Origin of the sequence: Streptomyces sp. NPDC048415 (assembly GCF_040651675.1) — a bacterium.
Lineage (GTDB): Bacteria > Actinomycetota > Actinomycetes > Streptomycetales > Streptomycetaceae > Streptomyces.
In genome coordinates this window covers 1-57,501 of record NZ_JBEZKJ010000009.1, presented here as the reverse complement: position 1 = coordinate 57,501, position 57,501 = coordinate 1, and the positions used below count along the sequence as shown (strand labels likewise).

Sequence of the window (57,501 nt, the reverse complement as noted above, 5' to 3'; positions counted from 1 at the left end):
GCGCCCGAAGGACTCGGCGACCAGCGTGACGCGACACTCGGTGGTGTCCCCCCAGCGCACGGCGACCTCCGCGCGCCCCCCGCTCTTCATGCGCTCCACTCCGGCGCACTCCACGCGGTGGACGGTCACCACTCCCCCACGCACGACGAAGCCGGTCACCTCGTCGGGCGGTACTGGGGTACAGCAGCCGGCGAGGCGCACGGAGGCGCCCGGCTGGTCGACGACGGCGTTGGCGGCGGGCCGTGCGACGGGCGTCTCGACGGCCGGCCGGGGAGCCGCGGCCGGGGCCTCGGAGGTCTCCTCGTCGTCGGAAGAGGGATGCGCGGCCAGCCAGCGCTGGATGGCGATCCGCGCGGCGGGCGTGTGCGCGTGCTCCAGCCACTCCCTGGAAGGCTCCGAGGCGGGGTCCTGGCCCATGAGGAGCTGCACGGTGTCGCCGTCCCTCAGGACCGTACTCAGCGTCGCCAGGCGGCCGTTGACGCGTGCGCCGATGCAGGCGTGCGCGTCCTCGCCGTACTGCGCGTACGCCGCGTCCACGCAACTGGCGCCCTCCGGAAGGCCCAACGAGCCACCGTCGGCGCGGAAGACGGTGATCTCGCGGTCCTGGGCGAGGTCTTCACGCAGCGTGGACCAGAACGTGTCCGGGTCCGGCGCGCCTCGCTGCCAGTCGAGCAGCCGGGAGAGCCAGCCGGGGCAGGTGGGGTCCACCCGCTCGCCGTCCACCGGGCGTTCGCCGTCCGCCTGCTCCTCCGAAGGAGGAGCGTAGGGATTGCCGAGCGCGATGACTCCGGCCTCGGCGACCTTGTGCATCTGATGGGTGCGGATGAGGACTTCGGCGACCTCGCCGTCGCCGCGCGCGACGGCCGTGTGCAGCGACTGGTACAGGTTGAACTTGGGTACGGCGATGAAGTCCTTGAACTCCGAGACCACGGGAGTGAGGCAGGTGTGCAGCTCGCCTAGGACTCCGTAGCAGTCGGCGTCCTCGTTCACCAGCACCAGGAGCCGTCCGAAGTCGGCGCCGCGCATGGGGCCCCGCTTGCGCGACACGCGGTGCACCGAGACGAAGTGCCGTGGCCTTATGAGGACTTCGGCCTGGATCCCGGCGTCACGCAGGACCGCGCGCACCTCTTCGGCGATCTCCTCGAGCGGGTCGTCGTCGCGCGCGGCGTTGCCGACGATCAGCTCCCTGGTGTGCTGGTACTCCTCGGGGTGGAGGATCGCGAAGACGAGATCCTCCAGCTCGGTCTTGAGCGCCTGGACGCCGAGCCGCTCGGCGAGCGGGATCAGCACATCCCTGGTCACCTTGGCGATCCGCGCCTGTTTCTCGGGGCGCATGACGCCGAGGGTCCTCATGTTGTGCAGCCGGTCCGCCAGTTTGATCGACATCACGCGGACGTCGTTGCCAGTGGCGACCAGCATCTTGCGGAACGTCTCGGGCTCGGCGGCGGCGCCGTAGTCGACCTTCTCCAGCTTCGTGACGCCGTCGACCAGGTAACAGACCTCGTCGCCGAACTCCTGCCGCACCTGATCGAGCGTCACTTCCGTGTCCTCGACAGTGTCGTGGAGCAGGGAGGCGGTCAACGTCGTGGTCTCCGCGCCGAGTTCGGCGAGGATCAGGGTCACCGCCAGCGGATGCGTGATGTACGGCTCACCGCTTTTGCGCATCTGACCGCGGTGCGAGGACTCGGCCAGGACGTAGGCCCGGCGCAGTGGTTCCAGGTCGGCGTCGGGGTGATGGGCGCGGTGGGCCTCGGCCACATGGCCGATCGCGTCGGGCAGCCGGTCGCGGGCCGCGGGGCCGAGCAGCGCGGCGCGGCCCAGGCGGCGCAGATCGATGCGGGGACGGCCCTTCCTGCGGTGCGCGGCGGGCGTTGCAGGGCCTGGCGTGGCGGGATTCGTCGCCTCCGCACTCATGGGCACCTCCGGCTGCGTAGACCGGCGGACGGGTGCCCCATGGCGTACACGGCTCAGGGGATGGTGTCGATCCCCCGTCCGGGCCGGTGCTTGATGCTACCGAGCCCAACACGCGCGGCTGACCGCCTCTCGCCGAGCGTGAAACGGATCACCCATTCGAGCGACGGTTCAGGAGTTTACGGTTTCGAACTTTTGGAAGGGTGGCCAGCAGGTACAGCCAGCGGCCTGAAAGAGACTCAGCAGCCGTGGCACCAAGCCCGGAAGGGGCTAAGAGATCTACGGCGCCTGATCCGCGAGGGGCTCAGCAGTGCGACGCACCGAGTCGGAGGGTGACTCAGCAATCCGCGGCACCGAGTCCAAGAGGGCTCAACAGGCGACGGCACCGAGCCCAAGAGGGGGCTCAGCAAGCCACGGGACCGAGCCCGAGAGGGACTCAACACGCCACGACACTGAGCCCGAAAAGATCAGCGGCCCACGGCGTCGAACCACGCGCCGTCGATCTCGCCCTCGGCGACGATCACCGCGGGGCCCGTCATCTCGATTTCGCCGTCCGCGCGCTCGGTGATCACCAGGCGTCCGCCGGGCACGTCGACGGTGTACGTCGCCGGGGTGCCGGTCACCGCCGGGTCGGCGCCGTCGCGGCGGGCCGCGGCGACGGCCACGGCGCACGCGCCCGTGCCGCACGACCGGGTCTCCCCGGCGCCGCGCTCGTGGACGCGCAGGGCGACATGGCGCGGACCCCGGTCGACCACGAACTCGACGTTGACCCCTTGCGGGTACGCCGATGCCGGGGTGAACGGCGGCGGCGCGAACAGATCGCCCGCCTGCGCGAGGTCGTCCACGAAGGCGACGGCGTGCGGGTTGCCCATGTTCACGTTGCGGGCGGGCCAGCTGCGCTCGCCGACGCTCACCGTGACGCCCCCTTCGGGGAGGAGCGCCCTGCCCATGCCGACGGTGACGTCTCCGTCCTTGGCGAGGTGCACGGTCTTCACACCCCCTCGCGTCGCGACCGCGATGTCCCCTTCGAGCACATGTCCGGCGCGCTGGAGGTAGCGCGCGAAGACACGCACTCCGTTGCCGCACATCTCCACGGTCGAGCCGTCGCCATTGCGGTAGTCCATGAACCACTCCGCCTCGGCCGCCATGTCCTTGGCCTCGGGATGCGCGGCGGACCGTACGACATGCAGCAGACCGTCACCGCCGATGCCGGCGCGGCGGTCGCACAGGGCGGCGACGGCGGCCGGGGACAGGTCGATGGCGTTGTCCGGGTCCGGGATGATCACGAAGTCGTTCTCGGTCCCGTGGCCCTTGAGGAAGGCGATCCGCGTGCTCATTCCTCGATCGTACGGGGTCGGTACGACACTCCGACCTGCGCGGGCGCCGAGCTGCACGGGCGCCTAGGGGAGCCGTCGGCCCGCCCAGGGAGTCAGCGCAGCCGGGCCACGCGCCACACGGCGAGCACCGCCACCGCCGCGACCACCACGACGTACGCGATCACCACCCGCCAGTCCGGGCGGCGGCCGGAGCCCCGCTGCGGGAAGCCCGGCCAGGTGTAGCCGACCCGGCGGGCGGCCATCATGCCCCAGCCCGCGGCGCACGAGCAGATCAGCAGGCCGAGCATGGCGACCACGGCGCCGCCGTCACCGAACTCGAAGGCCAGCGGGAAGGCGAACATCAGCGAGCCGATCGCGGCCAGCGCCACGATGGGCGCGAGCTGCCAGATGCGCAGCCTGCGCTGCGGGCGCAGCTCGACCTCTACCTCGGGCTCCGGGGACATGGCGTCGGGCTCGGGCCCGTCGGCGGTCACCACGCCCGGAGTGTCCTCGGGGCCGTCGGAACTCAGCCGCTCCCCGTCGGCATCGGTGCCCGGACGTTCCCCGTCCGGATCGATGCCGAGAGGCTCCACGTCCGGACCGATGCTCGGACGATCCCCGTCCGGATCGATGCCGTGCTCAGTGTCTCGTGCAGTGTCGCGAGGGCCGGCCTCCATCGCCACGCGCCCTCCCAACTCGGACTTCACTGGTCGATCGAAGCTCGATGATGGCACGGCCTCAGAGGACGGGATGACGGCCGGAGCGTCCCGATGCCATGACGTGATCAGGCTGTGACCGGTCGTTCGACCAACGCCATTGCGAGCTCGGGGAGTTCTGTGAGATCCGCCGCAGCCCCACTGAGCCAATGCACCCGCGGGTCGCGCCGGAACCAGGAATCCTGCCGGCGCGCGAAGCGCTTGGTGGCGCGCACGGTCTCGGCGCGCGCCTCGTCTTCGGTGCACTCCCCCGCGAGCGCCGCGAGCACCTGCTGATACCCGAGCGCACGCGACGCCGTGCGCCCCGCGCGCAAGCCGTGCGTCTCCAGCGCGCGTACCTCATCGACGAGCCCCGCCTCCCACATTCTGTCGACCCGGCGCGTGATGCGCTCGTCGAGTTCGGGGCGCGTCACGTCGACGCCGATCTGGAGGGTGTCGTAGATGGAGTCGTGGCCCGGAAGGTTGGCCGTGAAGGGCTTCCCGGTGATCTCGATGACTTCGAGGGCGCGGACGATGCGGCGGCCGTTGCTGGGCAGGATCGCCTGGGCCGCCTCGGGGTCGGCCATGGCCAGCCGCGCGTGCAGCGCGCCCGTGCCGCGCAGTGTCAGCTCCTCCTCCAGGCGGGCCCGCACCTGCGGATCGGTGCCGGGGAACTCCAGGTTGTCGACGGCCCCCCGGACGTACAGCCCGGAGCCGCCCACCAGGATCGGCCAGCGGCCCTCGGCGAGCAGGGCGTCGATGCGGGCGCGGGCGAGCCGCTGGTACTCGGCGACGCTGGCCGTGACCGTCACGTCCCAGATGTCCAGGAGGTGATGGGGGATTCCACCGCGTTCCTCGGGCGTCAGCTTGGCGGTGCCGATGTCCATCCCTCGGTACAGCTGCATGGAGTCGGCATTGACGACCTCGCCTCCGAGACGTTGGGCGAGGAAAACGCCCAGATCGGACTTTCCGGCCGCGGTTGGTCCGACGACGGCGATGACTCGGGGGGCGGGGGGTGCGCTACTCACTGCCCCAGTCTCGCAAACCTCACGGACCGTTCTCGAACGAGCTACGTGACGCCACGGGTCCGGTGTCGTTGCCTGTTGCGAGGTTCCAGCCGCCGGTTTGCGAGAGCCGGTGACCCGGGCGACGCAATGGGACGCACCGGGCAACGCGGGATTTCGCCCTCACGAGTAACGTATGGAGTGGATATGGGCGTTTTTGCACGACTTCTCCGGAGGTCGAAGGCTACGGAGGAGGCGTCAACCGCCGAGGCTCAGGCCGCCGCACTGACGGCCGAGTCCGAGGCGGAGGTGGCGGAAGAAGCGAAGGGTTCGTCCGAGACGGAGGGCGAGGCCGCGGCGGAGGAAACCGCCGAGGCCGCCACCACGGAGGACGCCGAGATCCCCAAGCAGCAGACCGCCGACCAGGCCGCCGACAATGAGGCCGACGAGGGCGCCCGCAAGTAACTGGCCCGCGAGGGAAGGTGGACCATGGGTCTCCTGGACAATCTCAAAGCCAAGATGGCGCCTGCCAAGGACAAGGTCTCGGACCTCGCGCAGCAGCACGGGGACAAGGTCAGTCATGGTCTGGACAAGGCCGCGAAGATGGTCGACGAAAAGACCAAGCACAAGTACAGCGACAAGATCCAGACGGGCACGGGCAAGGCCAAGGGCGCCATGGACCGACTCGCGCACAAGGACAGTAGCGGGACCACGCCTCCGCCGGACGCGCCGACCCCGCCTCCGGCATCCTGAAGAACACACATCGGCGGACGGCCGGGACGCGCTCAGGGCTTCCGGCCGTCCGCCGTGTTCAGGGCGCGTACGGGCCTGAGAACCACGTCCGCGGGCCGCCCTCAGGCCCGTACGGCCCAAGGAGCGGCGACTTTCTCGGAAAGGGCTGCTACGACCAGGCCGCCACCAAGTAGCCCACTCCGTACGGCGCGTCGTCGTAAAGCAGGGCGCCGCCCAGCCCCGCGCCCTCGGCCGCGCCCGCGAGGACCTGCCAGGGCGCTCGCCCGGAGACCTTCAGTTCGTACGCCAGCTCGGCGTCCAGCGCCTTGAGGGCCGCCACGTCCGCCGCTGCCAGCGCCCGGGCGACCTTCGCGTCGAAGCCCGCCGCGCGCTCGTCGAGATAGCCCGGCGCCTTGAGCGTCCGGCAGGCGCTGGCGTCGCCCATCACCAGCAGAGCCACCCTCTCGGCCCGCTCGCCGACTTCCCCCCCGACTTGGACACACCGCTCGGCCGCGAGAGGTTCCCCCACGCCCAGCCCCTCGACGGGAGCGTCCGACCAGCCCGTACGTTGCAGCAGCCACGCGGCGACTGCGAGCGGGGGCGGCAGCTCGCGCTCCGACGCACCGGGGCCCGGCACTTCCCCGCCGAGGCGTACGTCGAGATCGACACCAAACCCGCGGAATGAGCCCGGCGTCCCCTGCGGGTGCACCCCGCGCCCGGATTCATCGGCGGGACCCACGACGACCAGCAGGTCGGGACGGGAGGCCGCGAGCACGCCCAGCGCGTCCGTGCACGCCGCGCGCAAGGCGTCCAGCTCGGAAGCAGCGCCGACGGCGACGGCGGGGACGAGCAGCGGGGGGCAGGGGCAGACTGCGGCGGCTACAAGCATGATCGGCAGCGTAACCCCGCGCGGCGGCCGAGTGTCCCTCCTCGATCAGCACGTCCGGGAGATCGATGACCGTGTCACTCGGTGCGACGTGAAGTCAGTCGCAGCCGCAGCCACTGCCCGTCGCGACCGGCAGCGGCTGCGGGGATCCGATCTTCGGCAGGCCCAGCATGACGCCCGCCGGCTTCGCGGCCTCGGCGGCGTTCCGCTTCTCCCACGCGTCCCCCGCGCGCGTGCGGCGCACGTCCAGTACGGCACCCTCGGCGAGCAGGTGATGCGGGGCGGCGTAGGTGATCTCGACGGTGACCACGTCGCCGGGGCGTACCTCGTCGGAGGGCTTGGTGAAGTGGACCAGGCGGTTGTCGGGGGCGCGGCCGGAGAGGCGGTGCGTGGCGCCGTCCTTGCGGCCCTCGCCCTCGGCGACCATCAGCTCCAGGGTGCGGCCGACCTGCTTCTTGTTCTCGTCCCAGGAGATCTCCTCCTGGAGGGCGACGAGACGCTCGTAGCGCGCCTGGACGACCTCCTTGGGGATCTGCCCCTCCATGGTGGCCGCCGGGGTTCCGGGGCGCTTGGAGTACTGGAAGGTGAAGGCCTGCGCGAAGCGGGCCTCGCGGACCGCGTGGAGGGTCTGCTCGAAGTCCTCCTCGGTCTCGCCGGGGAAGCCCACGATGATGTCGGTGGTGATCGCCGCGTGCGGGATGGCCGCCCGCACCTTCTCGATGATCCCCAGGTAGCGGTCCTGGCGGTATGAGCGGCGCATCGCCTTGAGGACGGTGTCGGAGCCCGACTGCATCGGCATGTGCAGCTGCGGCATCACGTTCGGCGTCTGGGCCATGGCGGCGATCACGTCGTCCGTGAAGTCGCGCGGGTGCGGCGAGGTGAAGCGCACACGCTCCAGACCCTCGATCCGGCCGCAGGCCCGGAGCAGCTTGCTGAAGGCTTCACGGTCGCCGATGTCACTGCCGTAAGCGTTTACGTTCTGGCCGAGCAGCGTGATCTCGCAGACGCCCTCGTCCACCAGGGCCTCGATCTCGGCCAGGATGTCGCCGGTCCTGCGGTCCTTCTCCTTGCCGCGCAGCGCCGGGACGATGCAGAACGTGCAGGTGTTGTTGCAGCCGACGGAGATCGACACCCAGGCCGCGTACGCGCTCTCTCGGCGGGTCGGCAGCGTTGACGGGAACGCCTCGAGCGACTCGGCGATCTCGACCTGGGCCTCTTCCTGGACCCGGGCACGCTCCAGGAGGACCGGCAGCTTGCCGATGTTGTGTGTCCCGAAGACAACGTCCACCCAGGGCGCCTTCTTCACGATGGTGTCGCGGTCCTTCTGGGCCAGACAGCCGCCGACGGCGATCTGCATCCCGGGGCGCTTCGTCTTCATCGGGGCGAGCCGGCCGAGGTTGCCGTACAGCCGGTTGTCGGCGTTCTCCCGTACCGCGCACGTGTTGAAGACGACGACGTCCGCGTCCCCGTCCGAACCCTCGGGCGCGCGCACGTAACCGGCGTTCTCGAGGAGGCCGGAGAGCCGTTCGGAGTCATGGACGTTCATCTGGCACCCGTAAGTGCGCACTTCGTATGTCTTGGGGTCCTGAACGTCCACTGCCTGACTCCGGTCGCCGCTGCTCATGTGACAAGGGTAGGCGTTGCCCGGAGTACCTCTGCCGCCCTATGCCTCGGCGGCCGTCCAGCCCTGGCGGCGGAGGATCTCCGAGACATCGGGTGCCCGGTAGTGATCGCCCTTGAGGACCTTGCCGTCGGCCCTGCGGGCGACCCGGCCGTCGGGGCCCAGCTTCGTCATGTTGGACCGGTGGACCTCGGCGATCACCGCGTCGAGGTCGATGCCGTGGACGAGTGCCGTGCCATAGGCCACATACACGACGTCGGCCAGCTCGTGCGCCAGCCGGTCGAGTGGGCCGCTGACCGAGACCTCGGCGACTTCGGCTGCCTCCTCGGCGAGGAGGTCGCCCCGGTGGGCGGCGAGCTCCGGGGCGACCTCCGTCGGGGTGCTGCGGGTGTCGAGGCCGAAGGCGAGGTGGAATGCACGGACCAGGGAGGCGGGAGAGGACTGCATCCGCCGACCCTATCGATGCGCCGGTGCCCTTGATCGCTCCGCCGGGATCGCCCTCTGTGAGCCCGGCCTGGTCACGAGCGCCCCGGGGCTGGCAGGATCGCGCGCATGTTCCAGGCACTCTCCCGTATTGGCCGGCGCCGCGCGCTGCTCGGCTCGGCGACCGCCTTCCTGGTCTTCGGGCTGCTGCTGTGGTGGCTGCTGCCACTGGGCGAGGAGTCGCCGGGCGGGACGATCACGTTCAGCACGGGCACGCCGACAGGGGTGTACGAGAAGTACGGCACGCTCCTTCAGGGCGCCCTCGCCAAGGACATGCCGCGCCTGGACGTGCGGCTGGTGAACAGCGACGGGTCGCAGGAGAACGTCCGGCGGGTGGCCACCGGGAAGGCCGACTTCTCCATCGCGGCGGCCGACGCGGTGGAGACGTACCTCCTTCACGACAAGCCGGGAGCGGACCGGCTGCGCGGCTGCTCCCGGCTCTACGACGACTATGTGCACCTGGTGGTCCCGCGCTCGTCGTCCGTGCGGACGGTGGCGGACCTGCGTGGCAAGAAGGTCGCCGTGGGGCCGAGTGGTTCCGGGGTACGGCTGATAGCGGACCATGTGCTGCGGGCGGCCGGAATCGACCCCGCCCGGGGCATCAAGCCGCTGGCCGATGGCATCGCGACCATGCCCGGCCTGCTCGAGCAGCACAAGATCGACGCCTTCTTCTGGTCCGGCGGCCTGCCGACCAGCGCGGTCCTTGAGCTCTCGAAGAGCTTCGACATACGGCTGGTGCCGATCGGCGGCGACCTCATCAAGAAGCTGCACGGTCAGGGCGGTGCCTCGCGCTACTACCGAGCCGCGGTGATGCCCGCCGATGCCTACCCCAGGGCACAGCGCGGCTCGGCCGTGCAGACGGTGGCCGTGGCCAACTTCCTGATCACCCGCGAGGACGCGGACGCGAAGCTCACTGAGGAGCTCACCCGCACGGTGATCGCCAGCCGCGACCACATCGGCGCCGTGGTGCACGCGGCCCAGCTGGTGGACCTGCGAACAGCCATCTATACGGACCCGCTGCCGCTGCACGAGGGCGCACGACGCTACTACCGGTCGATCAAGCCCTAGCTACCCGCCCATCGGCTTGTACGTATCAGTAGGTACAGACCGGCTACGGTCAGAAGCCGGCCCCGACCTTGGCACCGTCACCGTGACCCTCAGGCCGTGCGGCTCTTGATGGTCGTACGCGATGGTGCCGCCGCCCGCGGCGAGCAGCGCGCGGGAGATGGACAGGCCGAGGCCGGAGCCCTTGATGTTCTGGTGTCCCGCGCTGCGCCAGAAGCGATCGCCGACGCGGACCAGGTCCTCGTCGCTGAGACCAGGGCCGCCGTCGGTGATCACGATCGTCGAGTACTCACCGTTTGAGGCGACCATGACCTCGACCCTCTCCCCCTCGGGGGTGAACTTCACGGCGTTGTCGATCACCGCGTCCAGGGCGCTGGACAGCGTGACCGGATCGGCCCAGGCGGTGGTGGCCGGACAGGTCCCCGTCAGCCGTACGCCCTTCCTCTGGGCGACCGGCTGCCAGGACGCCACGCGCTCGGCCGTCAGCGCGCCGATGTCCGTGAGGGACACGTCCGCCTCGGCGTGCTCGGCGAGCGCCAGGTCGAGGAGGTCGTCGAGGACCTGTCCGAGGCGCTTGCCCTCGGTGCGGACCGACGCGATCTCCTCATTGCCCTCGGGGAGTTCGAGGGCGAGCAGGTCGATGCGCAGCAGCAACGCCGAGAGCGGGTTGCGCAGCTGGTGCGAGGCGTCGGCGACAAAGGCGCGCTGCTGCTCCAGGACGTCCTCGACGTTGTCCGCCATCTCATTGAACGACCGGGCCAGGCGCCTGAGTTCCGGTGGCCCACCGGCGGCCGCGACGCGGGACTTCAGACGTCCGGTCGCGATGTCGTGCGTGGTGGCGTCGAGGACGCGTACGGGCCTGAGTACCCAGCCGGTGAGTCGGAGCGCGGCGCCGACGGCGAGCAGCATCGCGGTGACCTCGCCCGCGCCGATGATCAGCCAGCCGTGCAGGGTCTTCGAACGCATCTGCCCGGTGGGCGAGTCGGTGACGACGACGGCCATGACGTCGCCGTCCCTGATCACCGGAGAGGCCACGACGAGACGGTGGCGTTGCCACGGCCAGACCTGCTCGGGGTCGTGGCTGCGGCGGCTGACGAGCGCCTCGTTGTACGCGTCGCGCGCCTCGCCCGTCTTGGGCAGGACCCAGGTCTCCGGGGCGTTGGCCATGGGCTTGGCGTTGCGGTAGAAGACGCCGGCCCGGATGCCGTACACGCTGTAGTAGCGAGCGAGTTCCTTGCGCAGGGTCTCGCGGCGTTCGTCCGTGAGGCCCACCGGGGCGCTGGACGACGAGTCGGTCGAGGAGTCCGTCGGCGAGTCGGTGACGAACTGCGCGAGGGCCGCGAAGCGCGCCGTGTCGTCGATACGGTCGACGACCACCCGTTGCTGCTGGGCGGCCGCGACACTCACGGCGAGCGGAATGCCCAGCGCGAGCAGCACGGCGGCCATCAGGACGATGAGCAGCGGCAGAAGACGTGTGCGCACCCGTGCCCGCTACGCCGCAGGGGCGACGAGCCGGTACCCGACGCCGCGCACGGTCTCGATCAACGCCGGCATGCGCAACTTGGAGCGCAGGGACGCGACATGCACCTCCAGGGTGCGCCCGGTCCCCTCCCAACTGGTGCGCCACACCTCGCTGATGATCTGCTCGCGGCGGAACACCACTCCGGGGCGCTGGGCCAGCAGCGCGAGAAGGTCGAACTCCTTGCGGGTCAGTTGGACGATCAAACCATCCACGGTGACCTGGCGGTTGGGGAGTTCGATGCGCACGGGCCCGAGTCGCAGCCCCGTCTCGCCGGGGACCGATGCGTCATCGGACACGCTGCGCCGGCTGACGGCATGGATACGGGCGAGCAGCTCCCCCGTGTCGTACGGCTTCACCACGTAGTCGTCGGCGCCGAGGTTGAGGCCATGGATCCGGGAGCGTACGTCGGCCCGCGCGGTGACCATGATCACGGGGGTGCCGGTCCGCTTGCGGATCTTGCCGCAGACCTCGTAGCCGTCCTGGTCGGGCAGGCCCAGGTCGAGCAGGACGACACCGAAGCCGTCGCTCTCCGGGACCAGCGCCTGCAGGGCCTCCTCGCCGCTGCGAGCGTGCGTGACGTCGAAGCCGTGCCGCGCGAGTACCGCGGACAGGGCGGCGGCGACATGGTTGTCATCCTCGACGAGGAGCAGTCTCATTCCGGCCCCCTCCGGTTCATCGGTCGTACGGTCTCGGCTTGTAGAACGCGGTGCGCGCGCGCATGCACCATGGAAGTCACGCCGATGGACAGGACGGCGTCAAGGGACTTCCGGTTGCGGAGGGCTACCGTTATCCAGCCGGTACGCGCTCGTGTACGCCTGCTACGACACGTGTCCGATTGCTATCGGATCGTGATGCTCAAGTTCCCCTCAGATGTAATGACGCTGGTAGTACGGGGTTACTACTGTCCTCCGAAACCGAGGAGGACGGAGCCCAAAAGCGATGACCGAAGTATCGGTGGCCAAGGACGCGGTGGCCGCGACCGAGGAACTGGTCGTCCTGAAGAGCGTCAACAAGCACTTCGGCGCGTTGCACGTGCTCCAGGACATCGACCTGACGATCGCCCGTGGCGAGGTCGTCGTGGTCATCGGGCCCTCCGGGTCCGGGAAGTCCACCCTGTGCCGCACCATCAACCGCCTGGAGACGATCGATTCGGGCGACATCTTGATCGACGGCAAGCCGCTGGCCGAGGAGGGCAAGGCGCTCGCCCGGCTGCGGGCCGACGTGGGGATGGTCTTCCAGTCCTTCAACCTCTTCGCGCATAAGACGGTGCTCGAGAACGTGATGCTGGGTCAGATCAAGGTCCGCAAGGCCGACAAGAAGGCCGCCGAGGAGAAGGCACGCACACTGCTCGACCGCGTCGGCGTCGGCACACAGGCGGACAAGTACCCCGCTCAGCTGTCGGGCGGTCAGCAGCAGCGTGTCGCGATCGCGCGGGCGCTGGCGATGGGCCCGAAGGTCATGCTCTTCGACGAGCCGACCTCGGCACTGGACCCCGAGATGATCAACGAGGTCCTCGAAGTCATGCAGCAGCTCGCTCGGGACGGCATGACCATGATCGTCGTCACCCATGAAATGGGCTTCGCTCGTTCGGCTGCCAACCGAGTGGTGTTCATGGCCGACGGTCGCATCGTCGAACAGGCTGTGCCGGACCAGTTCTTCAGCAACCCGCGCAGCGACCGGGCCAAGGACTTCCTGTCGAAGATCCTGCACCACTGACGTCCTGCACTTCTTCACTTCTGAAGTTCATCGATGAAGTTCATTACTGAAGACCTCACTTTCATTACTGAAGAACTGCATCTCTTCACCACGCAAAGGATGTTCACCATGAAGCTCCGCAAGGTCACCGCCGCCTCGGCCGTCGCCCTCACCCTCGCGGTCACCGCCACGGCGTGCGGCTCCGACAACAAGAACGACAGCGGCTCCTCGGGCGGCGGCAAGATCAAGATCGGCATCAAGTACGACCAGCCCGGCCTTGGCCTGAAGGAGCCGAACGGTTCCTTCTCCGGCTTCGACGTGGACGTGGCGACCTACGTCGCCAAGCAACTCGGCTACAAGCCCAACCAGATCGAGTTCGTCGAGACCAAGAGTGCCGACCGCGAGAACGCGCTCGCCCGCGGTGACGTCAAGTTCATCGCGGCCACGTACTCGATCACCGACGAGCGCAAGCAGAAGGTCGACTTCGCCGGCCCCTACCTGCTGGCCCACCAGGACCTGCTGGTCAAGGCGAACTCCAACATCTCCAAGGCCACGGACCTCAACGGCAAGAAGCTCTGTTCCGTGACCGGCTCCACCTCGGCGCAGAACATCCACGACACAATCGCCCCGAAGGCCAACCTGCGCGAGTACAGCGGCTATTCGGAGTGCATCGCCGGCCTGCAGAGCGGCGCCGTGGACGCGGTGACCACCGACGACTCGATCCTCGCGGGCTTCGCCGCCCAGGACAAGTACAAGGGCCAGTTCAAGCTCGCGGGGCTCAAGCTGAGCAACGAGAACTACGGCATCGGTGTCAAGAAGGGCGACACCACCACGGTGAACAAGATCAACACCGCGCTGGAGAAGATGGTCAGCGACGGCTCCTGGCAGAAGGCCGTCTCCAAGAACTTCGGTCCGGCCAACTACAAGAACGAGCAGGCCCCGAAGATCGGCAACATCGTCAAGTAACGCGGAATTCCGCCGACGAAGGAATCCCGCGGGTAACGCGGAATTCCGCAGGCGCGCCGCCGCCCGCCGCGATCACGGTGGCGGCGCGCCGCGTCCTCCACGTACGTCACATACCCGGAAGCGCGGGAGATCGTGTTCGACTTTCTTCAAGGTTATGACGTCCTCGGGGCGTTCTGGACGACGGTAAAACTCGCCGCCCTGTCCGCCGTCGGCTCCCTGGTCTGGGGCACCTTGCTGGCCGGGATGCGGGTCAGTCCGGTCCCGCTCATGCGCGGATTCGGCACCGCCTACGTGAACATCGTCCGGAACATCCCCCTGACGGTCATCATCGTCTTCACCTCGCTCGGCCTCGCCGACATCTTCGGCGTGACGATGGGCACCTCCGACTTCAAAGTCCAGGGCTTCCGGCTGGCGGTGCTCGGTCTCATCGCCTACCACGCGGCCTTCGTCTGCGAAGCGCTGCGCTCCGGCATCAACACCGTGCCGGTCGGACAGGCCGAGGCGGCGCGCGCCATCGGGTTGAGCTTCAGCCAGGTCCTGAGACTCATCATCCTGCCGCAGGCCTTTCGCTCCGTCATCGGGCCGCTGGCCAACGTACTGATCGCACTGACCAAGAACACGACCGTGGCGGCCGCCATCGGTGTGGCCGAGGCCGCCAGCCTGATGAAGAGCATGATCGAGAACGAGGCCCAGACGGTGGCCATCGGCGCGGTCTTCGCCTTCGGCTTCGTGGTACTGACCCTTCCCACCGGCCTCTTCCTCGGCTGGCTGAGCAAGCGACTGGCGGTGAAGCGATGACCTCCGTTCTATACGACGCCCCCGGCACCCGCGCCAAGCGGCGCAATCTGCTCCTGTCGGTGGTCTTCTTCGTCCTCTTGGCCCTGTTCCTGTGGTGGATCTGGCAGACGATGGACGACAAGGGCCAGTTGAAGTGGTCCCTGTGGGAGCCGTTCACCACCTCCCAGGCATGGACGACGTATCTGCTGCCGGGCCTGCGCAACACGCTGAAGGCCGCGGCGCTCGCCATGGTCATCGCGCTCCCCCTGGGCGCGTTCTTCGGCATCGCACGCATGTCCGACCACCGGTGGGTCCGCGTACCGGCCGGTATGGTGGTCGAATTCTTCCGGGCCATCCCGGTGCTGCTGCTGATGCTGTTCGCCAACGAGTTCTACGTCCGCTCCAGCAACCTCAGCAGCGAGGAGCGGCCCCTCTACGCGGTCGTCACCGGGCTCGTGCTCTACAACGCCTCGGTCCTCGCCGAGATCGTACGGGCCGGCATCCTCGCCCTGCCAAAGGGGCAGACGGAGGCCGCGTTCGCGATCGGTCTGCGCAAGGGTCAGACGATGACCAGCATCCTGCTCCCGCAGGCCGTCACCGCCATGCTGCCGGCCATCGTCAGCCAGCTCGTGGTCATCGTGAAGGACACTGCCCTGGGCGGCGTGATACTGGCGTACCCCGAGCTGCTCAACGCGCGCAGCACGGCCGCGGCCAATTACGCCGACGTCTTCCAGAGCTTCATCGTGGTGGCCGCGATCTACATCGTGCTGAACTTCGCCCTCACCAGCTTCGCCTCTTGGCTGGAGGGCAGGCTGCGGCGCGGCAAGAAGTCGACTGGCGCGGTGCTCCCGGCAGATGATGCGGGGATCGCGGGCACCGCGGCGACGGGCGTGGGTGGTGCCGCCTTCTGACGGCAATTGATCGCGTAGCGCGTATGGGAGTGGCCCACCAGATGTCTGGTGGGCCACGTGACTTGTTGCGGCCGTGCCCTTCGGCCTGTTCGGCGTCGACGTCATTTCCCCCTTGAAGAGCGCGCGCATCGCCTGCAGTCCGAAGACACCTCCAGCCACGTTCACGGGCTCGGCTACTCGCACTCGTCGCGTTGTCCGGCCGGGGGGCACCTTTTGTGCGTCCGGCTTGACCGGGTGGCGTGCAGTCTGTTGCATACGTTCTGTGATCGTGCACCCCGCTCCAACTGCCTGTTCCCGTACGTTCCTCAGGACACCGCTCCGGGCAGGGGGCGCCGCGCCGTGGACCCGGTGATCATCGTCGGAGCGGGGCCCGTCGGGCTCACGCTCGCCCTTGGGCTGGCCCGCCAGGAGGTCCCCACGGTGGTCCTCGACGAGGGTCCGGGCAAGGACGAACAGCGGCTCGCCCGGACCGTGGTGCTGCGCGAGGACACGGCCGCGCTCGTCGAGCGGCTGACGGGCTTCCCCGTCTCGCAGGAGGGTTTCCGTTGGGCCGGATGGCGGTCGCTGCGACGCAAGCAGGTGATGCGCGAGATCACGTTCGGCGAGGGGACCGCCGCGGATGCGGACGGCGCGGAGATGCCCTCCGCCCCGCTGCACATCGCCCAGCACGCCCTGACCGGCGCCCTTCGCGATGCCGTCGCGCGGGAGCGGCTGATCAAGGTCGTCGTGGACAGCCGCCTCGACTCCTTGGAGCAGGAGACGTCCGGCGTCACCGCGCACACGCGCGGGCCCAGGGGCACCTGGTGGCGCGGCAGTTACCTGGTCGGCTGCGACGGAACGCGCTCCACCGTGCGCAAGCTCCAAGACATCCGCTTCCCCGGACGCACGGCCGTCGAGCGACACGCCGTAGCGGCGCTGCGTACGGAACTTCCGTGGCCCGGCGAGGCGTTGTTGCACCGGATGCCGCCGTGGCGGACGTCGGGCCCCTCGGCCGGGGAGGTGACCGCGCGCCCCCTCGCCGACGACACGTGGCGTCTGGACTGGCTGCTCCCCCCGGGCCAGGACCTGGTCACGCCCGAACTGCTGGTGGCGCGCATCCGGGAGACCCTCGCGGGCTGGAGCGGGGGCTCCACACCCCCCTACGAACTGCTCGACACCGGTGTCCATACCGTCCATCACCGTCTCGCCCGACGGTGGCGCGTCGGCCGTGTCTTCCTCGCCGGGGACGCCGCGCACCTGCTGGGCGCGCTCGGCACGCACGGCCTGGACGAGGGCCTGCGAGACGCCGACAACCTCGCCTGGAAGCTGGCCCTCGCCTGGCATCACGGCCCGCACGAGGCGCTCCTCGACAGCTACCAGGCGGAGCGACGCGCCGTCGTCGCAGCCCGGCTGCGCGCCGCCGACCAGGCGATGCCGCTGTTGCGCGGCGGCGGGGGGCTGCGCGCCTACGTCCCCGGGTCGGCCCGCGGCCACGACGCGCTGCTCACGGACGGCCATCTGGGGCGCGGCCTCCTGGGCGCGCCGGGGGCGTACGCCGATTCACCGCTCGCGCCTCCGCGCGCCGAGTCGGTGACTCCCGTGGGCACGGCGCCCGGCGCGCCGGTCGTCGACGTACGGGTGACCGCGGAGGACGGCTCGTTCGTGCGGCTGCGGGACCGGCTCGGGCGTGGGGTGCTGCTCACGGTCCTCATCGCTCCGGGTACGGCCGTCTGGGACCGTAGGCACTGGGTGACGGCCGGGATCATGCCCCGGCTCGCCGCCGCCGTCACCGCGCTGCCGCACCCCGCCGAACTGCTGGTCGCCGAGAACTATCCGGGCGCGGCAGCACACACCGTGCTCCTCGTCCGCCCCGACGGCCACCTGGTCACCGCCTTCGGCGGGGTACGCCCGGCCGACCTGTACGAGGCGGCCGAGGCGACGCTGGGCGGACCGACGAAGGCGGAGGCTACGGCGAGTACGGGCTGAGCGAGGGCTGAGTCCGCGGTGACGGCCCGGCCCTGGGGACGCGGTGGGGAGCCGTGGTGATCGTCCGGGCCACCCGGGATCCGGCCCCGCTCGAGTCCCGCCTACGCGGGGCCGTGATGATCGTCCAGGCCCCCGGGATCCGACCCGCTCGAGTCCCGCCTGTGCGGGGCCGTGGTGATCGTCCATCCACCGGGATCCGGCTCGCCCCTGCCCCGCCCTGCCCCGCCCCGCCCGAGCCTGCCGACCCCCGAAACCGCCCGTGACCTGCCGCTCAGGGGTGGCGGCCGACCGAAGCCAAGGCCGTCGGCCGCACCCGCCGTCACCGTGCGTCCACATAGTGACGGTGAGTTGACCGGCCCGCAGCGCCATGGTGTACTCCGGATCGTGACCGACACCTGTGTGCGCCTGTGGCGGAGGGTCCATATGGACCTCGTCCGCTATGCGGGCTGCGTGTGTCGCCCGTCCTGCTGAACTCGCATCCCACTTCTTCCGCGCGCCACCCTCGTGCTGCCGCGCGCTCCCACGCGAACCCTCAGGACGGTACGAGTGTCTGTGTCACCCTCTGTCTCCGCACCACCCCAAGCTCCCGCCCAGGCCGACCTGCTCGACTTCGTACGCCGTACGGCCGCCGACGCCGAGCTGATCGCCTCGCTGCCACTCGACCCCGAGGGCCGTACCTGGGTGCGCCTCGAAGGCCCGGGAGGCAGCGAGGCCTGGCTCATCGGCTGGCCGCCCGGCACCGGAACCGGCTGGCACGACCACGCCGAGTCGGTCGGCGCCTTCACCACCGCCTCGGGCGAGCTCAAGGAGCACTCGCTCACCGCGCGGCTGCCCGCCGACGGCTGGAAGACACTGGAACTCGCCGAAGGCATCGACCGGAAACGGACGCTGCCCGCGGGCAAGGGTCGCTCCTTCGGCCGTCACCATGTGCACGAGGTGCTCAACGAGTCCACGCAAGAGCACGCGATTTCCGTCCACGCGTACTACCCGCCGCTCCCGCAGATCCGCCGCTACAGCCGTACCGGCCAGCTGCTGCGCCTGGAGCACGTCGAGCGCCCGGAGGACTGGCAGTGAGCGTCCGCCAGCCCGTAGGGGTCGACGAATTGCTGGAGCAGGTGCGCGAGAGCCTGGACCGCGTCGAGGCCAAGGAGGCGTTCGAAGCAGCGCAGGCGGGCGAGGCGCTCCTGGTCGACACCCGGTATGCGGCCCTGCGTGAGCGCGACGGTCTGATCCCCGGCGCCCTCGTCGTCGAACGCAACGAACTGGAGTGGCGGCTCGACCCCCAGGGCAGTCACCGCGCCCCGGAGGCCACGAGCCACGATCTGCGGGTCGTGGTGATCTGCAACGAGGGCTACGCGTCGAGCCTCGCCGCGTGTCCCTGCGCCAGTTGGGCCTGCACCGGGCCACCGACCTGGTCGGAGGCTTCCAGGCATGGAAGGCCGCCGGGTTCCCTGTGACTGCCGCCTAGGCCGCGATGGTGGGCGCCCCTTTCAGGTAAGGGGCGCCCACCATTGGCAACTGCCCCTTACTCCGTGCGGTGGCCACGGTGACGGGGCGAACCTGCAACGCCACCCGGCCCGGCAGCGCCGTGGCGACGAGGGCGAGTACCGCTGCGACCGCGACGACCGTCACGTACACCAGCCCGCGCGACGTGTGCCCGGACACCGGACTCGCGCGGCTGTCGTACGGGCAGGCGCGCGCCATGCTCGACGCTCATACGACACTCGGCGGTGTGCAGGGCGCGGGCTGGGACTGCATCAATGGCGCCACTCCGGACTCACCCACCTCGGCGAGGCCGGAGCCAGCCTGCCGATGCTTATGGCCAAGTCACGGCACAAGAAGCCGGAGAACGTACGGCGCTATTTCCACCCTTCGGCGAAAGGCGATCGCCGAGGTCACCAGCTTGCTTGCCCCCGAAGACAGTCGGCGCTGACCTGGTCAGCGGCAGTCAAGCCGAGCCGGGCTGAGCTGTCCCAAGTCCCCTGCGCACAAAGCCGGGTTGCTCGGCCGCCCAATTCTGAAGCAGTTATTGCGAAGTATTCGCTTCATACTTACGGTGAGTGCATGCGACCGAAGCACGAGCCTGAGCAGATCACCGACCTGTCACGGTTGAGGGCATTCATGAACCCGCTGAGGATGCAGCTGTACCGGCTGCTGTACGCCGCGGGCACCGCGACCGCCTCTCAGCTCGCCGAGCATGTCGACGAAACGCCCTCGCTGGTCAGCTACCACTTGCGCAAGCTGGCCGAGCACGGCTTCGTGACCCAGGCGAGCGGCCAGAGCGCCGACGGCCGCGAGCGGTGGTGGCAGGTGGCGTCCGAGGAGGGCTGGGGCTTCCGCGACTCGGACTTCGCGGACACGCCCGAGGGCGCCGCCGCCGTCGGGGCAGTGACCCGAGGCATGTTCGACACCCGCGTCTCCCAGTACCGCACGTATCTCGACCAGAAGTCCGGCTGGGGCAAAGCGTGGACCGACGCGTCCTTCAGCTCCGAGTGGCTGCTCGACCTCACCCCGGCCGAACTCGCCGAGATGAGCGACGAGCTTGAGGCGCTGGCCCGACGCTGGCGGGAGCGCGGCAAGGCCGCCAAGGCGGCCGACGACACCGAGGACCGCGAGCACGTCTCCGTGCACCTCTACGGCTTTCCCTTCCGGCCCTGACCCGGCCGTATCCCCGACTTACTGGAGCCCACCATGGCCACCCCAGAGACAGCCCTGCCCGAACAGGCCACCGCACCGGCCCACCGCGACGGCAACGTGCTGCGCTGGCTCACCGCCTACACCGTCTCCCTCATCGGCGACAGCGTGTACTTCGTCGCCCTGGGCTGGTCCGCCCAGAAGACCGCCGGTCCTACCGAAGTCGGCCTCGTCATGGCCTCAGGGGCCCTGCCACGAGCGTTACTCATGCTCGGCGGGGGTGTGGTGGCCGACCGGTTCGACCCCCGTCGGGTGATTCTCGGAAGTGACGCGCTGCGCTGTCTCCTCATCCTGACGGTGGCCGCCGGCATCGCACTGACTGCGCCGGCCTTGTGGATCCTGGTCACGGTGGCGCTCGTCTTCGGCGCCGTCGACGCGCTGTTCGTACCCGCTCTCGGTGCCCTCCCGCCCAGGATCACCGCCCCTGACCAGCTGGCCCGGATCACCGGCATGCGCACGCTGTCGACGCGCCTCAGCCAGATCGCGGGCCCCCCGATCGGCGGCCTGGCTATGGGACTCGGCGGACCTGCTGCCGCCTTCACCGTCGCCGGCCTGCTCATCGCACTGTCTCTGCCACTCCTGCTGACGATACGGATACGGCCCCTTGTGGCGAGCGACGCCGAGCGGACGGAGCCCGGCACCGCGCGGCAGGAACTGCTCGACGGCCTGCGCTACATCCGCCGCCACCGCCTCATCGGCCCGCTCGTCGCCGCCGGCGCCATCTCGGAACTCGGCCTCAGCGGCACCCTCAACGTCGGCATGGTGCTCCTCAACGCCGAACGAGGCTGGGGCCCTTCCGGCTACGGCTGGATCGTCAGCAGCTTCAGCGCAGGAGCTGCGGCCAGCGCCGCGCTGCTCGCCATCGCCGGTTGGCTGCCCCGTGCCGGCCTGATGATGGCCGGGACACTGCTCGTGGGCTGCGCGGGTGCGGCCACCATCGCGCTGGTGCCTACCCTTTGGCTCGCCGTGGTGCTGGCCGCGGTCATCGGGCTGAACGCGGGTGTCTTCGGCAGTCTGGACAACGCCCTCATACAGACGGCGGCGGACCCGGCCTATCTCGGCCGAGTCACCTCCGTCGTCATGCTCACCATGGTCGGTCTCGCCCCCCTCAGCTACCCGCTGGTCGGCGCTGCCATCGGAGCCTGGGGCGCCGCCCCGGTGTTCGTCGCCTGCGGCATCTTCGCCAGCCTGGGCGTGGCCATCGCCCTGGCCTCCGACGCGGTGCGGCACGCCGAACTGCCCCGGCAGCGGCCAGCGTGACCATCTAAGCAACCCAACCGCAGCCCCGGGGACCAGCCCGCAGCAGGGGCTGGTCGGCGTCTCCCATGAGCCGCGATTACTCGCCGTCTACGGCATCCGGATCACGCAGTGGTCGCAAGCCTCCGGGCAGGTCGGGGAGCTGGAAGGAGTACCGGTCCAGCATATTGATGTGAGGCGGGCCACATCCTCGTCACGGACGTCGAAGCCGGCCGCGCGCAACTGGTTCACCGCGGCGTCCGTGTACCGCGTCGTGAACAGCACGAGGGCGTTGAGGACCAGGCCGAGCGCACCGAGTTGGTCCTCCATGCCGTCCTGGTAGCGCTGGTAGAGCTGCTCCGAGCGACCGTGGAAGATCTTCCGGGCGCGGGAGTGGCGGCCCTCCTGGAGATTGGCCTGCACCTTGATCTGCCGCCGGTAGCCGGGCTCATCGGCCACGCGCAGGATGTGCAGGGACTTGGCGATCCGCCCGTAGTGCGCGATCGCGTCGCCGAGCGGGGTCGGCCGCCCGTCCCGCGACAGCATCCGGATCACGTCGTACGCGCGCACCGCGCCGGTGTGGATCGAGCCGATGATCCGCAGGATGTCCTCCCAGTGCCGCTCATTGCGGGCGAGGTCGACCCGGCCGCGGGCCGCGGATTCACCCACGCGGCCCGGCATACGTCCGGGCCCTGAACGCGATCGGCGCCCCCGCGCGTCTACCGTGTTCAGGACCCGCGATCGCACCGGTGCGCGGCTCAGAACCCTTCTCCCCCGAGCCCGTCCGTGTCCTCGCCCTCTTCCTCAAGCGCTTGGCGGACCACGCGCAGGGCCATGCCCTCCGAATAGCCCTTGCGGGCGAGCATGCCCGCGAGGCGCCGCAGCCGCTTGTCGCGCTCGAGTCCGCGCGTGGCGCGCAGCTTGCGGGCAACCAGATCGCGCGCGGTCGCCTCCTCCTGCTCGGAGTCGAGCTGTCCTACGGCCTCGTCGATCACTGTCGAGTCCACGCCCTTGGTCCGCAGCTCCTGTGCGAGCGCCCGCCTGGCCAGACCCCGGCCGTGGTGCCGGGACTCCACCCAGGCGTCCGCGAAGGCGCTGTCGTTGATCAGACCGACGTCCTCGAACCGTGACAGCACCTCGTCCGCCACCTCGTCCGGGATCTCACGTTTGCGCAGTGCGTCCGCGAGCTGCTTTCGCGTGCGCGGGGTCCCGGTGAGCAGGCGCAGACAGATGGCCCGCGCCTGCTCAGCCGGGTCCCGCGGGGGCTCCCCCTTCTCGGCCCTCGACGAGGAAGGGGCGCCTCCGTCCTGTGGGTCACCGGACGGCTCACCGAAACCGCCACGCCTCCGGCGTCCTCGTCCGCCACGCGGACCGTCGTCACCGCGCCGCCCCCCGCCACGGCGCGAACCACCGCCCGGCGCACCGGCACCGTGACCGCCCGGCAGGCCGTCACCGCGCGGCGGGCCGTCCGGCGAACCCTCGCCGCCCGGATCGCCGCCATAGGGCTCATCGGCGCCGTAGAACCCGTCGTCAGCGCCGTGCGTCCCCCCGCCGTCGTACGCCTTGCCGCCGTCTCCGGCCGAGCCGCCGTTGCCCCCGTCATACGCCTGCCCGGCCCCCTCCGGGGCGACAGAGTAGGCGTACTCGGCCCAGTCGGTTCGTCGTGTCATGGACTAGCTCTTGGTCGCCGCGGCCTTGGGCTTGGTGGCCTTGGCCGCCGGAGCGGGCACCGTCTTCGCGGTGTCGCCCGGGGTGGCCGAGACCGCCGCGTCCGCACCCGGCTCGGCGGTGGGCTCCTGCGGCCTCACACCGACGCCCAGCTTTTCCAGGATCTTCTTCTCGATCTCGTTGGCGAGGTCGGGGTTGTCCTTCAGGAAGTTTCGCGCGTTCTCCTTGCCCTGGCCGAGCTGGTCGCCCTCGTACGTGTACCAGGCGCCGGCCTTGCGGACGAAGCCGTTCTCCACGCCCATGTCGATCAGGCCGCCCTCGCGGCTGATGCCCTGCCCGTAGAGGATGTCGAACTCGGCCTGCTTGAAGGGCGGCGCGACCTTGTTCTTGACGACCTTGACACGGGTGCGGTTGCCGACCGCGTCGGTGCCGTCCTTCAGCGTCTCGATGCGGCGGATGTCGAGCCGCACCGAGGCGTAGAACTTCAGCGCCCGGCCACCCGTGGTGGTCTCCGGGGAGCCGAACATCACGCCGATCTTCTCGCGGAGCTGGTTGATGAAGATCGCGGTGGTCTTCGACTGGTTGAGCGCGCTGGTGATCTTCCGCAGAGCCTGGCTCATCAGACGGGCCTGCAGACCCACGTGCGAGTCGCCCATCTCGCCCTCGATCTCCGCACGCGGCACCAGGGCTGCGACGGAGTCGATGACGATGAGGTCGAGCGCTCCGGAGCGGACGAGCATGTCGACGATTTCCAGCGCCTGCTCGCCGTTGTCCGGCTGCGACAGGATCAGGTTGTCGATGTCGACGCCGAGCTTCTTCGCGTACTCGGGGTCGAGGGCGTGCTCGGCGTCGATGAAGGCCACCTGGCCGCCGGCCTTCTGCGCGTTCGCCACCGCGTGCAGCGTCAGGGTTGTCTTACCGGAGGACTCCGGGCCGTACACCTCCACCACTCGGCCGCGCGGCAGGCCGCCGACACCGAGGGCGACATCGAGCGCGGTCGACCCGGTGTGGATGACCTCGATGGGCTCGTTCGGCCGCTCACCGAGGCGCATCACCGCGCCCTTGCCGAATTGCCGTTCAATCTGTGCGAGCGCGGCGTCGAGCGCCTTCTCGCGGTCAGTACCTGCCATGGGTTCCACCCGGTTTGCTTGAGTCGATCGCTTCACGTCAAAGACGCTAACGCCTGCCACTGACAATGCGCCCCGACGCCCGTCCGACCTGTGGATAACTCGGGCACATCTCCATGAAAACCCTGACGAAATCCCCGTCGAGATCTCCGCCGGAGCCTCCATGAGAATGGATGTTCGATTTTTGTGTCAAGCGCACCACGCGGCATCTCCGAGAGTACGTTCGCGCTCTGACAACGCCCCCGTTTCGGGGCTACTCTCCCGGGCGTACGGCGGGTGCCTTCGGCCGTACGACGACGGCCTGCGGCGCGCTCGCCAGTCTTTGAGCCATGGAAACCACGAGGTCCCGGCCCCTGACACCGCTGAAGCTCACGCCCCGCCCGGCCGAGCTGCTCTGCTGTGCGACGGGCGCCCTGCTCCTGCTCTCGGGATGCTTGCATCTGGTGGTCTTCGCCGTCGACGGCGGCTCCTGGGACGGTCCCGTCTCCTGGCGCAAGCCCGTCACCTTCGGATTCTCCTTCGGGCTGACGCTGATCGCGATCACGTGGGTCACGTCGTATCTGCGCATCGGGGGACGACTGCGGACCGCGCTGCTCGTCGTGTTCGCCGCCGACTGCCTGGTGGAGGTCGGCGGTATCACCTTGCAGGCGTGGCGCCGGGTGCCCTCGCATCTCAACATGGAGACCGGCTTCGACACGGCGGTGTCCATGACGCTCGCGGTGGGCGGCGGGGTTCTCGTGATGCTGCTCACCGTGTTCGCGGTCGCCTCGTTCCGGAACTCGCCCACGGGCCCCCTGGGCATGCCGCTCGCGCTGCGCTCAGGGTTCGCGATCCTGCTCGTCGCCCTGCTGTCGGGCGCCGTGATGATCGCGCGCGGTGTCGTCCTCACCCGGACCGGCCACCAGGAGGCGGCGTACCACTCGACGGCCTCGCTCAAGCCGCTGCACGGAGTGAGCCTGCACGCCGTACTGGTACTGCCCGCGCTGGCCTGGCTGCTGTCCCGCACCACGTGGAGCGAGGAGACCCGACAGCGGGTCATGTACGCGGCGGTCGGCTGCTACGTGACGGCGGTCGTGGGCGCCGGCGTGTGGGCGGTCCTCACGTGGTGAGTCACCCGGTGAACAGCCGCCGCACGCGCGTGAGGACGCCGACCGAGTTCCGCGTCCGGTGCCCGTGCACCCGGGGGTCGTCCGTGACGTCGTACCGCTTCACATACGCCCCCAGGAAGGCCTGCAGCGTGGCGACGGCCGGGATGGCGATCAGCGCGCCGACCGCGCCGAGGAGGGCGGTGCCCGCGATGACCGACCCGAAGGCGACCGCGGGGTGAATATCCACGGTCTTGGAGGTCAGCTTGGGTTGCAGCACATAGTTCTCGAACTGCTGGTAGATCACCACGAAGATGAGCACCCACAGCGCGTACCAGGGGTCGATGGTGAAGGCGATCAGCATCGGCAGGGCACCCGCGAGGTAGGTGCCGATGGTCGGCAGGAACTGGGAGACCAGGCCCACCCACACACCGAGCACCGGCGCGTAGGGCACACCCAGGGCCTGCAGCAGGATGTAGTGCGCGATGCCCGAGATCAGCGCCATCAGACCGCGTGAGTACAGATAGCCGCCTGTCTTGTTGACCGCTATCTCCCAGGCACGCAGCACCTCGGCCTGCCGGGCCGGCGGCAGCACCGAGCACAGCGCGCGCCGGAGCCTCGGGCCGTCGGCGGCGAAGTAGAACGAGAACAGCGCGATCGTCAGCAGCTGGAAGAGGCCGCCCAGTACTTGCGCGGACACGTCCAGGACGCCGGTGGCGCTGTTCTGCACGTACTTCCGCAGCCAGTCGGAGTGGACCAGGCTGTCCTGGATGTCCACCCGTCTCAGCTCGGTGTGGAAGCTCGTGTTGATCCAGCTGATGACCGAGTCGAGGTAGCCGGGGAAGCCCTCGACCATCTTGATGATCTGCCCCGCGAGCATCGAGCCGAGCAGCGTGATGAATCCGGCGATCGCGATCATCGCGCCGAGGAAGACCAGGAAGGTGGCCAGCCCCCTGCGCATGCCGTGCGCAGCCATCCAGCTCACCGCGGGCTCAATGGCGAGCGCCAGGAAGAACGCGATCAGGATGTTGATCAGCAGGCCGGTGAGTTGATGGAACGCCCAGCTGCCCAACTGAAAGACGGCGATGAGCGCGAGGGCGAGCACCATGGCGCGCGGCAGCCAGCGCGGCATGCGTCCACGCTGCGCGGCGGCGTCCCCACCCGGAGGCGGGGTGGGCGGCGTCGTATCGAAGGGTGATGTCTGCTGGTCGACCTGCGCGGTCTCGTCTGTCGGGGCCACGGTGCAAGTCTCGCCCACGCCACCGACAATCGGCCCCGGTCCCCGGATCTTCGTGACCCTTCAGCGGTTTTCGTACGGAACGTTCATGGCCGTGCACACCACGCGCCACACGTCCTTGGCCTCCCAGCCCGCGTTCAGCGCCTCGTGCACGGTGCGCCCGTCGAGCTCCGTCATCACATGATCGCGCGCGAAGGTTTCGGCGTACCCCGCACCGAAGTGCTCCGCCATCCGCTGCCAGAAGACCGTCAACCGCATGACTCCAGTATCCCGCCCCTGAGGGTGGGCCCGGGCCGGGACCGCTTGCCGAGACCGCTTTCCGTCCTACGGTCTGACGCATGGCCGAAACAGGAGCATCCCCACTCCCCCAGACGCCCCCGGCGCACTCCCCGCTCGCACGCGCCGAGCACTTCATCTGGCTCACCGCGCGCGTGCTGGAGCAGCGGCGTTTCGCGTACCACTTCCTCGGCGGCGACGCCGACGCGGTGGAGACCGCGCTGGCCGCCTACCGCAACGAGGACGAAGGGTACGGTCACGCGCTCGAACCCGATCTGCGCGGCCCGGTCAGCCAGCCGCTGCACACCGGGCACGCGCTGCGCGTGCTGGACTCGATCGGGCGGTGCGGCGGGCAGCGCGTGGAGCGCGTATGCCGCTATCTGACGTCCGTGTCGACGGCGGACGGCGCACTGCCGGCGATCCATCCCAGCCAGCGTGGCTATCCGGCGGCTCCCTTCGTGCCGATCGTCGACGACCCACCGAGCGAACTCCTCGCCACCGGGCCCGTGGTGGGCCTGCTGCACCGCAACGAGGTGTGGCACGCCTGGCTGTTCCGGGCCACCGACTTCTGCTGGCAGGCGGTCGAGTCCCTGGAAAAGTCCCATCCGTACGAGATCGAGGCGGCCGTCGCCTTCCTGGACTCCGCGCCCGACCGCCCACGCGCGGAGGCGACCGCCGACCGTCTGGGCCGCCTGGTACGCGAGCAGCGGCTCGCGGCGCTGGACCCCGAGCGTCTCGAGGCCTTTCCGGTCGCGCCCGGTTACGCGCCGGGAGAGCGCCACTTCCCGCACGATTACGCGAAGACTCCCGGCTCACTCGCGCGCGCGTGGTTCACCGACGAGGAGATGACGCGCTCGCTCGACTACCTGGCGGCCGAACAGGACGAGGACGGCGGCTGGCCGATCCGCTGGCGCCAGTGGGCTCCGGGCACCGCCCTGGAGTGCCGCCCCATGGTGACGATCGAGGCGCTGCGCACCCTCCGGGCCTACGAGCGGCCCACTGGCTGACCTCGGGGACGCGATTACGGGCGGCCGGCATCTCCTGGGTGTCCCTGAGGAGCAGCGCCGCGATCGCCAGGGCCGCCCCTCCGGGGGACGACAGGTCGATGCCGGTCCGGTCCCCGATCTTGGCGAGCCGGTTGTCGACGGTGTTCGGATGCAGTCCCAGCGCTGTGGCGGTGGCTCTGCGGTCCTGCTGGTGCGCGAGGTGGGTTCGCAGGGTCGCCACGAGCTCGGGGCGGTCGGCGACCGGATCGAGCAGGGCGGCGATCTTGTGGCTGCTGGGGTCGGGGCGCGAGAGGTGGAACTCCAGAAGGACGTCTTCCAGGCGGTGCCATCCCGGCGGCAGCCCGCACGCGCGCGTGGCGCGCAGGATCTCTGTGACGGTGAAGCCGATGCGAACGCCGCGGCGGGTGCGGGCCGCCTCCGGGATGTCGGCCGGCCCGGCTGCCGGCACGTGCGCGACCCTGACCGGCGTCCCCAGGGCTTTACTCAGCCGCTCGGCGAGGTCGCCCGGCGGCTCGCACTCCTTGGGTACGACAGCACGGCCCGGGCGGCCGTCCAGGACCGCCGCCACCTCCGTGTCGAACGCGTGGTCCAGGACGGTCTGCGCCCTGCGCTGTCGCCGCCGTTCGCCCACACCCTCGACGGACACACCCAGGTCGAGGGCGAGCACGAGGGCGGGCCCTTCCAGGCGCAGCTCGGTCCAGGAGTATGTGTCCGGGCTTGAGTACGCCGTCCAGGAGACCGCGTATCAGGGAGCGGCGCTGGGCGCGGGCGTCGGCCTCGACGGCGGTGCGCTCGTCGACGTACGTCTCGGCGACGGCGCCCACGACTCTGTGATGCGACTCCAGGAGGAGCAGCACGAGCGCCTTGGCGGCTGCTGAGAGAGGCACGGCACGCTCCTGCGACGTACGGGCGGCCTTGTGACACGTCACAGTACCCAGCCGACCTGCGCCCCTTCGACCGCGCGCCTGCACGGGTTATCGGCCCACACGCGCGCGTGCACCCGCCGGAACGGTCGTCAGCCGGTCATCGCCCGTACCCCCGCCGTCACCCCCACGGCAGCGGCGACCACGAGCAGGAAGGGGGCGCGCAGAAGCAGCGCGACGGCGGCTGCGGCGAGCCCGGCGGCCTTCGCGTCCACGACGAGGACGCGCCCGTCGGCGAAGGTCTGCTGGGCGGTGAGGGCGGCGAGGAGCGCGACGGGAAGCAGGGCGGCGAGGCGCTGCACGAGCGGCCTCTCCAGCATGCCCGCGGGGACGAGCAGCCCGATGAGTTTGAGGGCGTAGCAGCCGACGGCGGTCGCGCCGATGGCGATCCAGATGTTCAACGGTTTCCCCCCGGCGCGTCGTTAACGGTCTTCGGACTGCGGCGCCCCGCTACGTAGAGGACGGCGGGAGCGGCCAGCGCGGCCACCAGCACGGGGACTCCGGCGGGCAGCACGGGCAGCAGACCGAGCCCCAGAAGGACCGCGAGCCCCGCGACCGCGCGCTCCGTGGTGGTTTTCAACATCGGCGCGAGCAGTGCCAGGAAGACGGCGGGTCCGGCGGCGTCCAGCCCCCACGCGTCGGTATCGCCGATGGCCTCGGCGCCGACGGCGCCGAGCAGGGTGGTGAGGTTCCACAGCACGTAGAGGGAGAGCCCGGTGACAGTGAAGCCGATGCGAACGCTGCGGCGGGTGGGCTGGGACAGGGCCACCGCCGTGGTCTCGTCGATGACCCACTGCGCGGCGAACGGACGCACCGCGCGCGGGAGGGCGAGAAGCTGCGACAGGCGCAGTCCGTAGAAGGCGTTGCGGACCCCGAGGAAGAAGGCGCCCGCTGCCGCCGTCAGCGGGTTGCCCCCGGCCGCGAGCGCGCCGACGAGCGCGAACTGCGAGGCACCGGTGAACACCAGGAGGCTCAGCGCGCAGGTCTGCAGCAGCGTGAGCCCACTACCGGCCGAGGTCACTCCGAAGGCGAAACCGGACAGTCCGACGGCGACGCCGACTCCCAGGGCGTCCCGGACGACTGCGGCGTCGGGTTTTCCGCCTTCTTCACTGTGTATGTCTGCGAGAGCTGTCTGTTCTGCCACGCATCGGACGGTAGGAGCAGTCGCCCCTCACCGTCTTGTACGTTCTTGCGCTCGCGCTGGTAGGCGCCCGGAGGCACGCCCACGATCCGGGTGAAGTGCCGATTGAGGTGCGGCTGGTCGGTGAAGCCGACGGCGACGGCCGCCTCTGCGGGCGCGGAACCGGCGTCCAGGAGGTGGCGTGCCCGGCGTACGCGGGCGTCGGTCAGCCAAGTGTGGGGCGGCATGCCGTATGCGTCCCGGAAGGCGCGCAGCAGGGCGAACGGCCTGGTGCCGAGTTCGTCGGCGAGCCGCTCCAGGGTCGGGGGCTCGGCCATCCGCTCTTCCAGCACGGCACGCGCGCGTGCGGCGACGCGGGCACCCGCGGTGTGCACGGCTCGCTGCGGCAGCGTCCCTCCGTTCCGCCGCAGCAGCCGGGTCACGGCGACGCGCAGCAGGGTGTCGGCGGCGAGCGCGTTGCCCTCCTCTGCGGCCCGCAGCACCTGGTGGACCAGGCCTGCCGCATACGGGTCGTCGAGCACCGGGCTGATGAATCCGGGCGTCCCGCGGATGGTGGTGGTCTCGGCGGCGATCTCCGCCACCAGTTCGGGCGACGGGTACACCGCCCCGTACCGCCAGCCTTCGGGAACGCCCGCGCGGCCGGTGTGCGGGGTGTCCGGGTTGACGAGTGCCAGGGCGCCCGGGCCCGCGTACTGGTCGGCGCCTCCGTGGTGGAAGACCTCCACACCGTCGGCGATGGCGGCGATGACGAAGTTCTCGTGGGTGTGCCGCACGAAGATCTTCTCGACGTAGCGGGCCCGTAGCAGATCGACACCGGGCAGCTCCGCGTACTGCCAGTGCCGTGCCCGCTCCGCCGAAACCGCCATGTTGTCCATTCTGCGCCAGTGGTCCGAGCCGCTTCACGGTCGGCGGCGGACCGCCGACGGTGCCGCGGGGCCCGGCTGCCATCGACGGCTTGCGGGTCTCTCCGGCACCGACGACCCCGCGGTGCCTCGCTGCCACCGACATTCTCGCGGCACGAACCCGCCCCGGCGGATCGGCCGACATTCTCGTCGGCTCTGTCCCCATCGCTCGCCGTCATGGCATTTGTGCAGGTCAAAGCGATTGTCAGTGGTCGGGTGCAGGATGGACGCATGGTCAGCTCCGCACACCGAGCCCTCGACGGCTTCTCCCCCGCGACCCGCGCCTGGTTCACGGGGGCCTTCTCCGCGCCCACCGCGGCCCAGGCCGGGGCGTGGGCGGCCATCGGTGCGGGCTCGGACGTCCTCGTCGTCGCCCCGACGGGTTCCGGCAAGACCCTGGCCGCGTTCCTCGCCGCGCTCGACCAGCTGGCCTCGACGCCGCCGCCGGCGGACCCCAAGAAGCGCTGCCGGGTGTTGTACGTCTCACCGCTCAAGGCTCTGGCGGTCGACGTGGAGCGGAACCTGCGGAGCCCGTTGACCGGCATCCGACAGGAGTCCGTGCGGCTCGGGCAGCCCGAGCCCGAGGTGAAGGTGGGCATCCGCTCCGGCGATACTCCGGCCGCCGAGCGCCGCGCGCTGGCCACGCGCCCGCCGGACATCCTGATCACGACCCCCGAGTCGCTCTTCCTGATGCTGACGTCGGCCACGCGCGAGGCGTTGACGGGCATCGAGACGGTGATCCTGGACGAGGTGCACGCGGTGGCGGGCACCAAGCGCGGCGCCCATCTCGCGCTGAGTCTGGAGCGTCTCGACGAGCTGCTGCCCAAGCCCGCGCGCCGCATCGGCCTGTCGGCGACGGTGCGCCCGGTGGACGAGGTCGCGCGCTATCTTTCGCCCCAGCGCAAGGTGGAGATCGTCCAGCCGCCGTCCGGCAAGGAGTTCGACCTCTCCGTGGTCGTCCCGGTGGAGGACTTGGGCGAGCTGGGCGGCTCCCCGGCCGCCGACGGCAATGACGGCGCCGAGAAGCCTTCCATCTGGCCGCACGTCGAGGAGCGGATCACCGACCTCGTCCAGTCCCACCGCTCGACGATCGTGTTCGCCAACTCCCGTCGTCTGGCGGAGCGCCTGTGCAACCGGCTCAATGAGATCGCGTACGAGCGGGCGACCGGCGAGCCCCTCGAGGAGGCCCATGCGCCGGCCCAGTTGATGGGCGGCTCGGGCGCGGCCCAGGGAGCTCCGCCCGTCATCGCCCGCGCCCATCACGGTTCGGTCTCCAAGGAGCAGCGGGCCCTCGTCGAGGAGGACCTCAAGGCAGGACGTCTCCCCGCCGTGGTCGCCACCTCCAGTCTCGAACTGGGCATCGACATGGGTGCGGTGGACCTCGTGGTCCAGGTCGAGTCGCCACCGTCCGTGGCGTCGGGGCTCCAGCGCGTGGGGCGCGCGGGGCATCAGGTGGGCGCGGTCTCCACCGGCGTGGTGTTCCCCAAGTACCGGGGTGACCTGGTCCAGGCAGCCGTGGTCACCGAGCGGATGCGCACCGGCTCCATCGAGTCCCTCCGGGTCCCCGCCAACCCCCTGGATGTTCTGGCCCAGCAGCTCGTTGCCATGACCGCGCTGGACACCTGGCAGGTCGACGATCTGCTGGCCACGGTCCGGCGGGCAGCGCCCTTCGCCTCGCTGCCGGAGTCGGCGTTCACGGCGGTGCTCGACATGCTCGCCGGCCGCTATCCGTCCGACGCCTTCGCGGAACTCCGTCCCCGCGTGGTGTGGGACCGCGTCGCGGGCACGGTCACCGGCCGCCCCGGAGCACAGCGCCTCGCCGTCACCTCCGGAGGGACCATCCCCGACCGCGGGCTCTTCGGCGTCTTCCTCGCGGGGTCGGATCCCAAGAAGGGCGGCGGCCGGGTCGGCGAGCTCGACGAGGAGATGGTCTACGAGTCCCGTGTCGGCGATGTCTTCACGCTCGGCACCAGCTCCTGGCGCATCGAGGACATCACACGGGACCGCGTTCTGGTCTCGCCCGCACCGGGCGTCCCCGGCAGGCTGCCGTTCTGGAAGGGCGACCAGCTCGGCCGGCCGCTCGAACTGGGGCGTGCGGTCGGCGCGTTCCTCCGCGAGGTCGGCTCGCTCCCGAAGGACGACGCCCGACTCCGGCTGCTCGCCGCGGGACTGGACGTCTGGGCAGCCGACAACGTGCTCTCGTACCTCGCCGAACAGCGCGAGGCGTGCGGGCACATCCCGGACGACCGGACCATCGTCGTCGAGCGGTTCCGCGACGAGCTGGGCGACTGGCGGGTCGTCGTGCACTCCCCCTTCGGCGCCCAGGTCCACGCTCCCTGGGCCCTCGCGCTGGGCGCCAAGCTCTCCGAGCGGTACGGCATGGACGCCCAGGTCATGCACGCCGACGACGGCATCGTGCTGCGGCTGCCCGACGCCGACCTGATGGGCCTGGACCTGCTCGACCAGGCACCCATGAAGGCAGGCACGGAATACGACGCGGAGCAGGCGCCCCTCGGCGCGGCGGACGTCGCTTTCGACAAGGGCGAGGTCGCCCAGATCGTCACCGACCAGGTGGGCGGCTCCGCGTTGTTCGCGTCCCGCTTCCGCGAGTGCGCGGCCCGCGCCCTGCTGCTGCCACGCCGCACCCCGGGCAAGCGCACCCCGCTGTGGCAGCAACGGCAGCGCGCCTCCCAACTGCTCCAGGTGGCCAGCGAGTTCGGCTCGTTCCCGATCGTCCTGGAAGCGGTCCGCGAATGCCTCCAGGACGTCTTCGACGTACCGGGCCTCACGGAACTGATGGGCGACATCGAGTCCCGCAAGGTGCGGCTCGTCGAAGTCACCACACCCGAGCCCACCCCGTTCGCCCGTTCCCTGCTCTTCGGATACGTCGCCCAGTTCCTGTACGAGGGTGACTCGCCGCTCGCCGAGCGGCGCGCCGCCGCTCTCTCGCTGGACTCGCGGCTGCTGGCCGAACTCCTCGGGCAGGCCGAGCTGCGGGAGCTGCTCGATGCCGATGTCCTGACCGAGCTGGAGCGGGAGCTTCAGTGGCTGACGGAAGACCGCCGCGTCAAGGACGCCGAAGGTGTCGCCGACTTGCTTCGCCTGCTGGGCCCGCTCACGGACGCCGAGCTGGCCGAGCGGGGCGCCGAGCCGCAATGGGCCCAGGAGTTGGCCGCCGCCCGCCGCGCCATCCGGGTCCGCATCGCGGGAGCCGACCACTGGGCGGGGATCGAGGATGCCGGCCGTCTGCGCGACGCGCTCGGTACGGCGTTGCCCGTCGGTGTCCCGGAGGCCTTCACCGAACCGGTCAAGGACCCGCTCGGCGACCTGCTCGCCCGGTACGCGCGCACCCACGGGCCGTTCACCTCGACGGCGGCCGCCGCCCGCTTCGGTCTCGGTACGGCCGTCACGGACGGAGCGCTGCAGCGACTCGCCGCGAGCGGCCGTGTCGTACAAGGAGAGTTCCATCCGGCGGGCATCGGCCAGGAGTGGTGTGACGCGGCCGTGCTGCGCAGGTTGCGGCGCCGTTCGCTCGCGGCCCTGCGCCACGAGCTGGAGCCGGTGCCGCCGGCCGCGCTCGCGCAGTTTCTGCCGCAGTGGCAGCACGTGGGCAGCGGACACGGCCTGCGTGGCGTCGACGGACTGGTGCGCGCGATCGAACAGTTGCAGGGCGCGTCCGTGCCCGCGTCCGCGCTCGAGAAGCTCGTCCTGCCCTCCCGGGTCCCCGGTTACGCCCCCGCGATGCTCGACGAACTCACGGCCGCCGGGGAAGTCGTCTGGGCCGGGGCCGGGTCGCTGCCGGGCAAGGACGGCTGGGTCTCGCTGTATCTGGCGGACTCCGCACCGCTGCTTCTGCCGGCGCCGCACCCCCTGGAGCTGACGGCACTGCACCAGTCGGTTCTCGACGCCCTCTCCGGGGGCTACGGCCTCTTCTTCCGCCAGATCGCCGACCAGATCCGCGCCACCACCCACCCCGACGCCACCGATCCCCAACTCGCCGACGCGGTCTGGGACCTGGCCTGGTCCGGACGCCTCACGAACGACACACTCGCGCCGATGCGCTCCCTCCTCGGCTCGGGCCGCACCGCCGGCTCCACGGCACACCGAGCCAAGCGCTCACTCCCTCGCGGACGCTACGGCTCGCTCACCGGTGCCGCACGACCCCAATCCCGTACCGGCCCGCCGACCGTGGCAGGCCGCTGGTCGCTGCTCCCCGAGCGCGAGGCCGACCCCACCGTGCGCGCCCACGCCCTGGCCCGCACCCTGCTCGACCGGCATGGTGTGGTGACCCGGGGCGCCGTGGCCGCGGAGGGCGTCGAAGGCGGTTTCTCGGCGGTGTACCGCATCCTGTCCGCCTTCGAGGACAGCGGCCAGGCACGGCGCGGCTATGTGGTTGAAGGTCTCGGCGCCGCCCAGTTCGCGATGGACGGGGCGGTGGACCGCCTGCGCGCGGCGGCAAACGCGCGAGACCGCGGCGAGTCCCTGTCCGGCCCGAACCTCCCGGACGGGTTCCCGGGCACGCATGGATTCCCGCGCGACCGCGGCGCGCCGAACGCCCCCGGATTCCCAGGCGACGGCAATCCCACGAACGCTCCTGGATTCCCAAGCGACGGCAACGCCACGAACGCCCCCGGTTTCCCCGGCGACCGTGCCTCCGCGCACGCTTCAGGTCGCCTCGGAGACCAAGATCCGATGGACGCCCTCGGTTACCCATCCGACGTCGAACCGGGGGGCACACCCGGGTTCCAGGACATTTCCGGTTACCTGGACGGTCCGGACTTCGCCGATGATCACGCCTTCTCGGAAGACCACACCTTCTCGGGCGACTCCCCCTTCGCGGCCCGATCCGCCTACCCCAACGGTTCCCCCCACCCCGACAGCTCCGCCTACCGCCACAGCCCAGGCTTCCCGAACAGCCGCGCCCGCACCCGAGCGGCCTCGCCAGCCGTTGTGCTGGCCGCCGCCGACCCCGCCAACGCCTACGGCGCGGCCCTTTCCTGGCCCGAGCCCCCGACCGGTGCCGGCCACAAACCGGGCCGCAAGGCGGGCTCCCTGGTCGTACTCGTCGACGGAGAGCTGGCCCTCTACATGGAGCGCGGCGGCAAGACCTTGCTGGCCTGGCCCGCCGACGCGGACGGCGCGGTCACGGAGGACATACGGCTGGGTGCCGCCGCCGAAGCCCTCGCCGCAGCCGCCCGCGCAGGCTCGCTCGGCACGGTCACCGTGGAGCGCGTCAACGGCGCCTCCGCGCTCACATCCCCCATCGGCACCCTCCTGGAAGGAGCCGGCTTCATCGCGACGCCACGAGGACTGCGTCTCCGCGCCTGAGCCCCACGCGGCACAGCTCCCCGGGCCGGCGCCCCCAGCAAAGCTCCCGCACCCGTGCCACCCTGGAAGCCATGCCCGAAGGAGACACCGTCTGGCAGGCCGCGAGGCGACTGCACATCGCCCTCGCGGGCAAAGTGCTGACCCGCTCCGATCTGCGGGTGCCCAAGTACGCCACCGCCGATCTCACCGGTCGCGCCGTCCTGGACGTCACCCCCCGCGGCAAGCACCTTCTCACCCGGCTCGAGGGCGGACTGACCCTGCACTCGCATCTGCGGATGGACGGCTCATGGAAGGTGTATGCGAACGGCCAGCGCTGGAGCGGCGGCCCCACGCACCAGATCCGGGCCATCCTCGGCACGGCGGACCGCACGGCCGTCGGCTATCGCCTCCCCGTACTGGAACTGCTCCGCACCGCGGATGAGGACCGTGCCGTCGGGCACCTCGGTCCCGATCTCCTCGGCCCGGACTGGAACCCGGACAAGGCCCTGGAGAACCTCCTGCGCGACCCGGCCCGCCCCCTCGGCGAGGCCCTGCTCGACCAGCGCAATCTCGCCGGCATCGGAAATGTCTACAAGAGCGAGCTGTGCTTCCTGCTCGGCGTCACTCCCTGGCTTCCCATCGGCGCACTGCCCGCCGATCGCGCGGTCCAGCTGCCCGCGCTCGCCAAGAAGCTCCTGGAGGCCAACCGCGAGCGTCCGGCCCGCAACACCACGACCCGCCGCGACCAGAACCTCTTCGTGTACGGCCGCGCACCCCGCCCCTGCCTGCGGTGTGGCACCCGAATCCAGTCGGCGGACCAGGGCGACGGTTCCCGCGAACGCCCCACCTACTGGTGTCCGAGGTGTCAGAGCGGTCCCACCCCGCCGCCGGGCTCGACTCCGCGGCCGGGTACCGCCCAATCCCGCACCAGTCCCCGGCGTACGGCTAATTGACGACCCGTCAGAAATTCTCGTACCGTCCCCTCATGCCCCTCAAGGCGTACGACCTCACCGGACGCACCGCATTCGTCACCGGTGCCGCCAGCGGCATCGGCCGCGCATCCGCCGTTCTGCTCGCGCAGGCGGGCGCCGCCGTCCACTGCGCTGACCGGGACGCGCAGGGCCTGCACGAGACGGCGACCCTGATCAAGGACCAGGGCGGCACCGCCCACACCCACCCTCTCGATGTCGCCGATCGCGCCCAGCTCCAGCAGGCCGTCGCGTCCTGTGAGCGCCTCGACGTCATGGCGGCGATCGCCGGCATCATGCACAGCAGTCCGGTGCTGGAGACCCGGGACGAGGACCTCGACCGCGTGTTGAGCGTCAACTTCAAGGGCGTGCTGTACGCCTGCCAGGAGGCCGCCCGCCTCATGATCGCGAAGGGCATTCGCGGCAGCGTCATCACGATGGCGTCGAGCGCGATAGACACCGGCGGTCCCGGTCTCTTCTGCTACGGCGCCGCGAAGGCGGCGGTCGTACAGCTGACGAAGACTCTCGCCACCGAGGTCGGCCCGCATGGCATCCGCGTCAACGCGGTCGCGCCCGGCTGGACTCGTACGCCCATGACCGACCGTCATGGGGAGGCGCAGGCGCACACGGAGGCGTTCATGGCGCGGCTGTCACCACTGGGCCGGGTCGGCGAGCCGGAGGACATCGCCCACGCCGTACTGCACCTGGCCTCGGACGCGTCGGCGTTCACGACGGGCCAGATCCTCCGCCCCAACGGCGGTGTCGCCATGCCCTGGTAGCCCTTCAGCGCGGTGGCCCTCACGCGCGCCGGAGCACCACGCCATACGTCACGGCGCCCACCCAAGTCCGTGCGCCATCCCGAGTCCACACACCGGCGCCCACACAAGTCCCTGCGCCATCCTGAGTCCACACACCGGCGCCCACACAAGTCCGTGCGCCGTCCTACGTCTACACACACCGGCGGCCTCATATGTTCTCGCGCCGCTGCTATCCCGCACACTCCAGCGCTCGCGCATCTCCACGCGCTGCCGCATCCCCGCGGACTCCAGCGCGCCCACATGTCTATGCCGCCCCGTTCCCATCACTCTCCGCACCCCGGCGCCCGCGCTACTCGCCGCGTCGAGCCGCCCCTGCGGCCCCCGCCACGCCTGCCTTTCGGCACACAGTGCACTGGCAGCAGACTCAGGCCCCATCCGCCGGCCACGACGGCCCCCTCCAGGACGCCGGCATCGGGCACCAGCGCGAGGCGGAGGACGCTCCACCACCACAGCGCGCCGAGCCCCAGTGCGGCCCCCCCGCGCACTATTCGCCCTGCCATGGTGACCACCTCCAGCCCGATGCCAGACCACCGCTCTCACACGCCGACAGGGCGCACCCACGGCACACAGACGAACCCCAGGCAGGACCCAGACCTCAGGGCGGTCACCCGTTTTCCGCCTGGAACATCCAGTGGTGCTTCTCCAGATCGGCCGTGATCCCGATGAAGATGTCCTGGCTCACCGGATCCGGGTCCCCGGTCGCGACTACCCGCTCCCGCATCCGCGTGATCACCGCGCTCAGCGCGTCCACGAGGGTCTTCACGGCGTCGGTGTCCTTGACCCAACCCTCGGGCGTCGCACCGATGCCGCTGCTGGCGGCCACGGTCGCGGCCCGACCGTCGGGCGAAACGCCCAGCGTCGAGGCGCGCTCGGCCACGGTGTCGGAGTGCAGCCGTGCGCTGTCCACCACCTCGTCGAGCTGGAGATGGACGGAGCGGAAGCGCGGCCCCACCACGTTCCAGTGGACCTGCTTCGCCACGAGGGAGAGGTCCAACAAGTCCACCAGCGCGCCCTGCAGCGCCTCGGCGACGGCCTTCAGGTCCGGGTCGGACAACGGGCTCTTGACGACGTACATCCGCATCCTCCGATGACGATGATGACGATGATGACGTGATGGCAGTAGCCGCGATGATCACGACGGTCGCGAAGATCAAGGCGTCCAACCGGCATCCGTCGACCGGCCTCGCCACACCCCTCCACCATGGCCGCCGCATCGGATACCAGCAAATGGACCTATACGGGGCACCTGGGGCACTGGGAGCACCTGGAGCACCTGGAGCACCTGGAGCACCCATGCATAGCGACAGGACACCCGTACAACGCGAAAACCCCAGCCGCACCCCTCCAGGTCTCCCCGGAGAAGCCCCGGCCGGGGCTCTTCACACGTGTGGAACTCGCGAGCGTCAGGCGGCGACGACGTCGACCGCCTCCGCAGGCGCCTTGATCGTGACCCGTTCCGGTGGCACACCGGTCACCGATACGGAGTTGAGCATCGGGCGACGCACCGGCGCGGGCACCGGTTCGGTGGCCGCAGCCGACTGTGCCAGCTCGGCGAGGGCGAGCTCGTCGCTCACTTCCCGCATGAGCTCGGACATCCGTACGTCCAGCGCGTCGCAGATCGCGGAGAGCAGCTCGGAGGATGCCTCCTTCTGCCCCCGCTCCACCTCGGAGAGATAGCCGAGTGAGACTCGGGCGGACGAGGAGACTTCGCGCAGAGTACGGCCCTGGCGCTGGCGCTGCCGACGCAGCACGTCACCCAACAGGCGACGGAGCAGAATCATCGGTGGCTCCCTCCTCGGACCGCGTAGCCGCATCCTTCACGCCCCACCGTACCGCCTTGCGCCGCGGCCGTGCGGGGAGCGATGTCGTGTTCACTCAGGGCTGCAAACATCAAAACCCCCCGTTCTGTTCCGTATCCTGTGCCCGCCCATTCCCGGTCTGTTCGCCCGCGAGCTCCTTCAGGAGCAGTGCGAGTACGCTCCGTACACTCTCCATACGGATTTCCGCACGGCCGCCGTTCAACCGCAGCGGCATCACTTTCCCGCCGCCGACGCCATGAAAATATGACTGCGCGGGCCCGTCGACGGCCACGAAAACCGTGCCGACCGGCTGTCCGTCCTGGGGCTCGGGGCCGGCGACGCCCGTGGTCGCGAGCCCCCAGTCCGCGCCGAGCGTCTTGCGGACGCCGGCCGCCATCTGGGCCGCGACCTGCGGATCCACCGCCCCGCGCTCGGCCAGCAGAGTGGCGTCGACGCCGAGCAGCTCATGCTTGAGTTCGGTGGCGTACGCGGTCACGGAGCCCCGGAAGGCCTTGGAGGCACCGGGCACCGCGGTGATCTCCGCCGCCACCAGACCGCCGGTGAGCGACTCGGCGACGGCGAGCATCTCGCCCCTCACCGTGAGTAGTCGCACTACTTCGGCGGCCGGCGAATTCACCGCTCCGCCTCCGCGGCAGCCGCCTGCCGCTCAGCGATTCCGCGCCGACGCAGCACAATGGCCTGTCTCACATAGTCGAGCCCGGTGACGACGGTGAGGACGACCGCCACGGCCATGACCCAGAACCTGAGGGTGGCCAGCGGCCCCGTCAGGGCCAGGACGTACATCCCGACCGCCGTGCCCTGGGCCAGCGTCTTTATCTTGCCGCCGCGGCTCGCCGGGATGACGCCGTAACGGATCACCAGGAAGCGCATCAAGGTGATCCCGAGTTCACGGCCGAGGATCACTCCCGTCACCCACCACGGCAGATCGCCGAGCGAGGACAGGCAGATCAGCGCCGCACCCATGATCGCCTTGTCGGCGATGGGGTCGGCGATCTTCCCGAAGTCGGTGACGAGGTTGTACGTGCGCGCCAGATGACCGTCGAAGATGTCGGTGATCATGGCGACGGCGAAGGCCGCCCAGGCCCAGGCGCGCATGGCGGGGTCGTACCCACCGTCGGCCAGCATCAGCGCCACGAAACCCGGCACCAGGACGAGCCGGATCATGGTCAGGATGTTGGCGATGTTCCAGAGGCTGGCCTGGTTGACGGCCGCAGCGCCCAGCTTCCCGCCCCGCGCCGGCTTCGCGCCCCCCGGAGCACCGGATGCGCCGGGAGCGCCCGCCGCACCTTTCGCGCTTGGGGAGCCGCCCGCCGCGGATGCCGGGGCTCCGGTCATCTGCCCGCCTCCTCAGTACACGAGAGCGAGCCCAGAAGCGGCTCGGCCACCAGGTCGACACCTTCCGTACCGACCACCTTCGCCTCGACCATACGGCCGACGGTCAGACCTTCGCCGCTCGTGAGCAGCACCTGCCCGTCCGTCTCGGGCGCCTGGTGGGCGGCGCGGCCGACCGCGCCCTCCTCGTCGTCGATGGACTCGACGAGCACGTACACGCTCTCGCCGACACGCTCCTCGGCGCGCTGCGCGACCAGTTCCTCGGCGAGGCGGGACACGCGCGCGAGGCGCTCGTCGACCACGTCCTGGTCGAGCTTGTTCTCGTACGTCGCCGCTTCCGTGCCCTCCTCGTCGGAGTACCCGAAGACGCCGATCGCGTCGAGGCGCGCGCCCGTGAGGAACCGCTCCAGCTCGGCGAGGTCGGCCTCGGTCTCGCCGGGGAAGCCCACGATGAAGTTGGACCGCACCCCGGCCTGCGGGGCCTTGGAGCGGATCGTGTCGAGCAGCTCCAGGAAGCGGTCGGTGTCGCCGAAGCGCCGCATCGCGCGCAGCACGTCGGGCGCGGAGTGCTGGAAGGACAGGTCGAAGTAGGGCGCGATGTCCGGCGTCGAGGTCAGGACGTCGATGAGCCCCGGGCGCATCTCGGCAGGCTGCAGATAGCTGACCCGTACACGCTCGACGCCCTCGATCTCGGCCAGCTCGGGCAGCAGCGTCTCCAGCAGGCGGATGTCGCCGAGGTCCTTGCCGTAGGAGGTGTTGTTCTCGGAGACCAGCATGATCTCCTTGACGCCCTGCTCGGCGAGCCAGCGGGTCTCGTTCAGTACGTCGCTGGGGCGCCGCGAGATGAACGAGCCGCGGAAGGACGGGATGGCGCAGAAGGAGCAGCGCCGGTCGCAGCCGGAGGCGAGCTTCACCGAGGCGACGGGCGAGCCGTCCAGGCGGCGGCGCAGGGGTGCGCGCGGACCCGACACCGGGGCCACGCCCTCGGGGAGGTCCGAGGGGGCGCCGTGGCCGGGAAGGGCCACTTCCTCGCCTGCGCTCTGCCGCTCGGCCGGGCTGATCGGCAGCAGCTTGCGCCGGTCGCGGGGGGTGTGGGAGGCGTGGATGCCGCCGTTCAGGATGGTCTGGAGGCGGTCGGAGATGTCGGCGTAGTCGTCGAAGCCGAGCACTCCGTCGGCCTCGGGCAGCGCCTCGGCGAGCTCCTTGCCGTACCGCTCGGCCATGCAGCCCACCGCCACGACGGCCTGGGTTCTGCCATGTCCCTTGAGGTCATTGGCTTCGAGGAGGGCGTCGACGGAGTCCTTCTTGGCGGCCTCGACGAAGCCACAGGTGTTGACGACGGCGACGTCCGCTTCCTCGGCGTCCTCCACGAGTTGCCAGCCGTCCGCCTCCAAGCGGCCTGCGAGCTCCTCCGAGTCCACCTCGTTACGGGCGCAGCCAAGGGTGACGAGTGCGACGGTACGGCGTTCAGGCATGCGCTCAAGACTACTTTGTCTCACTGACAGCCCACGTCGACGGGGTTGGCCGATCTTGGCCAACCCCGTCCCGGCATACCCCTTGGGACCGTTTATCCGACCTGGGGGTCGCCCTTCGTGTAGGTGAGGCGCTCGACGGCGCCGGGCTGGAAGGCGTCCTCGATCTTCTTGCCGTTCACGTACAGCTGGATCGCGCCGGCGTCACCGAGGATGAGGTTGATCTTCGTGTTGTCCTGGAAGGTCTTGGAGTCGCCCTTCTTGAGCAGCCCGTCGAAGAGCATCCGGCCGTTGTGGTCCTTGGCGGAGATCCAGCTGCGGCCGTCGGTGGCGCTCACCTGGACGGTCACCTTGTCCTGCGGGGCGGCCGCGATGGCGCTGTCGGACGGGTCCGGCTTCGGGTCGGCGGGCTTGCTGGTGTGGGACCTGGGCGGGGCGGACTTGCCGGCGGTCGGCGTGGACCCCTCTGCGACCTGCGTCTTCGTGTTGTCGCCGCCGTCGCTTCCCTTGACCACGGTGAAGCCGACGAAGCCGATCACCGCGACGATCGCGGCGACCATCGCGGCGGTCCAGTTCGGCCCGCGCCGCTCCGGGCGGATCCGTTCCGCCTCGAAGAGCGGGGCGGCCGGCGTGGGCGCGGGGCGCCCCCCGTGATCGGCGTCGTACCGGGCGAGCAGCGGGACCGGATCGAGGTGGACGGCGCGTGCCACGGTCCGGATGTGACCGCGCGCGTAGACGTCGCCGCCGCAGGGGGCGAAGTCGTCCTGCTCGATCGCGTGGATGATGGCGACGCGAACCCGGGTGGCGCTACTGACGTCATCGACGCTCAGCCCGGCCTCGATGCGTGCCTGCCGCAGGACACGGCCGATCGAGAGCTGCTCGGCTTCACGGTCGTCTTCGAACGGACGCTCGTCTTCGGGGGAGTTGCCGTCGGGGGAGTTGCCGATGGACACGGGGGCGCCTTTCGAGCGTGTAGCCACCTGTGCTGGGGGTTCAGTCTAGGGGGGGTGCGAAAGGGTGGGGCAACCGGGCGGTAGGACTTTGTACGCCATCAGAATGGCCGGTCATCCTGATGCTGGGACGTCTTCGTGTCCCCTCGCTCAACTTGACGTACGACGTGGGGAAACGGTTGCCCGCCGATCCCTTACGGGTGAGTCACGTTCGAATATCCGCCCTGCCACGAACCCACTCGTACGGCGACCGACCTGTCCCGTTTCCTACGCTTCAGCTTCCCCCCGAATCACGGCGAGCACTCCATCCAACTCGTCGGCCTTCACAAGAACGTCACGTGCCTTGGAGCCCTCGCTGGGTCCGACAACGCCGCGGGACTCCATGAGATCCATCAGACGCCCTGCCTTGGCGAAGCCGACGCGCAACTTGCGCTGAAGCATCGAGGTGGACCCGAACTGTGTGGAGACGACCAGTTCGGCCGCCTGGCAGAGCAGATCGAGGTCGTCGCCGATGTCCTCGTCGATCTCCTTCTTCTGCTTGGTGCCCACGGTGACGTCGTCCCGGAAGACCGGCGCCATCTGGTCCTTGCAGTGCTGGACGATCGCCGCTACCTCGTCCTCGGTGACGAAGGCACCCTGCATACGAGTCGGCTTGTTCGCGCCCATCGGCAGGAAGAGCCCGTCGCCCTTGCCGATCAGCTTCTCGGCGCCCGGCTGGTCGAGGATGACGCGGCTGTCGGCGAGCGAGGAGGTGGCGAACGCGAGCCTGGAGGGGACGTTCGCCTTGATCAGACCGGTGACGACGTCGACGGACGGGCGCTGCGTGGCGAGCACCAGGTGGATGCCGGCCGCGCGCGCGAGCTGAGTGATACGCACGATCGCGTCCTCGACGTCACGCGGCGCGACCATCATCAGGTCCGCCAGCTCGTCGACGATCACCAGCAGGTACGGATACGGCTGGAGCTCGCGCTCACTGCCTTCCGGCAGCTTCACCTTGCCGTTCCTGATGGCCTCGTTGAAGTCGTCGATGTGCCGGAAGCCGAACGCCGCGAGGTCGTCGTAGCGCAGATCCATCTCCCGTACGACCCACTGCAGCGCCTCGGCGGCCCGCTTCGGGTTGGTGATGATCGGTGTGATCAGGTGCGGGATGCCCTCGTACGCGGTCAGCTCGACCCGCTTCGGGTCGACGAGGACCATTCGCACGTCATCGGGCGTAGCGCGGACCATGACGGACGTAATCAGGCAGTTAATGCACGAGGATTTACCGGAACCGGTGGCTCCGGCGACGAGCACGTGCGGCATCTTCGCGAGGTTGGCCATCACATAGCCGCCCTCGACGTCCTTGCCCAGCGCCACCAGCATCGGGTGGTCGTCCTCGGCGGCGTCGGCGAGACGCAGCACGTCGCCGAGATTGACCATCTCGCGGTCGGTGTTCGGGATCTCGATGCCGACCGCGGACTTGCCGGGGATCGGGCTGATGATCCGCACGTCGGGGCTGGCGACGGCGTACGCGATGTTCTTGGTGAGAGCCGTGATCCGCTCGACCTTCACGGCGGGGCCGAGCTCGACCTCGTAGCGCGTGACGGTCGGCCCGCGCGTGAAGCCGGTGACGGCGGCGTCGACCTTGAACTCCATGAAGACGTTCGACAGCGAGGCGACGATCGCGTCGTTGGCGGCGCTGCGCGTCTTGCCGGGGCCGCCGCGCTCCAGGAGGTCGAGCGACGGCAGGGCGTACGTGATGTCCCCGGAGAGCTGGAGCTGTTCCGCGCGCGGAGGCAGGTCTCGCGTCTCGCCGGGCGCGACCTTGGTGAGGTCAGGCACCACGGACTCGACCTTGAGCATCTCCTGCTTGGGAGGCTTGGTGCCCTTGGCGCGCGCGGCCGGTACGGGTGTCGTCTCCTCGTATCCGTCCCGCTCCACGCTGACGCCGTGCGTCAGGTCGGCGACCAGCGGCGAGGGCGGCATGCCATGCAGCACGGCCCCGTCGAGCGCGGCAGCGGCGGCCGCGGCCACGTCCACGGCGTCCATCGGCCGGTTCATGTCGGGCTGCTGTACGGCGGGGCGCCGGGGGCGGCTCCGGCGCTTGGCGAGCGCCTCCTGCTCGGCGCCGTCAGGGTCGTCCCTCTCAGGGGCGCGCGAGCGCCTGCGGGAGCGGGCGGGGAGCGCCTCGCGCCACTGCTCGTCGTAGCGCTCGTCGTCGCCGAGGTCGTCCTCGTCGATGTCGGCCTGGACGACGCCCAGTTTCTGGCCGAGCACCCTCAGCCGCTGCGGGATCGCGTTGACCGGAGTCGCCGTGACGACCAACAGCCCGAAGATCGTGAGCAGCACGAGGAGCGGTACGGCGAGGACGTCACCCATCGTGTACGTCAGCGGGGTGGACGCGCCCCAGCCGATGAGCCCGCCGGCGTCCCTTATGGCCTGCATGCCGTCGCTGCGCGCGGGCGCCCCGCACGCGATGTGCACCTGGCCGAGCACGCCGATCACCAGCGCGGACAGCCCGATCACGATGCGTCCGTTGGCCTCGGGCTTCTCGGGGTGACGGATGAGCCGGGCCGCGATGACGCCGAGCAGTATCGGGACGAGCAGGTCGAGGCGGCCGAAGGCGCCGGTCACCAGCATCTCGACGAGGTCGCCAACAGGACCGCGCAGATTGGACCACGTACCCGCCGCGACGATCAGCGCGAGGCCGAGCAGCAGGAGCGCGAGACCGTCCTTGCGGTGCGCCGGGTCGAGACCCTTCGCGCCGCGCCCTATGCCGCGGAACGTCGCTCCGACGGCGTGCGCGATGCCCAGCCACACGGCGCGTACGAGTTTGTACACGCCCGCGGTCGGGTTGGGCGCCGGCGCGGGAGCGGGTTTCTTCGCCGCGGTCTTCCTGGCAGGCGCCTTCTTCGCGGCTGCCTTTTTCGCGGGGGCCTTCTTCGCCGGAGCCTTCGTCGGAGCGGCCGCCTTCTTCGCGGGCGGCTTCTTGGCTGCGGACTGACGTGAGGCCATGTGTGTGAGGTTACCGGTGGAGACGACAGCGGACACGTGTGCCTACTGCTTCACCCGTTCGTGTCGCCCTTGCAGAGGACCGAAACTGACGCCGCCTCACGGCTGGAGGCACTCAGCTCTGCGACGGCACCGAAGGCGCTCCGCTCCCCGTGCCCGGCTCCAGCGCGTCCAGCGCCCTGCGCAGTCCCGTGAGTTTGCGTTCGAGATGGGCCGCGGTCGCCACCGCCGCCGCGTCCGCCGAGTCGTCGTCGAGCTGCTTGGACAGCGCCTCGGCCTGCTCCTCAACGGCCGCGAGCCGCGCGGAGAGTTCGGCGAGGAGTCCGGCGGGCTCCTTGCTCTCACCGAGCGCCGCCTTGCCGCCGCCCTCCAGCTGGAGCCTCAGCAGGGCCGCCTGCTCCCGGAGTTGGCAGTTCTTCATGTAGAGCTCGACGAAGACGGAGACCTTCGCGCGCAGCACCCATGGGTCGAACGGCTTGGAGATGTAGTCCACCGCACCCGCCGCGTACCCACGGAAGGTGTGGTGCGGCCCGTGGTTGATGGCGGTGAGGAAGATGATCGGGATGTCCCGGGTCCGTTCTCGCCGTTTGATGTGCGCGGCGGTCTCGAAACCGTCCATGCCCGGCATCTGGACGTCCAGCAGAATGACCGCGAAGTCGTCCGTGAGTAGTGCTTTGAGCGCTTCCTCCCCGGACGATGCCCGCACCAGTGTCTGATCGAGCGCGGAGAGAATCGCCTCCAACGCCAACAGATTCTCCGGCCGGTCATCGACCAGGAGGATCTTGGCCTTCTGCACCATGGCCCGCCCTCCTCGCCCCGGCAGTGCACCGGGCGCCGCCCCAGGGGACGACTCCCTTGCGCCGCCCGTCCTTGTGCCGGTCATGGTAGCCGCACCCCGCCTGTCGCCACACCCTGTCACCGCGATGTCACTGTGCACGTAGCAGAAACGTAGCGGGAGACCAGAAGGTTCCCCGAATCCCGTACTTCTACACGGCTTCGGCCACAGTCAGTTATCCGACGTCGGGCCCGCCGGGCAGCCGGTTCGAGCCGCACGGTCGGCGTCCCGGCCGCTGACACCGCGTAACGACCGGACTCGCCCGACAAGTGTGTCACCCCTCGCGCATCCATTGCTCCATCACAGAGAGCAGGTGATCGGGATCGACCGGTTTCGTCACATAGTCGGAAGCACCCGACTCGATGGCCTTCTCCCGGTCACCCTTCATCGCCTTCGCCGTGAGCGCGATGATCGGCAGCCCCGCGAACTGCGGCATCCGGCGAATCGCCGTCGTCGTCGCGTAGCCGTCCATCTCGGGCATCATGATGTCCATCAGGACGACCGTCACATCGTCGTGCTGCTCGAGGACCTCGATGCCCTCACGGCCGTTCTCGGCGTAGAGCACCGAAAGGCCGTGCTGCTCCAGGACACTGGTCAGCGCGAAGACATTGCGGATGTCGTCGTCGACGATCAGCACCTTCTCGCCCTCGAACCGGATGCCAGGGCGCGGCTGCGGTGCCGCGTCCTGCCGGCCCGCGGCCGCCCACTGCTCCTGAGCCGCGTCCACGGCCCCGTTCGGCTGCCCCGGCAGTACGGAGCGCTGCTCGGCCACAGGCAGCGCCCTGCGGCGCCTCCTGAACAGCGCGGCGGGCCCGTTCTGGGTCTCCTGGTACGACTTCACCTCGGCCGGCATCTCGATGTCCGGCCCGGACAGCTCAGCCTCGGAGGCGAGCAGCTCCCCCGCTCCCAGCGCGGGCGCGAGCTGCCCGTATCCCTGCGGCGGCAGTTCGCTCGGATGCAGCGGCAAATACAGCGTGAACGTGGAGCCGCGTCCCGGCTCGCTCTGCGCGTGGATCTCACCGCCCAGCAGCCGCGCGATCTCCCTCGAGATGGACAGCCCCAGACCCGTACCGCCGTACTTCCGGCTCGTGGTGCCGTCCGCCTGCTTGAAGGCCTCGAAGATCACCCGCATCTTGCTGGCCGCGATCCCGATGCCGGTGTCCGTCACGGAGAACGCGATCAGATCGGCGTCCGCGTCCCGCAGTGACCCGGACTCCAGAAGCTGTTCCCGGATGGCCACCGGAACGTCCGCGCCCGCGGGCCGGATCACCAACTCGACCGCTCCGGAGTCGGTGAACTTCACCGCGTTGGAGAGCAGGTTGCGCAGCACCTGAAGGAGGCGCTGTTCGTCGGTGTGCAGCGTGGCGGGCAGTTCCGGCGAGACCCGTACGGAGAAATCGAGCCCCTTCTCTGCCGTCAGGGGGCGGAAAGTGGCCTCTACGTAGTCGACGAGTTGGACGAGTGCGATACGGGTGGGCGATACGTCCATCTTGCCCGCCTCGACCTTCGACAGGTCGAGGATGTCGTTGATCAGCTGGAGCAGGTCGGAGCCCGCGCCGTGGATCGTCTCGGCGAACTCGACCTGCTTCGGCGTGAGGTTCGAGTCCGCGTTGTCGGCCAGCAGCTTGGCGAGGATCAGCAGGGAGTTGAGCGGCGTCCGCAGCTCGTGCGACATGTTCGCCAGGAACTCGCTCTTGTAGCGCATGGAGACGGCGAGCTGCTCGGCGCGCTCCTCCAGGACCTGCCGGGCCTCCTCGATCTCGGTGTTCTTCACCTCGATGTCGCGGTTCTGCTGGGCCAGCAGCTCGGCCTTCTCCTCCAGTTCGGCGTTGGAGTCCTGGAGGGCCTTCTGCCGGTTCTCCAACTCGGCGGAACGCTCACGGAGTTGCTCGGTGAGCTCCTGCGACTGCTTGAGCAGCACCTCCGTCTTGGTGTTGACGGAGATGGTGTTGACGCTCGTCGCGATCATCTCGGCGATCTGGTTGAGGAAGTCCTTCTGGATCTGCGTGAAGGGGGTGAAGGACGCCAACTCGATGACGCCGAGCACGGTCCCCTCGAAGAGCACGGGGAGGACGATCACCTGCGCCGGCGGCGCCTCGCCGAGCCCGGAGGAGATCTTCAGATAGCCGCTCGGCGCGTTCTCCACGAGGATCGTGCGCTTCTCCTGGGCCGCCGTGCCGATCAGCGCCTCACCGGGCCGGAACGACGTCGGCATGGAGCCCATCGAGTAGCCGTACGACCCGAGCATGCGCAGCTCGTACGCGTCCTCTTCGCCGGCCGCCTCCTTGCCGTCGACCAGCGGCATCGAGAGGAAGAACGCGCCGTGCTGCGCGGAGACCACCGGCGTCAGCTCGCTCATGATCAGCGAGGCCACGTCGTCGAGGTCGCGGCGCCCCTGCATCAGGGCGGAGATGCGGGCGAGGTTGCCCTTGAGCCAGTCCTGCTCCTTGTTGGCGATCGTGGTGTCGCGCAGGTTGGCGATCATCTTGTTGATGTAGTCCTGAAGTTCCTGGATCTCACCCGAGGCGTCCACGTCGATCTTCAGGTTCAGGTCGCCACGGGTCACCGCGGTCGCCACGCGCGCGATGGCACGCACCTGCCGGGTGAGGTTCCCGGCCATCTCGTTCACCGACTCGGTGAGGTCGCGCCACGTCCCGTCGACGTCACGTACCCGCGCCTGGCCGCCCAACTGGCCCTCGGTGCCCACCTCGCGGGCGACTCGGGTGACCTCCTCGGCGAAGGACGACAGCTGGTCGACCATCGTGTTGATGGTGGTCTTGAGCTCCAGGATCTCGCCGCGCGCGTCGATGTCGATCTTCTTGGTCAGGTCGCCCTTGGCGATGGCCGTGGTGACCATCGCGATGTTGCGCACCTGGCCGGTCAGATTGGACGCCATCCCGTTCACGGACTCGGTGAGGTCCTTCCACGTACCGGCCACCCCCGGGACGTGCGCCTGCCCGCCGAGGATGCCGTCCGTGCCCACCTCGCGGGCCACCCGGGTGACCTGGTCGGCGAACGAACTCAGCGTCTTCACCATCGTGTTGACGGTGTCGGCGAGCTGGGCGACCTCGCCGCTCGCCTCGACCGTGACCTTCTTGGTGAGGTCGCCGTTGGCCACCGCCGTCGCGACCTGGGAGATGTTCCGCACCTGGCTGGTCAGGTTGTTGGCCATCAGGTTGACGTTGTCGGTCAGGTCCTTCCAGATGCCGGTGACGCCGGGCACTCGTGCCTGACCGCCCAGGTTTCCGTCGGTGCCCACCTCGCGGGCCACCCGGTTCACCTGCTCGGCGAAGTTCGAGAGCTGGTCGACCATCGTGTTGACGGTGGTGACGAGTTCGAGAATCTCGCCCTTCGCGTCGACGGTGATCTTCTTGGACAGGTCTCCCTTGGCGACCGCGGTGGTGACCTCTGAGATGTTGCGCACCTGGATGGTCAGGTTGTTCGCCATGAAGTTGACGGACTGCGTGAGGTCCTTCCAGGTGCCGGAGACACCCTGCACCTCGGCCTGGCCGCCCAGGATGCCCTCGGTGCCCACCTCGCGGGCCACCCGCGTCACCTGGTCCGCAAAGCTCGACAGCTGGTCCACCATCGTGTTGATGGTGTTCTTCAGCTCCAGGATCTCCCCGCGCGCGTCCACGTCGATCTTCTGCGACAGGTCGCCGCGGGCCACCGCGGTGGAGACCTGCGCGACATTCCGCACCTGCGCGGTGAGGTTGCCGGCCATGCCGTTCACGGAGTCCGTCAGGTCGCGCCACACACCGGCGACGCCCGGCACCTGCGCCTGACCGCCGAGGCGGCCCTCCGTGCCTACTTCGCGGGCGACCCGCGTCACCTGGTCGGCGAACGCGGAGAGCTGGTCCACCATCGTGTTGATGGTGTTCTTCAGCTCCAGGATCTCGCCGCGCGCGTCCACGTCGATCTTCTGGGACAGGTCGCCGCGGGCCACCGCAGTGGTGACCTGGGCGATCTGCCGTACCTGTGAAGTCAGGTTCCCCGCCATGAAGTTGACGGAGTCGGTGAGTTCCTTCCACGTACCGGACACGCCGTCCACGCGGGCCTGGCCGCCGAGGCGGCCCTCCGTACCCACGTCACGGGCCATCCGCGTCACCTGGTCGGCGAAGCTCGACAGCTGGTCCACCATCGTGTTCACGGTGTTCTTCAGCTGAAGCATCTCGCCGGAGACGTCGACCGTGACCTTCTGCGACAGATCACCGTTGGCGACCGCCGTCGTCACCTGCGCGATGTTGCGGACCTGTCCGGTGAGGTTCCGGAACGCCGTGTTGACGGAGTCCGTCAGGTCCTTCCACGTCCCGGCCGCGCCCGGCACCTGCGCCTGGCCGCCCAGCTCACCCTCGACACCGATCTCGCGGGCCACGCGCGTGACCTCGGCACCGAACGACGACAGCTGGTCGACCATCGTGTTGACGGTGTTCTTCAGCTCCAGCATCTCGCCGGCGACGTCGACGGTGACCTTCTGGGAGAGGTCACCGTTGGCCACGGCCGTGGTCACGGCGGCGATGTCGCGCACCTGGGTGGTGAGGTTCCGGAAGACCGTGTTGACCGAGTCCGTCAGGTCCTTCCACGTCCCCGCCGCGCCCGGCACGTTCGCCTGCCCGCCGAGCCGCCCCTCGCCGCCGACCTCGTTGGCCACGCGCGTGACCTCGTCGGCGAACGTCCGCAGCGTCTCGGTCATCTGGTTGATCGTCTCGGCGAGCTGCGCGACCTCGCCGCGCGCACTGACCGTGACCTTCTGTGACAGGTCACCACTGGCGACCGCCGTCGTCACCTGCGCGATCCCGCGCACCTGGGCCGTGAGGTTGCCGGCCATCAGGTTCACCGAATCGGTGAGGTCCTTCCACACGCCGGCCACACCCGGCACCTGCGCCTGGCCGCCCAGCTCACCCTCTGTACCCACCTCACGCGCGACTCGCGTCACCTCGGAGGAGAAGGACGACAGCTGGTCCACCATCGTGTTGACGGTGTTCTTGAGCTCCAGCATCTCGCCGGCCACGTGAACCGTGACCTTCCGGGACAAGTCACCCTTGGCGACCGCCGTCGTCACGAGAGCGATGTCACGGACCTGGGCCGTCAGCCGGTACGCCATGGTGTTGACCGAATCCGTGAGGTCCTTCCACGAACCGGACATTCCACGCACCCGGGCCTGCCCGCCCAACTTGCCCTCGGTGCCCACCTCGCTGGCCACCCGCGTGACCTCGTCGGTGAACGTCGAGAGCTGGTCGACCAGATTGTTGACCGTCCGCCCGACCTTCAGGAACTCGCCCCGCAGCGGATGCCCGCTCCCGTCCGCCGCCTGCGAGCGCAGCTCCATGCGCGGCGACAGATCGCCCTCCGCGACCGCGGACAGTACCCGGCCGACTTCGGAGACGGGTCGTACGAGATCGTCGACGAGGGCGTTCGAAGCGTCGATCGCAGCCGCCCAGGAGCCCTCACAGGCGCCCGTCTCCAGCCGCTCCGTGAGCTTTCCCTCACGCCCGACCACACGGCGTACCCGCGACAGCTCGCCCGTGAGATGCAGATTGCGGTCGGCCACCTCATTGAAGACCGCCGCGATCTCGGACATCACGCCGTCGCCGGAGACCGTGAGCCGCTTGCGGAAGTTGCCGTCCCGCATCGACACCAGGGCCGCCAACAGCCGGTTCAGGGCCGCTGTGTCCACTGGTGTGGTGCCATTGCGCGGTGTGCGCCCGTTGTCCAGGGACTGTCCGCCTTTCGCGCGCGTCTTAGTGCCCCGCGTCGCTGCGCCAGACTCCACTGTGTCCCTCCCGCAAGGGTCGACCATTACTGCTCGGCGTACTCGGGTACTTCTGCTCGGCGTGCTGGAAGGCACTCAGCCTGCCCGGACCTTCCCTTGAAGCTTGCCCAGTGTTTCACCATGGTTGAACCAGGCCATAACAGTTCGGCAGCTTCGCACATCGTCCGCACACCGCCCGGACGAAAAAGTGCACACCCTCCGGGCGGAAACACTGGTGACCGGCATCCGCACGGACGGCGAAGGTAAGTAACCTTGCATGCGGCTGTCCAGCCGTGCCGGTCCCGTCCGGCCTGGGCGGTGGCACGAGCACGAGCGGGCAGGCATCGGAGGGGCGCCTCACCATGACCACCGGACTGCATCCTGAGGGACCGCCCCAGGATCCCCGGCCGAAGGGGAACCACGTCCTGCCCCGGCAGGAGCCGGTCGGCCACGGAGCCTTGCACGCCGACAACCGGACGAGGAGTTCTGTGATCACCGCGCGCGCGGCCGCCAGTTTCGAGCCCGTGGGGCGGTCCGTCGCGACCGCCCGGTCCTTCGTCCGTGACACCCTCCAGGGCTGGGGCTTCGCCGACATCATCGACGACGCAGTGGTCCTGACCAGCGAACTCGTCACCAACGCTGTCGTGCATGCGGGCACCTCCGCGGACGTCCTGTGTCTGCGCAGCGACGAAGGCGTACGCATCGAGGTGGCGGACCGCTACCCGGAGCGTGAGATTCCACTCCAGGCGGCGGCCGTCAATATGGGCAGCCCCGACCGCGAGGGAGGCCGCGGCCTCCAGCTCTGTGCCGCCCTGGCCGGCCGCTGGGGCGTCGATTACACGCCCACGCACAAGCAGGTCTGGTTCCAGCTCGATCTTCCCGAACGTCCGGTGGGCACCCGCACCGCGGGCCCCGCCCTCCCCGCGAACCTCCTCCCGCTCGCCGACGGCCGCGTCCGCGTCGCGGTCGTCCAGATCGACCGCGCGGGCGCCATCAACGCCTGGAACGAGGACGCGGAGGAACTCTTCGGGTACGCCGCCGAGCAGGTCATCGGCAAACCGCTCACCGACCTCGCGGCCTGGCCGCACACCCCCGGCACCAGCACCGGCATCGTGGAGGCGCTCCAACTCTCGCGCTGGGAGGGCAGTTACGGCATCCGCGCCGCCAGCGGCCGGGTGACTCCCGTCTACGCCTCACACCTTCGGGTCCGCGACACGGGCGGCGAACCCTCCACGGTCTGCCTGCTCGTACGCGACCACGAACGCGCCGTCCTGCAGACCCCGTTGCGCGTATCGGCCACCGACACGACCACCAGCTCCGAGGGCCAGGCCTCGGACCCCTTCGAGGTCTTCATCGGCTCCCCGGCCCCCGACGACCTCGACGGCCTCCTCCAGCGCACCGTGGAGCGCGCCCGCGACATGCTCGACGGCGACTCCGCCTTCCTGCTCCTGGCCACCGACGACGAAACGGAGTTGGAGGTACGAGCCTCCACGGGCCTGCCCTCCGCGCGCCAGCGCTTCGCCCGCGTCCCCGTCGAGGCGGGCCCCGGGCGCTACGGCTCGGCCCGCATGCCCGCCGTGCACGAGGACCTGACGGTCGTCCCCGGCGCCGTACCCCTCCTCAGCGGCACCGGCATGCGCTCGGTCGTGACGGTCCCGCTGAAGGTCGAGGGCCGTCTCACCGGCTCCCTCGGCGTCGCGGCCGAATCGCCTGGCAGATACTCCAACGAAGAGGCCCTGCGCCTCCAGTTCGCCGCCGACCGCATCGCGCTGGCTGTGGAATCGGCCCGCCTCGGCGAGCTGGAACGCCTGCGCCGAGGCTCCCTGAGCTTCCTCGTCGAGGCCTCCGACCTCCTCGCCGGCACCCTGGACCGCGACCAGACACTGGCCCTCATGGCCCAGATGACGGTCCCGACCCTCGCCACGTGGTGCGCCGTCTACACGATCGCCGACCAGGCCTCCGATCCGTATCTCTCATACGTCCTGCACGAGGACGAGGAGCGCATCGACGGCCTCAAGGCCCTGCTGTCGAAGATCGCCCCGCCTGACCCGGTCCCCACCCCGGGTGCCCGCGTCTGGTCGGCGCCCGCCGAGGCGGCCCACCAGGCGGCCCTGCGCACCTCCATGCGCAGCCTGGGCCTGGGCGAGTCCCCTCCGGTGAGTTCCGGTATCGGTACGACACTGGCGACGGCCTCGGCGGTCGGCGGCGAGACGGTCGTCCTCCCCCTGGTGGCCCGCAACCGTGTCATCGGCATGCTGACGCTCGGCAAGCCGTCGGACGAACACTTCCGCCAGGAAATCCTGGAACTGGCCGAGGACCTCTCCCGCAGGGCGGCCCTGGCGCTGGACAACGCCCGCCTCTACTCGGAGCGCATGGCCATCAGCCAGTCCCTCCAGCGCAGTCTCCTGCCCCCCGAACTCCCTCACATCGAGGGCGTCGAGGTCGAGGTCATCTACCGCGCGGCCGGCGAGGGCAACGAGGTCGGCGGCGACTTCTACGACCTCTTCCCCATCCGCGACGGCGCGTACGGCTTCGCCATCGGCGACGTCTGCGGTACGGGCCCGGAGGCGGCGGCGGTCACCGGCCTGGCCCGGCACGCGCTCAGGCTCCTGGCCCGCGAGGGGTACGGCGGCCCTGCGGTCCTGGAGCGCCTGAACTCCGCGATCCTCGACGAGGGCGCCCGCAGCCGCTTCCTGACCCTGCTGTACGGCGAGTTGTGGCCCCAGGAGGACGGCAGCGCCGTGTTGAAGGTGGTGTGCGCCGGCCACCCGCTCCCCCTCCGCCTGCGCCAGGACGGCACGGTCGACGCGGCCGCCGAGCCCCAGCCGCTCCTCGGCGTCATGGAAGACCTCGAGCTGTACGAGCAGACGATCACGCTGGATCCGGGCGATGTCCTGCTGTGCGTCACCGACGGCGTCACCGAACGCCGCGAGGGCACCCGCATGCTCGGTGACGACGGCCTTGCGGACGTCCTCACCACCTGCACGGGCCTCACGGCGGGCGCGGTCGCGGCCCGCATCATGCGCGCGGTCGAACGCTTCGCCTCCGACGCCCCGTCCGACGACATGGCGATTCTGGCGATGCGGGTGCCGGGTCTCCACAAGGCCTGAACCGAGCCCCGGGAACGAGAATGGCCCCCGCCCAAAGGGCGGGGGCCATTTCTACTTCTTGCGGAGCCCCCAAACGGAATCGAACCGTTGACCTTCTCCTTACCATGGAGACGCTCTGCCGACTGAGCTATGGGGGCCTGTTGACTTTTCGAGGTTTCCCTCGCGGCAACGGGATAGATCATACCTCGAACAGAAGCGTGCTCCTAATCAGTTCCGTATCAGTCCCGTTGGGCCTCGCGACGTCAGAAGGCGGGCTGCAGCAGACCACCCAGCGCATTGCACGAGGAGACAATCCGCTGCATCTCCCGCTTCGTCAACGACGCGTCCACGGGCAGCGCCAGCGTCTCGTCCGCGGCCCGCTCGGTCTCCGGGAGGTGTACGTCCCGCCGGAACCCCGGCATGCGGTGCACAGGAGTCTTCACCGGCACCCGGCACTCAACTCCCCTGGCCCGCACGGCCCGCGCGAAGGCGTCCCGGTCCGGCCGCCCATTGCCCGGAACCCGCACCACATACTGCTGGTACGTGTGCCCGTCACCACCGTCCGGCGTACGCACGCCGCTCAATCGCCCGTCGAGATACGCGGCCCGCTCCCGGCGCTGCGCGATCTCGTCGTACGGCGCCTCGGACTCACCCTGCTCCAGCACCAGGAGCCCATGCCGCTGCCCGAGCTCGCGAAGCCGCACCATGTCGGCCGATCGCCCAAAGCGGTGCACCACAACCAGGGCCACCGACTGGGGAGTTATGACAGCTCCGATGGCGTTCGGGGCGAGGCAGTACGTCGTCGGGTCTATGTCGGCGAAGACGGCCCTTGCCCCGGTGCGGGTCACGGCCTCGGCGACCTCGACGTTCCCGAACGCCGGCACGATGACCTCGTCACCGGCTCCGACGCCGGCGGCCCTGAGCATTGCAGCAGTACTCATGCCGCGGATGTTGGTCGCGCAATGTGAACTCCAAGTAACGCAAAACAAAAAAGAGCTGGTCCCTGAACCGAAGTTCAGGGACCAGCTCTTTGAATGATTGTTCGGCGGCGTCCTACTCTCCCACAGGGTCCCCCCTGCAGTACCATCGGCGCTGTGAGGCTTAGCTTCCGGGTTCGGAATGTAACCGGGCGTTTCCCTCACGCTATGACCACCGAAACACTATGAAACTGTCAACCGCACCATGCCCGGTGGCCCCGGGGCATGGGGTTGTTCGTGGTTTCAGAACCAACACAGTGGACGCGAGCAACTGAGGACAAGCCCTCGGCCTATTAGTACCAGTCACCTCCACACCTTGCGGTGCTTCCAGATCTGGCCTATCAA

Annotated in this window: 46 protein-coding genes, 1 tRNA gene, 1 rRNA gene and 4 pseudogenes (1 of these 52 only partly in view); 21 read left to right on the top strand and 31 right to left on the bottom strand. The window is 69.8% G+C overall.

All coding sequences use genetic code 11. The annotated features are described in order from the left end of the window. The 4 genes from AB0D27_RS09505 to miaA form a co-directional block, all read right to left on the bottom strand. A protein-coding gene (locus AB0D27_RS09505) for an HD domain-containing protein (RefSeq protein ID WP_362504479.1) crosses the window boundary here: on the bottom strand, nt 1-1,914 show its 5' portion. The gene continues 219 nt to the left of window position 1, outside the view; 1,914 of the gene's 2,133 nt are visible here — the first part of the coding sequence; the start codon lies at nt 1,912-1,914; the stop codon falls past the left edge of the window. 464 nt (nt 1,915-2,378) lie between these two features. Beyond that, a complete protein-coding gene (dapF, locus tag AB0D27_RS09500) occupies nt 2,379-3,248 on the bottom strand; it encodes a diaminopimelate epimerase (protein WP_362504476.1) in 870 nt (289 codons plus the stop codon). Nucleotides 3,249-3,340: 92 nt separating this feature from the next. Beyond that, nucleotides 3,341-3,904 carry a hypothetical protein gene (locus AB0D27_RS09495; protein WP_362504693.1) on the bottom strand — a complete coding sequence of 188 codons (564 nt, stop codon included), beginning with the start codon at nt 3,902-3,904 and terminating at the stop codon, nt 3,341-3,343. Nucleotides 3,905-4,011: 107 nt separating this feature from the next. After that, nucleotides 4,012-4,950 carry a tRNA (adenosine(37)-N6)-dimethylallyltransferase MiaA gene (miaA, locus tag AB0D27_RS09490; protein ID WP_362504473.1) on the bottom strand — a complete coding sequence of 313 codons (939 nt, stop codon included), beginning with the start codon at nt 4,948-4,950 and terminating at the stop codon, nt 4,012-4,014. 183 nt (nt 4,951-5,133) lie between these two features. Here miaA and AB0D27_RS09485 point away from each other — a divergent pair, with 183 nt between their 5' ends. After that, on the top strand, nt 5,134-5,391 hold the full coding sequence (locus AB0D27_RS09485; RefSeq protein ID WP_362504470.1) for a hypothetical protein: 258 nt from the start codon (nt 5,134-5,136) through the stop codon (nt 5,389-5,391). A gap of 24 nt (nt 5,392-5,415) precedes the next feature. Continuing rightward, nucleotides 5,416-5,679 carry an antitoxin gene (locus tag AB0D27_RS09480; protein WP_362504467.1) on the top strand — a complete coding sequence of 88 codons (264 nt, stop codon included), beginning with the start codon at nt 5,416-5,418 and terminating at the stop codon, nt 5,677-5,679. A 148-nt stretch (nt 5,680-5,827) separates the two neighbouring features. Here AB0D27_RS09480 and AB0D27_RS09475 read toward each other — a convergent pair whose 3' ends face one another. From AB0D27_RS09475 to AB0D27_RS09465, 3 genes are all read right to left on the bottom strand, one after another. Further along, nucleotides 5,828-6,547: a class III extradiol dioxygenase subunit B-like domain-containing protein gene (locus AB0D27_RS09475; protein WP_362504463.1), complete on the bottom strand. Its 720-nt coding sequence runs from the start codon at nt 6,545-6,547 to the stop codon at nt 5,828-5,830. Between the two features lie 94 nt (nt 6,548-6,641). After that, a complete protein-coding gene (gene miaB, locus AB0D27_RS09470) occupies nt 6,642-8,168 on the bottom strand; it encodes a tRNA (N6-isopentenyl adenosine(37)-C2)-methylthiotransferase MiaB (RefSeq protein ID WP_362504461.1) in 1,527 nt (508 codons plus the stop codon). A gap of 39 nt (nt 8,169-8,207) precedes the next feature. Beyond that, nucleotides 8,208-8,612 (bottom strand): MazG nucleotide pyrophosphohydrolase domain-containing protein, encoded by a 405-nt coding sequence (locus AB0D27_RS09465; RefSeq protein WP_362504458.1) that lies wholly within the window; start codon nt 8,610-8,612, stop codon nt 8,208-8,210. Nucleotides 8,613-8,717: 105 nt separating this feature from the next. On the opposite strand from AB0D27_RS09465, the gene AB0D27_RS09460 reads away from it, so the two are divergent. Continuing rightward, entirely contained in the window at nt 8,718-9,716 is a 999-nt protein-coding gene (locus AB0D27_RS09460) for a TAXI family TRAP transporter solute-binding subunit (RefSeq protein ID WP_362504455.1), read from the top strand. Here AB0D27_RS09460 and AB0D27_RS09455 read toward each other — a convergent pair whose 3' ends face one another. Next, nucleotides 9,717-11,195 (bottom strand): HAMP domain-containing sensor histidine kinase, encoded by a 1,479-nt coding sequence (locus AB0D27_RS09455; protein WP_362504452.1) that lies wholly within the window; start codon nt 11,193-11,195, stop codon nt 9,717-9,719. A gap of 9 nt (nt 11,196-11,204) precedes the next feature. Next, complete coding sequence (locus AB0D27_RS09450) at nt 11,205-11,891, bottom strand: response regulator transcription factor (RefSeq protein WP_362504449.1); 687 nt, start codon at nt 11,889-11,891, stop codon at nt 11,205-11,207. Nucleotides 11,892-12,174: 283 nt separating this feature from the next. Between AB0D27_RS09450 and AB0D27_RS09445 the strand changes: the two genes are divergently transcribed. The 8 genes and pseudogenes from AB0D27_RS09445 (at nt 12,175) to AB0D27_RS09410 (ending at nt 19,017) form a co-directional block, all read left to right on the top strand. After that, nucleotides 12,175-12,951: an amino acid ABC transporter ATP-binding protein gene (locus AB0D27_RS09445; RefSeq protein WP_362504446.1), complete on the top strand. Its 777-nt coding sequence runs from the start codon at nt 12,175-12,177 to the stop codon at nt 12,949-12,951. A gap of 108 nt (nt 12,952-13,059) precedes the next feature. After that, the gene (locus AB0D27_RS09440) at nt 13,060-13,896 is read left to right on the top strand and encodes a glutamate ABC transporter substrate-binding protein (RefSeq protein WP_362504443.1); all 837 of its coding nucleotides are present in this window, start codon (nt 13,060-13,062) and stop codon (nt 13,894-13,896) included. 132 nt (nt 13,897-14,028) lie between these two features. Beyond that, on the top strand, nt 14,029-14,694 hold the full coding sequence (locus AB0D27_RS09435) for an amino acid ABC transporter permease (RefSeq protein ID WP_362504440.1): 666 nt from the start codon (nt 14,029-14,031) through the stop codon (nt 14,692-14,694). Further along, nucleotides 14,691-15,584, top strand: a complete 894-nt coding sequence (locus AB0D27_RS09430; protein ID WP_362504437.1) for an amino acid ABC transporter permease — start codon at nt 14,691-14,693, stop codon at nt 15,582-15,584. Before AB0D27_RS09435 ends, AB0D27_RS09430 begins: the two co-directional genes overlap by 4 nt. A 339-nt stretch (nt 15,585-15,923) precedes the next feature. Further along, nucleotides 15,924-17,549, top strand: coding sequence for an FAD-dependent monooxygenase (locus tag AB0D27_RS09425; RefSeq protein WP_362504434.1), 1,626 nt, complete (start codon nt 15,924-15,926; stop codon nt 17,547-17,549). Nucleotides 17,550-17,720: 171 nt separating this feature from the next. Further along, on the top strand, nt 17,721-18,020 hold the full coding sequence (locus AB0D27_RS09420) for a putative leader peptide (protein WP_362504431.1): 300 nt from the start codon (nt 17,721-17,723) through the stop codon (nt 18,018-18,020). Between the two features lie 75 nt (nt 18,021-18,095). Beyond that, complete coding sequence (locus AB0D27_RS09415) at nt 18,096-18,623, top strand: cysteine dioxygenase (RefSeq protein ID WP_362504428.1); 528 nt, start codon at nt 18,096-18,098, stop codon at nt 18,621-18,623. After that, nucleotides 18,614-19,017 (top strand): annotated as a pseudogene (locus tag AB0D27_RS09410) (rhodanese-like domain-containing protein). Before AB0D27_RS09415 ends, AB0D27_RS09410 begins: the two are co-directional and overlap by 10 nt. Here AB0D27_RS09410 and AB0D27_RS09405 read toward each other — a convergent pair. After that, on the bottom strand, nt 19,014-19,253 hold the full coding sequence (locus AB0D27_RS09405) for a hypothetical protein (RefSeq protein ID WP_362504705.1): 240 nt from the start codon (nt 19,251-19,253) through the stop codon (nt 19,014-19,016). The pseudogene AB0D27_RS09410 and the gene AB0D27_RS09405 overlap by 4 nt on opposite strands. Between AB0D27_RS09405 and AB0D27_RS09400 the strand changes: the two are divergent. From AB0D27_RS09400 to AB0D27_RS09390, 3 genes and pseudogenes are all read left to right on the top strand, one after another. Then, a pseudogene (locus AB0D27_RS09400) lies at nt 19,189-19,482 on the top strand (site-specific integrase); the annotation flags it as partial. The gene AB0D27_RS09405 and the pseudogene AB0D27_RS09400 sit on opposite strands and share 65 nt — an antisense overlap. A 131-nt stretch (nt 19,483-19,613) precedes the next feature. Next, the gene (locus tag AB0D27_RS09395; protein ID WP_362504425.1) at nt 19,614-20,207 is read left to right on the top strand and encodes a helix-turn-helix domain-containing protein; all 594 of its coding nucleotides are present in this window, start codon (nt 19,614-19,616) and stop codon (nt 20,205-20,207) included. A gap of 33 nt (nt 20,208-20,240) precedes the next feature. Beyond that, complete coding sequence (locus AB0D27_RS09390; protein WP_362504422.1) at nt 20,241-21,503, top strand: MFS transporter; 1,263 nt, start codon at nt 20,241-20,243, stop codon at nt 21,501-21,503. Between the two features lie 76 nt (nt 21,504-21,579). Here the strand turns inward: AB0D27_RS09390 and AB0D27_RS09385 are convergent. From AB0D27_RS09385 to recA, 3 genes and pseudogenes are all read right to left on the bottom strand, one after another. Then, a pseudogene (locus tag AB0D27_RS09385) lies at nt 21,580-22,139 on the bottom strand (Tn3 family transposase); the annotation flags it as partial. Nucleotides 22,140-22,237: 98 nt separating this feature from the next. Continuing rightward, on the bottom strand, nt 22,238-23,149 hold the full coding sequence (gene recX / locus AB0D27_RS09380) for a recombination regulator RecX (RefSeq protein ID WP_362504419.1): 912 nt from the start codon (nt 23,147-23,149) through the stop codon (nt 22,238-22,240). Nucleotides 23,150-23,152: 3 nt separating this feature from the next. After that, the gene (gene recA, locus AB0D27_RS09375) at nt 23,153-24,277 is read right to left on the bottom strand and encodes a recombinase RecA (protein ID WP_362504416.1); all 1,125 of its coding nucleotides are present in this window, start codon (nt 24,275-24,277) and stop codon (nt 23,153-23,155) included. 326 nt (nt 24,278-24,603) lie between these two features. On the opposite strand from recA, the gene AB0D27_RS09370 reads away from it, so the two are divergent. Further along, nucleotides 24,604-25,383 carry a hypothetical protein gene (locus tag AB0D27_RS09370; RefSeq protein ID WP_362504413.1) on the top strand — a complete coding sequence of 260 codons (780 nt, stop codon included), beginning with the start codon at nt 24,604-24,606 and terminating at the stop codon, nt 25,381-25,383. A 1-nt stretch (nt 25,384) separates the two neighbouring features. On the opposite strand, the gene AB0D27_RS09365 is transcribed toward AB0D27_RS09370, so the two are convergent. Both AB0D27_RS09365 and AB0D27_RS09360 read right to left on the bottom strand, forming a co-directional pair. Further along, nucleotides 25,385-26,599: an AI-2E family transporter gene (locus tag AB0D27_RS09365; protein ID WP_362504410.1), complete on the bottom strand. Its 1,215-nt coding sequence runs from the start codon at nt 26,597-26,599 to the stop codon at nt 25,385-25,387. A 60-nt stretch (nt 26,600-26,659) separates the two neighbouring features. After that, the gene (locus tag AB0D27_RS09360) at nt 26,660-26,854 is read right to left on the bottom strand and encodes a DUF3046 domain-containing protein (RefSeq protein ID WP_362504407.1); all 195 of its coding nucleotides are present in this window, start codon (nt 26,852-26,854) and stop codon (nt 26,660-26,662) included. Between the two features lie 80 nt (nt 26,855-26,934). On the opposite strand from AB0D27_RS09360, the gene AB0D27_RS09355 reads away from it, so the two are divergent. Further along, nucleotides 26,935-27,879 (top strand): hypothetical protein, encoded by a 945-nt coding sequence (locus AB0D27_RS09355; protein WP_362504404.1) that lies wholly within the window; start codon nt 26,935-26,937, stop codon nt 27,877-27,879. Between the two features lie 112 nt (nt 27,880-27,991). Here the strand turns inward: AB0D27_RS09355 and AB0D27_RS09350 are convergent. Further along, nucleotides 27,992-28,099: pseudogene (locus tag AB0D27_RS09350) on the bottom strand (helix-turn-helix domain-containing protein); the annotation flags it as partial. 487 nt (nt 28,100-28,586) lie between these two features. Between AB0D27_RS09350 and AB0D27_RS09345 the strand changes: the two are divergent. Continuing rightward, entirely contained in the window at nt 28,587-28,757 is a 171-nt protein-coding gene (locus tag AB0D27_RS09345) for a hypothetical protein (RefSeq protein ID WP_362504401.1), read from the top strand. Between the two features lie 137 nt (nt 28,758-28,894). Here the strand turns inward: AB0D27_RS09345 and AB0D27_RS09340 are convergent, their stop codons facing one another. From AB0D27_RS09340 to AB0D27_RS09330, 3 genes are read right to left on the bottom strand one after another with little or no spacing between them, the layout of a single operon-like run. Continuing rightward, entirely contained in the window at nt 28,895-29,203 is a 309-nt protein-coding gene (locus AB0D27_RS09340; protein ID WP_362504399.1) for an AzlD domain-containing protein, read from the bottom strand. Further along, a complete protein-coding gene (locus AB0D27_RS09335) occupies nt 29,200-29,919 on the bottom strand; it encodes an AzlC family ABC transporter permease (RefSeq protein ID WP_362504690.1) in 720 nt (239 codons plus the stop codon). The genes AB0D27_RS09340 and AB0D27_RS09335 overlap by 4 nt, the downstream gene beginning before the upstream one ends. Next, nucleotides 29,820-30,809 (bottom strand): AraC family transcriptional regulator, encoded by a 990-nt coding sequence (locus AB0D27_RS09330; protein ID WP_362504396.1) that lies wholly within the window; start codon nt 30,807-30,809, stop codon nt 29,820-29,822. The genes AB0D27_RS09335 and AB0D27_RS09330 overlap by 100 nt, the downstream gene beginning before the upstream one ends. Nucleotides 30,810-31,076: 267 nt before the next feature. Here AB0D27_RS09330 and AB0D27_RS09325 point away from each other — a divergent pair, with 267 nt between their 5' ends. The 3 genes from AB0D27_RS09325 (at nt 31,077) to AB0D27_RS09315 (ending at nt 37,899) form a co-directional block, all read left to right on the top strand. Beyond that, nucleotides 31,077-36,173 carry an ATP-dependent helicase gene (locus AB0D27_RS09325; RefSeq protein ID WP_362504393.1) on the top strand — a complete coding sequence of 1,699 codons (5,097 nt, stop codon included), beginning with the start codon at nt 31,077-31,079 and terminating at the stop codon, nt 36,171-36,173. Nucleotides 36,174-36,244: 71 nt separating this feature from the next. Then, nucleotides 36,245-37,105 carry a DNA-formamidopyrimidine glycosylase family protein gene (locus AB0D27_RS09320; protein ID WP_362504390.1) on the top strand — a complete coding sequence of 287 codons (861 nt, stop codon included), beginning with the start codon at nt 36,245-36,247 and terminating at the stop codon, nt 37,103-37,105. 32 nt (nt 37,106-37,137) lie between these two features. After that, on the top strand, nt 37,138-37,899 hold the full coding sequence (locus AB0D27_RS09315) for an SDR family NAD(P)-dependent oxidoreductase (RefSeq protein ID WP_362504387.1): 762 nt from the start codon (nt 37,138-37,140) through the stop codon (nt 37,897-37,899). A gap of 643 nt (nt 37,900-38,542) precedes the next feature. Here AB0D27_RS09315 and AB0D27_RS09310 read toward each other — a convergent pair. The 9 genes from AB0D27_RS09310 to AB0D27_RS09270 all read right to left on the bottom strand — a co-directional run bounded on the left by AB0D27_RS09310 (nt 38,543) and on the right by AB0D27_RS09270 (nt 53,111). Beyond that, nucleotides 38,543-39,013, bottom strand: coding sequence for a DNA starvation/stationary phase protection protein (locus AB0D27_RS09310; RefSeq protein WP_362504384.1), 471 nt, complete (start codon nt 39,011-39,013; stop codon nt 38,543-38,545). Between the two features lie 328 nt (nt 39,014-39,341). Then, complete coding sequence (locus AB0D27_RS09305) at nt 39,342-39,719, bottom strand: helix-turn-helix transcriptional regulator (protein WP_037620346.1); 378 nt, start codon at nt 39,717-39,719, stop codon at nt 39,342-39,344. 109 nt (nt 39,720-39,828) lie between these two features. After that, on the bottom strand, nt 39,829-40,374 hold the full coding sequence (locus AB0D27_RS09300; protein WP_362504381.1) for a CinA family protein: 546 nt from the start codon (nt 40,372-40,374) through the stop codon (nt 39,829-39,831). After that, a complete protein-coding gene (gene pgsA / locus AB0D27_RS09295) occupies nt 40,371-41,093 on the bottom strand; it encodes a CDP-diacylglycerol--glycerol-3-phosphate 3-phosphatidyltransferase (RefSeq protein ID WP_362504378.1) in 723 nt (240 codons plus the stop codon). The genes AB0D27_RS09300 and pgsA overlap by 4 nt, the downstream gene beginning before the upstream one ends. Next, on the bottom strand, nt 41,090-42,565 hold the full coding sequence (gene rimO / locus AB0D27_RS09290) for a 30S ribosomal protein S12 methylthiotransferase RimO (protein WP_362504375.1): 1,476 nt from the start codon (nt 42,563-42,565) through the stop codon (nt 41,090-41,092). The genes pgsA and rimO overlap by 4 nt, the downstream gene beginning before the upstream one ends. 92 nt (nt 42,566-42,657) lie before the next feature. After that, complete coding sequence (locus tag AB0D27_RS09285; RefSeq protein WP_362504372.1) at nt 42,658-43,515, bottom strand: RodZ domain-containing protein; 858 nt, start codon at nt 43,513-43,515, stop codon at nt 42,658-42,660. Nucleotides 43,516-43,779: 264 nt separating this feature from the next. After that, nucleotides 43,780-46,506: a DNA translocase FtsK gene (locus AB0D27_RS09280; RefSeq protein WP_362504369.1), complete on the bottom strand. Its 2,727-nt coding sequence runs from the start codon at nt 46,504-46,506 to the stop codon at nt 43,780-43,782. A 112-nt stretch (nt 46,507-46,618) separates the two neighbouring features. After that, on the bottom strand, nt 46,619-47,302 hold the full coding sequence (locus tag AB0D27_RS09275) for a response regulator (protein WP_362504366.1): 684 nt from the start codon (nt 47,300-47,302) through the stop codon (nt 46,619-46,621). Nucleotides 47,303-47,612: 310 nt separating this feature from the next. Continuing rightward, nucleotides 47,613-53,111 carry a HAMP domain-containing protein gene (locus AB0D27_RS09270; RefSeq protein WP_362504363.1) on the bottom strand — a complete coding sequence of 1,833 codons (5,499 nt, stop codon included), beginning with the start codon at nt 53,109-53,111 and terminating at the stop codon, nt 47,613-47,615. Between the two features lie 341 nt (nt 53,112-53,452). Here AB0D27_RS09270 and AB0D27_RS09265 point away from each other — a divergent pair, with 341 nt between their 5' ends. Continuing rightward, nucleotides 53,453-56,200, top strand: coding sequence for a SpoIIE family protein phosphatase (locus AB0D27_RS09265; protein WP_362504360.1), 2,748 nt, complete (start codon nt 53,453-53,455; stop codon nt 56,198-56,200). A 64-nt stretch (nt 56,201-56,264) separates the two neighbouring features. Here the strand turns inward: AB0D27_RS09265 and AB0D27_RS09260 are convergent. From AB0D27_RS09260 to rrf, 3 genes are all read right to left on the bottom strand, one after another. After that, a tRNA-Thr gene (locus tag AB0D27_RS09260) sits at nt 56,265-56,337 on the bottom strand. A gap of 105 nt (nt 56,338-56,442) precedes the next feature. Next, nucleotides 56,443-57,105: a DegT/DnrJ/EryC1/StrS family aminotransferase gene (locus AB0D27_RS09255; protein ID WP_362504687.1), complete on the bottom strand. Its 663-nt coding sequence runs from the start codon at nt 57,103-57,105 to the stop codon at nt 56,443-56,445. 114 nt (nt 57,106-57,219) lie between these two features. Further along, nucleotides 57,220-57,336: ribosomal RNA gene (gene rrf, locus AB0D27_RS09250) — 5S ribosomal RNA — on the bottom strand. Nucleotides 57,337-57,501 lie beyond the last annotated feature (165 nt).

Bases quoted from the DNA above. Each gene is read 5' to 3' on its own strand.
- rimO (WP_362504375.1), bottom strand. From the start codon at position 42,565: ATGCCTGAACGCCGTACCGTCGCACTCGTCACCCTTGGCTGCGCCCGT.
- AB0D27_RS09325 (WP_362504393.1), top strand. From the start codon at position 31,077: ATGGTCAGCTCCGCACACCGAGCCCTCGACGGCTTCTCCCCCGCGACC.
- AB0D27_RS09355 (WP_362504404.1), top strand. From the start codon at position 26,935: ATGGCCGAAACAGGAGCATCCCCACTCCCCCAGACGCCCCCGGCGCAC.
- AB0D27_RS09265 (WP_362504360.1), top strand. From the start codon at position 53,453: ATGACCACCGGACTGCATCCTGAGGGACCGCCCCAGGATCCCCGGCCG.
- AB0D27_RS09315 (WP_362504387.1), top strand. From the start codon at position 37,138: ATGCCCCTCAAGGCGTACGACCTCACCGGACGCACCGCATTCGTCACC.
- AB0D27_RS09450 (WP_362504449.1), bottom strand. From the start codon at position 11,891: ATGAGACTGCTCCTCGTCGAGGATGACAACCATGTCGCCGCCGCCCTG.
- AB0D27_RS09495 (WP_362504693.1), bottom strand. From the start codon at position 3,904: ATGGAGGCCGGCCCTCGCGACACTGCACGAGACACTGAGCACGGCATC.
- AB0D27_RS09390 (WP_362504422.1), top strand. From the start codon at position 20,241: ATGGCCACCCCAGAGACAGCCCTGCCCGAACAGGCCACCGCACCGGCC.
- recA (WP_362504416.1), bottom strand. From the start codon at position 24,277: ATGGCAGGTACTGACCGCGAGAAGGCGCTCGACGCCGCGCTCGCACAG.
- dapF (WP_362504476.1), bottom strand. From the start codon at position 3,248: ATGAGCACGCGGATCGCCTTCCTCAAGGGCCACGGGACCGAGAACGAC.
- AB0D27_RS09330 (WP_362504396.1), bottom strand. From the start codon at position 30,809: ATGGCGGTTTCGGCGGAGCGGGCACGGCACTGGCAGTACGCGGAGCTG.
- AB0D27_RS09360 (WP_362504407.1), bottom strand. From the start codon at position 26,854: ATGCGGTTGACGGTCTTCTGGCAGCGGATGGCGGAGCACTTCGGTGCG.
- miaB (WP_362504461.1), bottom strand. From the start codon at position 8,168: ATGAGCAGCGGCGACCGGAGTCAGGCAGTGGACGTTCAGGACCCCAAG.
- AB0D27_RS09485 (WP_362504470.1), top strand. From the start codon at position 5,134: ATGGGCGTTTTTGCACGACTTCTCCGGAGGTCGAAGGCTACGGAGGAG.
- AB0D27_RS09280 (WP_362504369.1), bottom strand. From the start codon at position 46,506: ATGGCCTCACGTCAGTCCGCAGCCAAGAAGCCGCCCGCGAAGAAGGCG.
- AB0D27_RS09480 (WP_362504467.1), top strand. From the start codon at position 5,416: ATGGGTCTCCTGGACAATCTCAAAGCCAAGATGGCGCCTGCCAAGGAC.
- AB0D27_RS09320 (WP_362504390.1), top strand. From the start codon at position 36,245: ATGCCCGAAGGAGACACCGTCTGGCAGGCCGCGAGGCGACTGCACATC.
- AB0D27_RS09465 (WP_362504458.1), bottom strand. From the start codon at position 8,612: ATGCAGTCCTCTCCCGCCTCCCTGGTCCGTGCATTCCACCTCGCCTTC.
- pgsA (WP_362504378.1), bottom strand. From the start codon at position 41,093: ATGACCGGAGCCCCGGCATCCGCGGCGGGCGGCTCCCCAAGCGCGAAA.
- AB0D27_RS09370 (WP_362504413.1), top strand. From the start codon at position 24,604: ATGGAAACCACGAGGTCCCGGCCCCTGACACCGCTGAAGCTCACGCCC.
- AB0D27_RS09430 (WP_362504437.1), top strand. From the start codon at position 14,691: ATGACCTCCGTTCTATACGACGCCCCCGGCACCCGCGCCAAGCGGCGC.
- AB0D27_RS09305 (WP_037620346.1), bottom strand. From the start codon at position 39,719: ATGATTCTGCTCCGTCGCCTGTTGGGTGACGTGCTGCGTCGGCAGCGC.
- recX (WP_362504419.1), bottom strand. From the start codon at position 23,149: ATGACACGACGAACCGACTGGGCCGAGTACGCCTACTCTGTCGCCCCG.
- AB0D27_RS09475 (WP_362504463.1), bottom strand. From the start codon at position 6,547: ATGCTTGTAGCCGCCGCAGTCTGCCCCTGCCCCCCGCTGCTCGTCCCC.
- AB0D27_RS09405 (WP_362504705.1), bottom strand. From the start codon at position 19,253: ATGGCGCGCGCCTGCCCGTACGACAGCCGCGCGAGTCCGGTGTCCGGG.
- AB0D27_RS09460 (WP_362504455.1), top strand. From the start codon at position 8,718: ATGTTCCAGGCACTCTCCCGTATTGGCCGGCGCCGCGCGCTGCTCGGC.
- AB0D27_RS09395 (WP_362504425.1), top strand. From the start codon at position 19,614: ATGCGACCGAAGCACGAGCCTGAGCAGATCACCGACCTGTCACGGTTG.
- AB0D27_RS09445 (WP_362504446.1), top strand. From the start codon at position 12,175: ATGACCGAAGTATCGGTGGCCAAGGACGCGGTGGCCGCGACCGAGGAA.
- AB0D27_RS09310 (WP_362504384.1), bottom strand. From the start codon at position 39,013: ATGTACGTCGTCAAGAGCCCGTTGTCCGACCCGGACCTGAAGGCCGTC.
- AB0D27_RS09255 (WP_362504687.1), bottom strand. From the start codon at position 57,105: ATGCTCAGGGCCGCCGGCGTCGGAGCCGGTGACGAGGTCATCGTGCCG.
- AB0D27_RS09440 (WP_362504443.1), top strand. From the start codon at position 13,060: ATGAAGCTCCGCAAGGTCACCGCCGCCTCGGCCGTCGCCCTCACCCTC.
- AB0D27_RS09275 (WP_362504366.1), bottom strand. From the start codon at position 47,302: ATGGTGCAGAAGGCCAAGATCCTCCTGGTCGATGACCGGCCGGAGAAT.